Annotated in this window: 55 protein-coding genes and 6 pseudogenes (1 of these 61 cut by a window edge); 35 read left to right on the forward strand and 26 right to left on the reverse strand. The window is 59.5% G+C overall.

The window, feature by feature from the left end; all coding sequences use genetic code 11:
• From ACK1VC_RS20625 to ACK1VC_RS20655, 7 genes are all read right to left on the reverse strand, one after another.
• A partial coding sequence (locus tag ACK1VC_RS20625; protein ID WP_449118033.1) for an alkaline phosphatase D family protein occupies positions 1-1827 on the reverse strand: 1827 nt, incomplete at its 3' end.
• 207 nt (positions 1828-2034) lie between these two features.
• Positions 2035-2961 carry a transaldolase gene (gene tal, locus ACK1VC_RS20630; RefSeq protein WP_023048541.1) on the reverse strand — a complete coding sequence of 309 codons (927 nt, stop codon included), beginning with the start codon at positions 2959-2961 and terminating at the stop codon, positions 2035-2037.
• 209 nt (positions 2962-3170) lie between these two features.
• Positions 3171-4181, reverse strand: a complete 1011-nt coding sequence (gene dusA, locus ACK1VC_RS20635; RefSeq protein WP_060518370.1) for a tRNA dihydrouridine(20/20a) synthase DusA — start codon at positions 4179-4181, stop codon at positions 3171-3173.
• 422 nt (positions 4182-4603) lie between these two features.
• Positions 4604-7129 carry a TonB-dependent siderophore receptor gene (locus tag ACK1VC_RS20640; RefSeq protein WP_191087437.1) on the reverse strand — a complete coding sequence of 842 codons (2526 nt, stop codon included), beginning with the start codon at positions 7127-7129 and terminating at the stop codon, positions 4604-4606.
• Between the two features lie 99 nt (positions 7130-7228).
• On the reverse strand, positions 7229-8170 hold the full coding sequence (locus ACK1VC_RS20645) for a FecR domain-containing protein (RefSeq protein ID WP_191087438.1): 942 nt from the start codon (positions 8168-8170) through the stop codon (positions 7229-7231).
• Positions 8167-8694 carry a sigma-70 family RNA polymerase sigma factor gene (locus ACK1VC_RS20650; RefSeq protein ID WP_019472810.1) on the reverse strand — a complete coding sequence of 176 codons (528 nt, stop codon included), beginning with the start codon at positions 8692-8694 and terminating at the stop codon, positions 8167-8169. Before ACK1VC_RS20650 ends, ACK1VC_RS20645 begins: the two co-directional genes overlap by 4 nt.
• A gap of 73 nt (positions 8695-8767) precedes the next feature.
• Positions 8768-9169, reverse strand: coding sequence for a GFA family protein (locus ACK1VC_RS20655; RefSeq protein ID WP_082422023.1), 402 nt, complete (start codon positions 9167-9169; stop codon positions 8768-8770).
• A 216-nt stretch (positions 9170-9385) separates the two neighbouring features.
• Here ACK1VC_RS20655 and ACK1VC_RS20660 point away from each other — a divergent pair, with 216 nt between their 5' ends.
• The 3 genes from ACK1VC_RS20660 (at position 9386) to ACK1VC_RS20670 (ending at position 11269) form a co-directional block, all read left to right on the forward strand.
• Positions 9386-9913: a DUF3455 domain-containing protein gene (locus ACK1VC_RS20660; RefSeq protein WP_096425816.1), complete on the forward strand. Its 528-nt coding sequence runs from the start codon at positions 9386-9388 to the stop codon at positions 9911-9913.
• A gap of 109 nt (positions 9914-10022) precedes the next feature.
• Positions 10023-10565 (forward strand): sigma-70 family RNA polymerase sigma factor, encoded by a 543-nt coding sequence (locus ACK1VC_RS20665; protein WP_031311700.1) that lies wholly within the window; start codon positions 10023-10025, stop codon positions 10563-10565.
• Positions 10562-11269 carry an anti-sigma factor gene (locus tag ACK1VC_RS20670; protein WP_023047169.1) on the forward strand — a complete coding sequence of 236 codons (708 nt, stop codon included), beginning with the start codon at positions 10562-10564 and terminating at the stop codon, positions 11267-11269. Before ACK1VC_RS20665 ends, ACK1VC_RS20670 begins: the two co-directional genes overlap by 4 nt.
• 256 nt (positions 11270-11525) lie before the next feature.
• Here ACK1VC_RS20670 and ACK1VC_RS20675 read toward each other — a convergent pair whose 3' ends face one another.
• The 4 genes from ACK1VC_RS20675 to ACK1VC_RS20690 all read right to left on the reverse strand — a co-directional run bounded on the left by ACK1VC_RS20675 (position 11526) and on the right by ACK1VC_RS20690 (position 14274).
• Positions 11526-12749 carry an amidohydrolase family protein gene (locus tag ACK1VC_RS20675; protein WP_191087439.1) on the reverse strand — a complete coding sequence of 408 codons (1224 nt, stop codon included), beginning with the start codon at positions 12747-12749 and terminating at the stop codon, positions 11526-11528.
• Positions 12750-12796: 47 nt separating this feature from the next.
• On the reverse strand, positions 12797-13054 hold the full coding sequence (locus ACK1VC_RS20680; RefSeq protein ID WP_031311697.1) for a DUF2790 domain-containing protein: 258 nt from the start codon (positions 13052-13054) through the stop codon (positions 12797-12799).
• A gap of 63 nt (positions 13055-13117) precedes the next feature.
• Positions 13118-13588, reverse strand: coding sequence for a cyanase (gene cynS / locus ACK1VC_RS20685; protein WP_023047166.1), 471 nt, complete (start codon positions 13586-13588; stop codon positions 13118-13120).
• Positions 13589-13614: 26 nt separating this feature from the next.
• Complete coding sequence (locus ACK1VC_RS20690) at positions 13615-14274, reverse strand: carbonic anhydrase (protein WP_060518358.1); 660 nt, start codon at positions 14272-14274, stop codon at positions 13615-13617.
• Between the two features lie 112 nt (positions 14275-14386).
• On the opposite strand from ACK1VC_RS20690, the gene cynR reads away from it, so the two are divergent.
• Entirely contained in the window at positions 14387-15298 is a 912-nt protein-coding gene (cynR, locus tag ACK1VC_RS20695) for a transcriptional regulator CynR (protein ID WP_023047164.1), read from the forward strand.
• Between the two features lie 47 nt (positions 15299-15345).
• A pseudogene (locus ACK1VC_RS20700) lies at positions 15346-15478 on the forward strand (LysE family translocator); the annotation flags it as partial.
• Between the two features lie 37 nt (positions 15479-15515).
• On the opposite strand, the gene ACK1VC_RS20705 reads toward ACK1VC_RS20700, so the two are convergent.
• Entirely contained in the window at positions 15516-15824 is a 309-nt protein-coding gene (locus ACK1VC_RS20705; RefSeq protein ID WP_023047163.1) for a chorismate mutase, read from the reverse strand.
• A gap of 160 nt (positions 15825-15984) precedes the next feature.
• Between ACK1VC_RS20705 and ACK1VC_RS20710 the strand changes: the two are divergent.
• Positions 15985-16606, forward strand: a pseudogene (locus ACK1VC_RS20710) (tyrosine-type recombinase/integrase).
• Between the two features lie 200 nt (positions 16607-16806).
• Here ACK1VC_RS20710 and dmeF read toward each other — a convergent pair.
• The 5 genes and pseudogenes from dmeF to ACK1VC_RS20735 all read right to left on the reverse strand — a co-directional run.
• Entirely contained in the window at positions 16807-17736 is a 930-nt protein-coding gene (dmeF, locus tag ACK1VC_RS20715; RefSeq protein WP_095116869.1) for a CDF family Co(II)/Ni(II) efflux transporter DmeF, read from the reverse strand.
• 8 nt (positions 17737-17744) lie between these two features.
• The gene (locus ACK1VC_RS20720) at positions 17745-18020 is read right to left on the reverse strand and encodes a metal/formaldehyde-sensitive transcriptional repressor (RefSeq protein WP_031311694.1); all 276 of its coding nucleotides are present in this window, start codon (positions 18018-18020) and stop codon (positions 17745-17747) included.
• Positions 18021-18433: 413 nt separating this feature from the next.
• Positions 18434-20869, reverse strand: a complete 2436-nt coding sequence (locus ACK1VC_RS20725; RefSeq protein WP_420029785.1) for a TonB-dependent siderophore receptor — start codon at positions 20867-20869, stop codon at positions 18434-18436.
• 102 nt (positions 20870-20971) lie between these two features.
• Positions 20972-21859, reverse strand: a complete 888-nt coding sequence (locus ACK1VC_RS20730) for a FecR domain-containing protein (protein ID WP_060518352.1) — start codon at positions 21857-21859, stop codon at positions 20972-20974.
• Positions 21860-21960: 101 nt separating this feature from the next.
• A pseudogene (locus tag ACK1VC_RS20735) lies at positions 21961-22308 on the reverse strand (sigma-70 family RNA polymerase sigma factor); the annotation flags it as partial.
• Between the two features lie 331 nt (positions 22309-22639).
• Here ACK1VC_RS20735 and ACK1VC_RS20740 point away from each other — a divergent pair.
• Positions 22640-23182, forward strand: a complete 543-nt coding sequence (locus ACK1VC_RS20740; protein WP_023047156.1) for an AAA family ATPase — start codon at positions 22640-22642, stop codon at positions 23180-23182.
• A gap of 62 nt (positions 23183-23244) precedes the next feature.
• Entirely contained in the window at positions 23245-23757 is a 513-nt protein-coding gene (locus ACK1VC_RS20745; RefSeq protein WP_023047155.1) for a GrpB family protein, read from the forward strand.
• Positions 23758-23986: 229 nt separating this feature from the next.
• On the opposite strand, the pseudogene ACK1VC_RS20750 reads toward ACK1VC_RS20745, so the two are convergent.
• Positions 23987-24157 (reverse strand): annotated as a pseudogene (locus ACK1VC_RS20750) (FAD-dependent oxidoreductase); the annotation flags it as partial.
• A gap of 510 nt (positions 24158-24667) precedes the next feature.
• On the opposite strand from ACK1VC_RS20750, the gene ACK1VC_RS20755 reads away from it, so the two are divergent.
• From ACK1VC_RS20755 to ACK1VC_RS20775, 5 genes and pseudogenes are all read left to right on the forward strand, one after another.
• Positions 24668-25210, forward strand: coding sequence for a redoxin domain-containing protein (locus tag ACK1VC_RS20755; protein WP_019751018.1), 543 nt, complete (start codon positions 24668-24670; stop codon positions 25208-25210).
• 11 nt (positions 25211-25221) lie between these two features.
• Positions 25222-25761, forward strand: a complete 540-nt coding sequence (locus ACK1VC_RS20760; RefSeq protein WP_070086726.1) for a DsbA family protein — start codon at positions 25222-25224, stop codon at positions 25759-25761.
• Positions 25762-25859: 98 nt separating this feature from the next.
• Complete coding sequence (locus ACK1VC_RS20765; RefSeq protein ID WP_023047153.1) at positions 25860-26960, forward strand: low temperature requirement protein A; 1101 nt, start codon at positions 25860-25862, stop codon at positions 26958-26960.
• 228 nt (positions 26961-27188) lie between these two features.
• Complete coding sequence (locus tag ACK1VC_RS20770; RefSeq protein ID WP_023047152.1) at positions 27189-27491, forward strand: putative quinol monooxygenase; 303 nt, start codon at positions 27189-27191, stop codon at positions 27489-27491.
• A gap of 194 nt (positions 27492-27685) precedes the next feature.
• Positions 27686-27868: pseudogene (locus ACK1VC_RS20775) on the forward strand (monovalent cation:proton antiporter-2 (CPA2) family protein); the annotation flags it as partial.
• A 38-nt stretch (positions 27869-27906) separates the two neighbouring features.
• On the opposite strand, the gene ACK1VC_RS20780 reads toward ACK1VC_RS20775, so the two are convergent.
• A complete protein-coding gene (locus tag ACK1VC_RS20780) occupies positions 27907-28890 on the reverse strand; it encodes an LLM class oxidoreductase (protein ID WP_019751022.1) in 984 nt (327 codons plus the stop codon).
• Between the two features lie 523 nt (positions 28891-29413).
• Between ACK1VC_RS20780 and ACK1VC_RS20785 the strand changes: the two are divergent.
• Together ACK1VC_RS20785 and ACK1VC_RS20790 are read left to right on the forward strand one after the other, a co-directional pair.
• Positions 29414-30100 (forward strand): annotated as a pseudogene (locus ACK1VC_RS20785) (transposase); the annotation flags it as partial.
• Positions 30101-30336: 236 nt separating this feature from the next.
• A complete protein-coding gene (locus tag ACK1VC_RS20790) occupies positions 30337-31554 on the forward strand; it encodes a GAF domain-containing sensor histidine kinase (protein ID WP_191087441.1) in 1218 nt (405 codons plus the stop codon).
• Positions 31555-31706: 152 nt separating this feature from the next.
• Here the strand turns inward: ACK1VC_RS20790 and ACK1VC_RS20795 are convergent, their stop codons facing one another.
• The 3 genes from ACK1VC_RS20795 to ACK1VC_RS20805 all read right to left on the reverse strand — a co-directional run bounded on the left by ACK1VC_RS20795 (position 31707) and on the right by ACK1VC_RS20805 (position 34727).
• Complete coding sequence (locus ACK1VC_RS20795) at positions 31707-32066, reverse strand: cupin domain-containing protein (protein ID WP_023047148.1); 360 nt, start codon at positions 32064-32066, stop codon at positions 31707-31709.
• Positions 32063-32656, reverse strand: a complete 594-nt coding sequence (locus ACK1VC_RS20800) for a GNAT family N-acetyltransferase (RefSeq protein WP_023047147.1) — start codon at positions 32654-32656, stop codon at positions 32063-32065. Before ACK1VC_RS20800 ends, ACK1VC_RS20795 begins: the two co-directional genes overlap by 4 nt.
• Positions 32657-33137: 481 nt before the next feature.
• Positions 33138-34727: an NCS1 family nucleobase:cation symporter-1 gene (locus tag ACK1VC_RS20805; RefSeq protein WP_371262310.1), complete on the reverse strand. Its 1590-nt coding sequence runs from the start codon at positions 34725-34727 to the stop codon at positions 33138-33140.
• Positions 34728-34953: 226 nt separating this feature from the next.
• On the opposite strand from ACK1VC_RS20805, the gene ACK1VC_RS20810 reads away from it, so the two are divergent.
• From ACK1VC_RS20810 to ACK1VC_RS20840, 7 genes are all read left to right on the forward strand, one after another.
• On the forward strand, positions 34954-35988 hold the full coding sequence (locus tag ACK1VC_RS20810; RefSeq protein WP_016485764.1) for a L,D-transpeptidase: 1035 nt from the start codon (positions 34954-34956) through the stop codon (positions 35986-35988).
• 84 nt (positions 35989-36072) lie between these two features.
• The gene (locus ACK1VC_RS20815; RefSeq protein ID WP_016485765.1) at positions 36073-36789 is read left to right on the forward strand and encodes a murein L,D-transpeptidase catalytic domain family protein; all 717 of its coding nucleotides are present in this window, start codon (positions 36073-36075) and stop codon (positions 36787-36789) included.
• 138 nt (positions 36790-36927) lie between these two features.
• Positions 36928-37758: a winged helix-turn-helix domain-containing protein gene (locus tag ACK1VC_RS20820; protein ID WP_016485766.1), complete on the forward strand. Its 831-nt coding sequence runs from the start codon at positions 36928-36930 to the stop codon at positions 37756-37758.
• Positions 37725-38216 carry a hypothetical protein gene (locus ACK1VC_RS20825; RefSeq protein WP_024717329.1) on the forward strand — a complete coding sequence of 164 codons (492 nt, stop codon included), beginning with the start codon at positions 37725-37727 and terminating at the stop codon, positions 38214-38216. Before ACK1VC_RS20820 ends, ACK1VC_RS20825 begins: the two co-directional genes overlap by 34 nt.
• A 229-nt stretch (positions 38217-38445) precedes the next feature.
• Positions 38446-38898 (forward strand): DUF1090 family protein, encoded by a 453-nt coding sequence (locus ACK1VC_RS20830; RefSeq protein ID WP_060518344.1) that lies wholly within the window; start codon positions 38446-38448, stop codon positions 38896-38898.
• A gap of 39 nt (positions 38899-38937) precedes the next feature.
• Complete coding sequence (locus tag ACK1VC_RS20835) at positions 38938-39132, forward strand: hypothetical protein (protein ID WP_033731210.1); 195 nt, start codon at positions 38938-38940, stop codon at positions 39130-39132.
• Positions 39133-39221: 89 nt separating this feature from the next.
• Complete coding sequence (locus tag ACK1VC_RS20840) at positions 39222-39530, forward strand: DUF2388 domain-containing protein (protein WP_016485770.1); 309 nt, start codon at positions 39222-39224, stop codon at positions 39528-39530.
• Positions 39531-39645: 115 nt separating this feature from the next.
• Here the strand turns inward: ACK1VC_RS20840 and ACK1VC_RS20845 are convergent, their stop codons facing one another.
• The gene (locus tag ACK1VC_RS20845) at positions 39646-40350 is read right to left on the reverse strand and encodes an SDR family oxidoreductase (RefSeq protein WP_016485771.1); all 705 of its coding nucleotides are present in this window, start codon (positions 40348-40350) and stop codon (positions 39646-39648) included.
• A gap of 97 nt (positions 40351-40447) precedes the next feature.
• On the reverse strand, positions 40448-41341 hold the full coding sequence (gene gcvA, locus ACK1VC_RS20850) for a transcriptional regulator GcvA (RefSeq protein ID WP_033734083.1): 894 nt from the start codon (positions 41339-41341) through the stop codon (positions 40448-40450).
• Positions 41342-41554: 213 nt separating this feature from the next.
• Between gcvA and ACK1VC_RS20855 the strand changes: the two genes are divergently transcribed.
• The 6 genes from ACK1VC_RS20855 (at position 41555) to ACK1VC_RS20880 (ending at position 47159) form a co-directional block, all read left to right on the forward strand.
• Positions 41555-42109 (forward strand): helix-turn-helix domain-containing protein, encoded by a 555-nt coding sequence (locus tag ACK1VC_RS20855; protein WP_016485773.1) that lies wholly within the window; start codon positions 41555-41557, stop codon positions 42107-42109.
• A 27-nt stretch (positions 42110-42136) separates the two neighbouring features.
• Positions 42137-43483, forward strand: a complete 1347-nt coding sequence (locus ACK1VC_RS20860) for a glutamine synthetase family protein (protein WP_016485774.1) — start codon at positions 42137-42139, stop codon at positions 43481-43483.
• A gap of 75 nt (positions 43484-43558) precedes the next feature.
• Complete coding sequence (locus ACK1VC_RS20865; RefSeq protein WP_016485775.1) at positions 43559-44332, forward strand: gamma-glutamyl-gamma-aminobutyrate hydrolase family protein; 774 nt, start codon at positions 43559-43561, stop codon at positions 44330-44332.
• Between the two features lie 69 nt (positions 44333-44401).
• Positions 44402-45760 (forward strand): aspartate aminotransferase family protein, encoded by a 1359-nt coding sequence (locus ACK1VC_RS20870; protein WP_016485776.1) that lies wholly within the window; start codon positions 44402-44404, stop codon positions 45758-45760.
• Between the two features lie 178 nt (positions 45761-45938).
• On the forward strand, positions 45939-46493 hold the full coding sequence (locus ACK1VC_RS20875) for a helix-turn-helix domain-containing protein (RefSeq protein ID WP_016485777.1): 555 nt from the start codon (positions 45939-45941) through the stop codon (positions 46491-46493).
• Between the two features lie 108 nt (positions 46494-46601).
• Positions 46602-47159 (forward strand): GNAT family N-acetyltransferase, encoded by a 558-nt coding sequence (locus ACK1VC_RS20880; protein WP_191087443.1) that lies wholly within the window; start codon positions 46602-46604, stop codon positions 47157-47159.
• A 14-nt stretch (positions 47160-47173) separates the two neighbouring features.
• Here the strand turns inward: ACK1VC_RS20880 and ACK1VC_RS20885 are convergent, their stop codons facing one another.
• A complete protein-coding gene (locus ACK1VC_RS20885; protein ID WP_016485779.1) occupies positions 47174-47734 on the reverse strand; it encodes a nucleotidyltransferase family protein in 561 nt (186 codons plus the stop codon).
• Positions 47735-47839: 105 nt separating this feature from the next.
• Complete coding sequence (locus ACK1VC_RS20890; RefSeq protein ID WP_449118034.1) at positions 47840-49900, reverse strand: TonB-dependent siderophore receptor; 2061 nt, start codon at positions 49898-49900, stop codon at positions 47840-47842.
• A 414-nt stretch (positions 49901-50314) separates the two neighbouring features.
• Between ACK1VC_RS20890 and ACK1VC_RS20895 the strand changes: the two genes are divergently transcribed.
• The 7 genes from ACK1VC_RS20895 to ACK1VC_RS20925 form a co-directional block, all read left to right on the forward strand.
• Entirely contained in the window at positions 50315-50605 is a 291-nt protein-coding gene (locus ACK1VC_RS20895; protein ID WP_016485782.1) for a hypothetical protein, read from the forward strand.
• Positions 50606-50616: 11 nt separating this feature from the next.
• The gene (locus tag ACK1VC_RS20900; RefSeq protein WP_060518385.1) at positions 50617-51249 is read left to right on the forward strand and encodes a hypothetical protein; all 633 of its coding nucleotides are present in this window, start codon (positions 50617-50619) and stop codon (positions 51247-51249) included.
• A 423-nt stretch (positions 51250-51672) separates the two neighbouring features.
• Complete coding sequence (locus ACK1VC_RS20905) at positions 51673-51930, forward strand: hypothetical protein (RefSeq protein ID WP_016485784.1); 258 nt, start codon at positions 51673-51675, stop codon at positions 51928-51930.
• 125 nt (positions 51931-52055) lie between these two features.
• On the forward strand, positions 52056-52343 hold the full coding sequence (locus ACK1VC_RS20910) for a DUF3077 domain-containing protein (protein ID WP_024717324.1): 288 nt from the start codon (positions 52056-52058) through the stop codon (positions 52341-52343).
• A 176-nt stretch (positions 52344-52519) separates the two neighbouring features.
• Positions 52520-53614, forward strand: a complete 1095-nt coding sequence (sfnG, locus tag ACK1VC_RS20915) for a dimethylsulfone monooxygenase SfnG (RefSeq protein WP_016485786.1) — start codon at positions 52520-52522, stop codon at positions 53612-53614.
• A gap of 378 nt (positions 53615-53992) precedes the next feature.
• Positions 53993-54475: a formate dehydrogenase subunit gamma gene (locus tag ACK1VC_RS20920; protein ID WP_016485787.1), complete on the forward strand. Its 483-nt coding sequence runs from the start codon at positions 53993-53995 to the stop codon at positions 54473-54475.
• Positions 54469-55600 carry the 5' portion of a formate dehydrogenase beta subunit gene (locus ACK1VC_RS20925; RefSeq protein WP_096425835.1) on the forward strand. It continues 428 nt past the right edge of the window, so 1132 of the gene's 1560 nt are visible here — the first part of the coding sequence; its start codon is at positions 54469-54471; its stop codon lies beyond the right edge, outside the window. The genes ACK1VC_RS20920 and ACK1VC_RS20925 overlap by 7 nt, the downstream gene beginning before the upstream one ends.

Here is a 55600-nt window from a genome sequence, read left to right on the forward strand (position 1 = left end):
AGCCTCACCCCCACCCGCATCCAGCTGATACACCCGTGCCGGCCGCCCCTGTTCATCAAAGAATACCTGGCCCAACCCCGCACCGTTCCACAACCGCTCCCCGGCCTTGCTGTGGCTCGGCGTACGTGGCACTACTTCCATCTCCCGACGCTTGGTAAACCAGTTCAGCGGCGAGCGTGGCGCATACAGCCAGCGGTTGAGCCGGTCGAGCACGTCGAGCAGGCGCCGGGGGAACTCGTTCTTGATTCCGCTGCTGGTCACCTGCCACAAATGCGGGCTGCGCTGGCGGTGGCGGATCATTACTTCATAGACAAACGAGTAGTGCACATCCCCGGACAGCACCACGTAGTGGCCCGGCGTACGCGAGTGGCGGAAGATGTTGAGGATGACCTGCGCCGCACCGCGGTGGGCCATCCAGTTTTCGGCATCCACCAAAAGCGGATACCCCAGCCAGCTGAACACCTTCTGCACGGTCTCGATCAGCTTCACGCCAAAAATCGGCGCAGGCGAGACGATGACTGCTGATGGGTGGTCGAGCAGCGCGTGCTGCAGTTCGCTAAGCGCTTCCCAGTCGAGCAGGCCGGATGGCTTGGCCAGGTTGCTTTCGCTGCGCCAGCGCCGGGTACGGGTGTCCAGCACCAGCAAGGGTGGGTTTGTTGGCAAGCTGAATTGCCAGCCCTGAAAGCGCAGCAGATCGCCGATCAGTTCATCGCGGGTTTGGCTGTTCGACGCCTGGCATTGCCTGACCAGTGGCTTGCAGCCGTCCGGATCGTTGCCCCAGGCTTGGCACAGCAGGTAGCCGAGCAGGGCATTGCCGATGATCCGCCGTGAAAACGGGTGGCCGTAGGCGGTTTCTTCCCATTGTGCCGAGAGGTTCCAGTCATCGGTGATGTCGTGGTCGTCGAAGATCATCAGACAGGGCAGGTGGGCCATCACCCGCGCCACCTGGCCGAGGTTCTCGGCAAACGCCTGAATCAGCGGCAGCTCCTGCCGGTAACGCGCCTGGCGCTGGTCGCTGAGCCCGTCGGGCAGGGCCATGTCCACCCACTGCCAAGGCACGGGTGACCAGACCAGCAGGTACATGGCCATGACTTCGGCGAACGTCACCAGGTGGTTGTCGGCATTGCTGGACGAAAAGATCGGCTTGCGCTTGCCGCCGAAAAAGCGCTCGCGCAGGGTGTCGTTCGTTTCCTGCGCCGGCAACAGGTCGGCGCGGTGGTAGTAGCTGGCCGGGTGCTGGTACAGCGCCTGGCTATCAGGCACCACTGCGCCATCCAGTTGCTCGTCGAACAGGCCCAGGCGCTCGATCAGGCGATGGATAGCACGCAGCATCGGGCCGGCAACATCGTCGGCGTACACTTGGTCGCCGGTCATCAGTAGCACGGCCGGGCGATCTTCGGGTTTCTTGCAGGCTTGCAGCAAGCGGTCGGCGCACAGCAGGCCATCGATGGCGGGGTGGTGGGGCTTGCGGCAGGAGCCGTGCAGCAAGTGGTCGAGCCGATCGCGCAGCACCAGGCTTGGGCGCTGGGTGCCGGGGTAGAGCAGATGCGGCCCCCAGCCAGCGATGCCCTGGCCATTGATCAGCAGGTCATAGTCGAGCTGCTGGTTGCGGGGCAGGGCATTGTCGAAGTGGATATCCAGCAGGTGGATGAAGGCGTGCTGGCCGACCGGGACGACCTGGCAATCCACCGTGGCCTCGCTTGCCGGGAGGATGAATTCGGGTTGCAGCGGTTGGGTAGCGACCAGCCACATGGCCAGGCGCTGGGGTTCCAGGCGGCGCAGTACCGGGCCGGCGAGTACGAGGGGCAAGGGGGTAGAGGAGGTCATCGACAGCTCGGGTGGCTTATCGGGCCCCTTCGCGGGTAAACCCGCTCCCACAGGTACAGCGCCAATTTCAGGCCTGTGGGTATGCGTGTGGGAGCGGGTTTACCCGCGAAGAGGCCCTGGAATTCAATTCACAACTAAAGCTTGGCAAAACAAAAACGGGCGGAAAATGCTGAACACTTCCCGCCCATCAGGCAAACCGGATATGTATCAGGCTTTTTCAGCCATCAACTTCTCCAGCTTCTCCTGGTCCCGCGCAAATTGGCGAATACCCTCGGCCAGCTTCTCGGTGCCCATGGCATCTTCGTTCATCGCCCAGCGGAACTGGCTTTCACTCAACTGCTGCTTGGCCTCACCGGCATTGCCCGGCTTGAGCACCCGCGGCAGTTCACCCTGATCGTCGCTCAGTTGCTGCAGCAGTTCGGGGCTGATGGTCAGGCGGTCGCAGCCGGCCAGTTGTTCGATCTGGCCGAGGTTGCGGAAGCTGGCGCCCATCACCACGGTGTTGTAACCATTGGCCTTGTAGTAGTTGTAGATGCGCGTCACCGATTGCACGCCAGGGTCCTCGGCGCCCACGTAATCCGTGCCGGTGCTCTTTTTGTACCAGTCGTAGATACGACCCACGAACGGCGAAATCAGGAACACCCCGGCATCGGCACAGGCCTGGGCCTGGGCGAAGGAGAACAGCAGGGTGAGGTTGGTCTGGATGCCTTCCTTCTCCAGCTGCTCGGCAGCGCGGATGCCTTCCCAGGTGGAGGCCAGCTTGATCAGCACGCGGTCTTTGGAGACCCCGGCTGCGTCATACAGGCCGATCAGCTGGCGGGCTTTGTTCAGCAGCGCCGGCTCATCGAACGACAGGCGTGCATCCACCTCGGTCGAGATACGCCCGGGAATGACCTTGAGAATGCCCGAGCCCACGGCCACCGCGAACTTGTCGCAGGCCAGGTCGACATCGCCCTTGGCATCGGCCTTCACCTGCTTGAGCAGGTCGGCGTAGCCCGGGATGGCGGCAGCCTTGAGCAGCAGCGACGGGTTGGTGGTGGCATCGACCGGCTTCAGGCGGGTGATGGCATCCAGGTCCCCGGTGTCGGCGACCACGGTGGTGAACTGCTTCAGTTGTTCCAGCTTGGAAGTCATGGGCGTGCTCTGTCCTGTGCATTTACTCGACATTACCCGAGCCCCGACAGCCGCTCAAGGGCCTGTAGAAGCGGGCTTGCCCACGAAGGGCCGTACGTAAGGTGAAGATTCGAGTGCCCGGCTGCCTTGAGGTTCCACATACTCGTCTGAGCGGCCTTGTGTCGCGACAGGGCGCTCCTACAACGGCCGTGTCGCGTGCATGGGTAGTATCACCGTCCTTGCAGCAACTCCACCGCCTGGTCAAACACTGCCAGCGGCTGCGCCGCCTTGTGAATGTCTGCCGACAGCAACTGACGGAAGCGCCGCGCCCCCTTGAACCCTTGGGCCAGCCCCAGAATATGCCGGGTAACGTGGTGCATCGCGCCGCCACTTTCCATGTGCGCCACAATATAGGGCCGCAATTGCGCCAGCACTTCGCTACGGCTGACCACCGGCGCATCGCTGCCAAACAGCCGCTGGTCCACCTCGGCCAGCAGGTAAGGGTTGTGATACGCCTCACGCCCGAGCATTACGCCATCGAAGGTTTCAAGGTGTGCCTGGCATTCTTCCAGGGTCTTGATCCCGCCGTTGAGCACGATCTCCAGGTCCGGGAAGTCTGCCTTCAACTGCGCTGCTACTTCATAGCGCAGGGGCGGAACCTCGCGGTTCTCCTTCGGCGACAGTCCTTCCAGAATCGCGATGCGCGCATGCACGGTAAAACTCCGGCAGCCGGCTTCGCGCACCTGGCCGACGAAGTCGCAGAGTTCGGCATAGCTGTCGCGGCCATTGATGCCGATGCGGTGCTTGACCGTCACCGGTGTCGACACCGCATCACGCATGGCTTTCACGCAATCGGCCACCAATGCCGGGTGAGCCATCAGGCAGGCACCGATCATGTTGTTCTGCACCCGGTCGCTCGGGCAGCCGACATTGAGGTTGACCTCGTCGTAGCCCGCGTCCTCGGCCAGGCGTGCGCAGGCGGCCAAATCGGCGGGCACGCTACCGCCCAGTTGCAGGGCCAGCGGGTGCTCGGAGGCATCGTGGCGCAGGAAACGGTGGGCGTCGTTGTGCAGCAGGGCACCGGTGGTGACCATTTCGGTGTAGAGCAAGGTTTGCTTGGACAGCAGGCGCAGGAAGAAGCGGCAGTGGCGGTCTGTCCAGTCCATCATAGGTGCAACGCTGAAGCGGCGTGACGGCTCAGGGCGCGTGGTTGTTGGGCTAGAGCCTGTATTAGCGGTCATATCGTTCAACGTTTTCGGTACCGAATGCTGGATTTTAGGGCGTAGCAGCAAATTGCAGGGGCGGCATTAGCAAATGCTGGCAACAAAAAGGATCTGCGTTTGCCCGGGGTGTCGGCTAGTTTACCAAGAGAGCTTGGTATCCGTCTGGAAACAGGCCGAGTGTTCCGTCTGAGGCCCAATACACGCGTGTAGACGTTAGCTATATGTGTCGGAACCGTCGCCGTGTCCCGATTTGTCTCCGCTGACAATGATGTTGTCCTTGCGCTAGGGCGCATCAAGCGGGCAGGCCAAGGCGCACGACCTCGGCACTGCCTACCGACCCGCCGCCGATACCCAGTTCGTCCGGCGCCAGCAGCGCTGGCTAGATAGACCCTGTCCCCGGCGTGGTGGCGCCGGGGCTTCGTGAGGTGCCAGGCAATTCCCTAGAAGCTGTACTTCACATTGACCATCAGGTTACGCGGCGCCCCCCAGAAAACCGTCCCGTAGTTGCCAATGCCACTGTAGTAGTGCTTGTCGAACAGGTTGTTGACGTTAAGGGTTGCCTTCAGATTGCGGGTAAAGTCATAGCCACCCACCAACCCCACCAGCGCATAGGACTTCTGTTCAAACTTGGCAGCCGGGTCGTCGATCGCGTACCAGTCCTCATCGCTTGGCTTGAAGAAGGTCGCACTCTGCCAATACGCATTGCCGCCCACGGTGAACTTGTGCCAATCGCCCTGCAGGCGGTACTTGGTCGCCAGCTTGAGCAGATGCTGCGGTTGGTTGGTTGCCACGCGCTGGTCATCAGCATCGTGGGATTCGGCGAAGGTGTAGCCCGCCATCACTTGCAGGTCCTTCATCAGCTCGCCGTTTACTTCCAGCTCGACGCCGCGGGTGGTGACGCCTTGCGCCGCCCGGTAGGCGCTGCCGCCACTTGGCGTGGTGCCGCCGGTGAGCACAGCGAAGTTGTCCTGCTTCAGCTCGAACAGGGCCAGGCTGGCATTCAGGCGGTTTTCGAAGTAGGCGCCTTTGATACCGATTTCATAGCTTGCACCGGTAAGTGGGTCGATAGGCTTGCCGTCCGCGCCGAGGCTATACGCCTGGGGTTTGAACACGTCGGTGTAGCTGGCATACACGGTGTGGTACCGGTCCAGGTCGTAGGTGACGCCAGCGTAAGGCACGATTTCGCTGGAGTTGGTGGCGCTGGCCGGGAGGCGGCGACCGATGGCGTTGATCGTGTCGATGTCCCATTTGTAGTCGACGATCCGTGCCCCCAGGATAACGGCCAGCGCGTCGGTAGGTTTCAGGATGGTTGCCGCAAAGCCCACCTTCTGCCGCGCCTCGATATCGAAGGTGGACCACCATTCGAAGTTGGTTGGGGTATCGCCGTAGCCGTCCCACTGGAATACATCGTCGATGACGCCATTGGTCACACCATCATCACGCTTGGAGGTTGATTTGGTGTGGGCGATGCTGTAGCCGAACACGGCTTCATGCACGCGCCCACCCAGCGAGAACGGGCCGCGAGCATACAGGTCCACGCCTTTTTCCTTGCTGGTGGTGTTGAATTTGCTCGCGGTGCCGTTGTTGTTCACGGCGCCGGTTTCGGGGTCGATGTTGCCGCCGACAAAGCCATGAGAAATGCTGCCGTCTGCCTGAATCGCCTCGCTGCTGATGCCCGAGATCAGCTCGCGCGAGCGGTAATCACGGCTGCTGAGTACGCCCTTGAGTACCCAGTCGTTATCGAAGGTGTGGGCAAGTTCTGCAAAGGCGCGCTGGGTTTCCTGATTGCGCCAGGTCCAGCGGTCGGCGGCGTTGGTGTCACGGTCGAACTTGACCGTACGGCCATCGAGAAAGAACGCGGGCAGTGCGCCGGTGGTGCTGCCGTTGTCGTAGTTTTTCTGCACGTCGTAGCCAAGCGTGAACAAGGTGTTCTCGCTGAGGTCGGCTTCCAGCACGCCATAGAAGGTGTTCTGCTCGCCGGTCAGGTACTCGACGTAACTGTGCTGGGATTGGGTGCCAGCGACCATGCGGCCACGGACATTACCGTTGTCGGTCAACGGGCCGGCAAGGTCGAAGTCGGCCTGGTATTTGTCCCAGGACCCGGCACCTGCGCCGATACGGCCCTGCAGTGCGGCAGTGGGGCGCTTGCGCACCAGGTTGATGACCCCAGAGGGGTTGCCGGCGCCGTTGACCAGGCCGGTTGCGCCCTTCAGTACTTCGACCCGGTCATAGACCAGGCTGTTGCCGATGCTGTAGTTGTCGCGCAATGAGCCGCCGTCGGAGGACAGGCTGGGCACGCCATCGAACTGGTAGTTATCCAGCTTGAAACCGCGCGAGTAGAAGGTAAAGGCTTCGGAGCTTTCCTGGTTGACCGTGACACCGGGCGTTTGCTTCAGCACTTCGGAAACACTTTGCAGGTTCTGGTCGTCCATCTGTTGGCGGGTGACCACGCTGATCGACTGCGGGGTTTTGCGCAGGCTCAGGTTCAGGCGTGTGGCGGCGGCCGTTTCGCCGGTGGTGTAGGAGCCGCTTCCCTCGGTGGTCAGGCCCAAACCTTCACCCGTGATGCTGGTTGCGCCCAGTTGCAGTGCCGAACCAGCATCAACCTGGCTCACCAGCACATAGTCGTTGTCCACCCGCTGGGCCTGCAGCCCACTACCGGCCAGCAGTAGGGCAAACCCCTGTTCGATATTGAAGCGGCCGTGCAGCCCGCTGCTCTGCCGACCCTGGGTCAGCGCCGCATCGAACGACAGCAGCACCCCGGCCTCGCGGGCGAAGCGGTTCAAAGTCGTCATCAACGGCCCTGGGGCGATATCGTAGACGCGGCTGGCCTGTTGCGCTTGGGCCTGGGCGCTCGTCGACAGCAGCGGGGCCAGCAGCCCGGTATGCAGTGCGATGGCGCTGCCAAGCAGCAGGGACGTGAGGTGTTTTCGGCGCGGGTATGGGCAGCTTGTTGTTATAGGCATGACAGCTCCTTCAAATGCCTGTTTGGGCGGTTTGCAGGAGAGCTCGAACGAGAGAGGCCAATCCGACAATGCGGCTGATAATATTTTCACCCGACGCCATTACGTGGCAGGCATCAGCCTGACCCAGTAGCGCGTCCAGGTGCTGATCTTCAGTTGTAGCGCCTCGGCGATCGCCACCAGGGCGCGGTCGGTGTCGTCCAGTGGATACACCCCAGCCAGGCGCAGCCCGGCCACGTCGTCACTGCAACTCAGCACGCCGGGGCGGTAGCGCTGCAGTTCGGCCAAGGCGCGGCGCAGCGGCCAGCCGTCGAGCACCAGCTGCCCCTCGCGCCACGCGGTGCGAGCCAGGTCGGCTGGGCGTGGCTCGGGCAGCGGGCCGTTGTCGAAGGCCAGGGCCATCCCTGCGTCAACCCGCACCTCGCGGGCGCTCGCAGCGTTGCGCACCGCAACGGCGTGTTCGATAACGGACAGCTCGGTGCAGTCGGCACGCAGGCGCACGGTAAAATCAGTGCCCAGGGCATGCATCTCGCCATGCACCGTGCGCACGCGCAGCGGACGCGGGTCGCTGGCAGTGCGTATGGCGATTTCTCCCTCGACCAGGACGATCAGGCGTTGCTCTGTGCTATAGCGGATATCGACGACAGAGGCGGTATTGAGCGTCAGCCGTGTGCCGTCCTGCAGGGTCAGGCTGCGGCGTTCGCCGGTCGCCGTACGCACATCGGCCAACCAGACAGGGGCGTTGCGGTAGCCCGTCCAGGCTACCCCAGCCAGCCCCATACCCAGTACCAGCGTCTTGAGCACCGTACGCCGTCCCGTCCCGATCTGGCCTGCGGCAAGGGTGTGCCTTGCCAGCGGGCCATGCACGCCGGCCAGGCCTGCCTGCAACTGCTCCAGGCGCCCCCAGGCCCAACCGTGCAAGGGTGACTGCTCAAGCCAGGCTTGCCACTGTGCCCGGTTTTGCGGGCAGTCAGGTGCGGCGAGAAAGCGCGCATGCCAGTGTGCCGCTTCGCGCAGGGCCTGGCGCTGGTCGGAGGGGCTCACAGTTGCGCATCGAAAGCGAACAGCAGGCAACGTTCGGTGGCCTTGGCCATGTACTTCGTCACCGAGCTGACAGACACACCGAGGCGCTGTGCGACCTCTGGGTAGGTCAGGCCATCCAGTTGCACGTACAGAAAGGTATCGCGCACTTTCTGGCCCAGCCCGTCGAGCATGGCGTTCAATTGCATCAAGGTTTCCAGCATCAGCAGGCGTTGCTCGGGCGAGCACTCTTCGAGTACCGGCTGGCTGCCGAGGAACTCCAGGTAGGCTTGCTCAAGGTTGCGTCGGCGCAGCTGGTCGATCATCACCCGCCGCGCCACGGTGGCCAGAAAGCTGCGAGGCTCTGCCAACGGCTGGCGTAGCGCGCTGCTGATCAGACGCAGAAAGGTGTCCTGGGTAATATCGGCCGCCCGGTCTGCATTACCCAGGCGCCGGCGAATCCAGCCTTGCAGCCATTGGCTGTGGTCGCGGTACAGGGCATGCATCTCATCATGCCGGGCTGATGCGGGCGGCTGCGGGTAGGGCACCTGGATCTTCCTGATTATAAAGTGCGGATAAGAATTGATCGCAATTATAGGGCTATCAGGATGCTTTGCAATGTCAGTGATTTTGAGGAGCTGAGCTGCAGGGCCCGTACCAAGGGGCAGCAGAATCAACGTGCAGGTGTTGCTGCTTCTTGGGCAGGAATGGCGTATCAAGCGTGCCCAGGGCTATCGAAACCCAGTCGGCAAACTCACCTTCGGAGCGTGACCAGAACAAGGTCGAGCCGCACTCTACGCAAAATTCCCGCATCACCCTCGGCGAAGACGCATAGGTCTTGATACTGGTGGCGCCACGAAGGATACGCAGCATGCTGCGCGGAACACTGCCGTATGAAGCGAATGCTGCCCCGTGCCCTTTGCGGCATTGGCTGCAATGGCAGTGGCTCACAGCTTTTGGCGGGGTAAGCAGCAGGTAACTGACCGCTGCGCACAAGCAGCTTCCTTGGTATGCCTCTTTCACTGGCGCTTCCGTGCAGGTGGAAAACGCCAGCGTAACCGCCCCGGCGAGATCAGTCGACCGTGGCACGCCTGCACACCTGCTTCGGTGTCCGCACGGTATCGATAACGAGCATGCAAAATTATTTTTCAGCCGGTGCATCCAGAACGGCACCCGATGGGTAGTTCTTATCAGGCAGTCGATGATTGCCTGACCCCAGACCCTTACGGAGTTCGCCCCATGATCATCAAGCCCGCTTTCTCCCTGCTCGCTGCCTGCCTCGTACTTGCATCTGGCGCCGCCCATGCCCAGTCGGGCGTCCCGGACGCAATCAAGGTTCCCGACGGCCACGCCATCATGCTGGAAACCGTCGGTGTCGGTGAGATCACCTACGAATGCCGCGACAAGGCCAGTGCGCCAGGCCAGATGGAGTGGGTTTTCGTCGGCCCCAAGGCGGTCCTGAACGATCGTAGCGGCAAGCCTGTGGGTGACTATTTTGGTCCTCCGGCCACCTGGCAGGCCAAGGACGGTTCGAAAGTGACCGGTACCCAGCTTGCCGTAGCCCCGGCCGCCAAAGGGGACATTCCGTATCAACTGGTCAAGGCCAACCCTGCCGAGGGCAAGGGTGCAATGCAAGGGGTCAGTTACATCCAGCGCGTGGCGACGCGCGGGGGAGTAGCGCCTTCGATGGACTGCACAGCGCAGAGCAAAGGGGCGCAGCAGGTCGTCAAGTACCAGGCGGACTACGTGTTCTGGTCAGCCAAATGATCAGGGCTTGAGCAGCACACCAGCGATTGATCATCTACGCTGCTGGAGGTGCCCCAAGCTGGTAAGCCAGGGCACCGTCCAGGTTTCATGACGAAGGAACGACCCCATTTTGAATTCGCCTGTGCTTCCCTTTGATTTCGAGGGCTGTCTTGCTGCTTGTGCTCAAGGAGACCGCCACGCCTTGCAGGCGCTCTATGAGCAGGAGGGGGGCCGTTTACTGGGTGTGGCGCGGCGCATTGCCCGCGACCAGGCGAGCGCGGAGGATATCGTTCACGATGCCTTTGTCCGTATCTGGACACATGCAGCCAGCTATGACCCATCGCGCGGGTCTGCCCGGGGCTGGGTCTACAGCATCACCCGTCACCTGGCGCTGAACTGCGTGCGAGACAGCCGCTGGGAAACCGAGCTGGACGAGCCTGGCATGATCGCAACTGCAAGCCCGGAATTGGACGACCTGCAACTGTGGTCAGGTTCGGCGAAAATCTATCGCTGCCTTGAGCGACTGCAACCCGCTCCCCGGCGCTGCATCCTGCACGCGTATGTGGACGGTTGCAGCAATGCCGAAATCGCAACCCTGCTGGGGGCGCCGCTGGGCACTGTGAAGGCATGGATCAAGCGAAGCCTGAAGGCCCTGCGAGAGTGCATGACATGAAGCCGACCCCTGGTGATGACAGCGCCGAGCAGCTGGACGACCTTGCAGCCGAGTACGTACTGGGCACCTTGAGCGGCGAACAGCGTGCTGCCATGCAGGTGCGGTTGGCGTCGGAGCCGGCCGTACGTGCCGCAGTGGACGCATGGGAGGCCCGCCTGCTCGAACTGGCTACGCGGGTTGAGCCCGTCACGCCAAGCCGCCGCCTGTGGGGCCGAATCGAGCGAAGCCTGGCGCAGGCCAACCCGCCCAGGCGCCAACGCACTGCCGGTTGGCAGCGCCTTGGACTGTGGCAGGGGCTGAGCGCTGCGGGGCTTGCGGCGAGCTTGCTGCTGGCCTTTGCGCTATTGACCAAGGCGCCACCTGTGACCACCTACATGGTGGTGCTGGTAGCGCCGTCGGGCCAGGCCCCGGGGTGGGTCGTGCAAGCCAACGATGCGAGCATGATCGAACTGATCCCGCTTGGCCTGGACGATGTGCCCGAAGGCATGACCTTGCAGTTCTGGACCAAGGGCGAGCAGTGGCGCGCACCTGTTTCGTTGGGGCTGGTCAAACCTGGCGAGCAGTACCGCGTGCCGTTGAGGCGTTTGCCTGAGCTTGAGCCCAACCAGTTGTTCGAGCTGACCCTTGAGAAGGCGGGGGGCTCACCCACGGGTGCACCAACGGGCCCAGTGAAGTTCATTGGCCGCGCGGTGAAGGTAATATGAGCCAGACAGGGCACAGGTGATACGCAGTGGCTTGGCCGACCGATGATTCCAGGTTTAAAGTCAACTCAAGGTCGCTAGCATTTTCCAAGTGGGCTACGAGGATAGGTGAACTGGCGAAGATCAGCGGGCGCGCTGATCCTGCAACAGCTCTCCATGGCCGTGCGTACTCGCCAGTATCGGAGATGGATAGAAAAGGCTTCGCGTAATGGCCTGGGAGACGCAGGGTGAGGCTGCGATAGGAATCTCCCCGATGGCCTCAAAATGCGACTGACCGACGATGCTCAGCCGTTGCCACCACCCTGCCGCGCTTGAGCACCATAAGCCGTGTCGGCAGGTCGAGAATGACATCGGCCACAGCACGGCAATCCATCATCACCAGGTCGGCATCATTGCCCACCGCCAAACCGTAGTGTTTCAAGCCCAAGGCTTTGGCAGGGTTTGTCGTGAGCATCGACAACACGGTGGCTTGATCATCCGCGCCGCCCAAGTGGCACGCGGGAATGGCCATTTGTGCAATGTGCAGCAGGTCGCCTGTGCCATACGGGGTGAAGGCGTTCCGGATGTTGTTGGTGGCCAGGCAAACCGTCACACCGCCGTCGCGCAGCGCACGTACAGGTGTCAGGGTGCGCCTTACATTGTGACTGTCACCCCGGGCTCCCAGGTGCAGGTCGGTGGCAGGCAGGCACATCACGCTGATGTCGGCCTCGCGTAGCAACGCAATGACCTGCGCCTGTCGCGCAGGCGAGACGGCGGCCAGGCTGGTCAGATGCCCCACGCAGACCCGCCCCTGGTAGCCTTCGGCAATGGTTCGACGTGCCACGTATTCAATGGTCATGTGCTCGGCGTCATCGGCGAAATCCTGGTGCAAGTCGATGTCTTTGCCATAGCGCTTGGCCAAATCAAAGACGAAATCAATGTGCTCCAGCGGTGACTCGTCGTTGTAGGGAATGCCGCCCACCACATCGGCCCCCATCTCCATTGCCTGGGTCATCATGGCCTGCATGCCAGGCAGCTTGAGAATGCCTTCTTGCGGAAAGGCTACGACCTGGATGTCGATCACCTCGCGGAACTGCTCGCGCAACTCCAGCACCACTTCGAGCCCCGTGAAGCCCTGGGCGGGGTCGAATCCGGCGTGGGCACGCACGTGCGTGGTACCGGCCTGCACCAGTGCGCGCAGTACCTGGATCGAACGTTCGCGGATATCTTCACGGGTCAGTGTGGGCTTCAGTTCGGCAGTGACGGCTATCGCTTCCTTCAAGGTGCCGGAGCGATTGGCTTTGCGCTGCATGACGTAAGCTTTTTCAAGGTGCAGGTGGCCTTCGACAAACCCGGCCACAAGCACTTTGCCGTGGCCTTGCACTTCGTGCTCTGCCGTGGTGTCGATGTGTTGCGCGATCTCGGCGATTTTGCCTGCTCGCACAGCCACATCTACCAGTGGCTGGGCATCGTCAATGCGTACACTTCGAAATATCAGGTCCATCAACTTCAGTCCTCATAGTGAGTGCTGTTGCGCTACGAAGGCCGGGCTCAATTATTCGAGCAACCATTGCCCATCACGCGGTACTCAAGCACATGCTCTTTGCCTTGGGAGTCTTCGTACGTCATGCGAGCAGGCACTACTTGGCAAACATCCGGCACTTCGCTCATGGAAATGACGCGAGCGATATCGAGGTGCTGGCCATAGCTGTACTGTTCAACCGGCAGCGGGTCGACCTGTTGCTCAACGCCGGCAGCCATGGCCACGTTGCACAGCCCGCTTAGTATCAATGCGAACAACGCTTTCAATTTGATCACCTTCAGGTTGTGGTTCGGCCGCAAAATTGCGGCCGAACCCATGTGTCAGCCAAATCAGAACGGTTTGGTGGGCAGGTATTTGCCATCCAGGGTGATTACCGCGCGCGAGCCACCCTCGGGGTCTTCGACTTTCTTGATGTCCAGCTTGAAATTGATGGCACTGATGATGCCGTCGCCGAACTTTTCATGAACAAGCGCCTTCAAGGTGGTGCCGTACACTTGCAACATCTCGTAAAAGCGGTAGATGGTGGGGTCGGTCGGGATACCGTTTTGAATGCTGCCGCGCAGTGGCACTGTCTGCAGCAGTGCGATGGCGTCCGCGTCGAGGCCGAGCTTGTCGCCCACCACCTGGGCAGCGCTCGCTGGCAGCGGGTGCTGGCCCAACAGTGCAGCGGTGACGAACGCTTCGGACAAGCCGGTACCCTCGGTGATCTGGGAGAACGACAGGTCTTTGCGGGCTTTGGCCAGAAGGATGACTTCGCTCAGGGCAAGGCGGGCGTTCTGGTTGATTTGCGATTGGATCATGGTGTTTCTCCTTGGTTGAAAGATGTTCAGGCAACACGCTTGGGTTGATGGGAAACGGCGTGTACTTCGGGGTTGTGGGCGAGGGATACGAAGGTGCCGGTACTGCCATCGAAGGCCTCGATCAGCCCGCTTTCGATGTCGTAGATCCAGCCATGCAATGTCACGCGGCCTTCTTCCAGGGCCAGGCGCACCGAGGGGTGGGTCTGGATGTTGGCAAGCTGGGCGATCACGTTTTCGCGCACCATGGCTTCGACCTTGGCCTGCGGGCCGAAATGGTTGCGGGCTTCGTTTACCACGCGGGCCGAGTCGGCGTAGCGCAGCCAACCGGCCACTGCGGGCATGTGGTCCAGGCATTTGCAGGTGGCGATGGCCGTCATGGCACCGCAGTCGGAGTGGCCGCAGATGACGATGTCAGAAATCTGCAAGGCCGCCACGGCGTATTCGACCGAGGCCGATACACCTCCAGGCTCGGGGCCGTAGGACGGCACGATGTTGCCTGCATTGCGGATGACGAACAGGTCTCCGGGTTCGCGCTGGGTGACCAGCTCGGGCACCAGGCGGCTGTCGGAGCATGAGATGAACAGTGCACGTGGGCTTTGCTGGCTGGCCAAATCCTTGAACAGTTTGACGCGCTCGGGGTAGGCCTCTTTCTGGAACTTCAGAAACCCGTCGATGATGTCTTTCATGGTTGACTCCTTGAATGACGCGATGTGTTGAAGCAAAGGTTACGCAGCCCCTTCGATAAGGTAAAAGTCTGATTTATGATCTAGTCCATCAGATAATCTTATAGGTGCGTTCATGCTTGCCCGGCACATCCAGTACTTCATCGCAGTGGCAAATCACCGCAGTTTCACGCGCGCCGCAGCGGCCTTGCATGTGTCTCAGCCGGCCTTGTCGCAGCAGGTCCGGCAGCTGGAAGAGAGCCTTGGCACACTGTTGTTCGATCGCTCTGGCCGGACCACGCGCTTGACGGATGCCGGCGAGGTTTACCTGCGTTATGCCAAGCGAGCTGCGCAGGAACTGCAGGAAGCAAAACGAGCGATTGATGACCTCGGCGATCTGAGTCGCGGGTCACTTCGGGTGGGGGTAACACCAACATTCACCAGCTACCTCGTTGGCCCGCTGGTTGAAGCGTTCTATGGGCGGTACCCGAACATCACGCTGGTGGTGCGTGAGATCGCTCAAGAGGCGATGGAAGAACTGTTGTTGGCCGACGAGGTTGATGTGGGCATTGCGTTCGACAACGGCCATCATCTGGACCTGGAGGCCCAAGCGCTACTGGTCGAAACCCTCGCGCTGGTGGTCGGCAAGCATCATCCTCTAGCCACGACGGGCAGTATTGGCCTGGAGGCGTTGAACTCAGAATCGTTGATACTCTTGAGCGCCGAATTCGCCACGCGTGAGCAGATCGACAGCTACTGCCGCCAACACAACATTCGCCCTCACGTACAAGTGGAAGCCAATACCATCAGTGCGCTTATCGAAGTGGTCAGCAGGACCACGCTCTCGACCTTGTTGCCGGCCACCATCGCCCAGGCTCACGAGCAGCTGGTCGCTATCGAGCTAGACCCGCAGCGCCTGCAACGTACTGCTGTTCTGATGCAACGAAAAGGGGTTTACCAAACGGCAGCAGCCAGGGCCTTTGTCGAATTGGCGATGAAAGTGGCCAAGCAACTTGAGTCGCCAGGCCGCTCCGTTCAGCGGATGTAAAAGGGTGCCGTTGGCCGCTATCGACCCTTGAAAATGCTGAAAAATAATCCGGCATGGCGTCAGGCGCGGGCATTCTGTTCCACGTCGCAGCCGCTTCGTTAGGGTTGCGCCTTGTTATGCAAACCGCGGTGGCCGCTTTCTCGGTGATCAAGCTCTGCCGGCTATCTGCTCTGGCTCGGGGAAAGCGGCGGAGCTTCGAATGAGCCCCGCGTTGTCATCAAGAAACTGAAGGATCGTTGGCCAGCTTCGCATGGGTGGCCAGTTCTTCAGTGATGAAGGCCGAAATCATTGCCCGGTAGACCTGCTCTACGACCTCAGCCGAGGCACCATTCTCGGCAGCCATTTCACGAACCTTTCTTATCACTTGCTCGACCCGAGCAGGCGCACGCACATCATCGGTGGTTTTCTTGAAGGCAGCCGCTTGGGTCACAAGCCGGCCCCGTTTGGCGAGAAGCGAAACAAGGTTGCGGTCGATTTCATCGATCCCTTGGCGGACTTCGTCCAGAGAGGTGCAACGTACGTCCATGTGCCTGACTTCCTTTTCATGAGCCTACGTTTGGTTAGGGCAGGCAGTTGCTGGTGGTTTGGGGCTGTATTGTAGCCTCTGGTGAATGTCCGCAACGGGCCGGTTAGCGCCTCTGGATTGGGTTGACCATCCTTGTCCTACCTCACATGGAGGACAAGCCATGAACGCCATTACGACCAGCAACCATCAGCCTTGGAACAAAGCAAAATTGGTCGGGCAGAAAGCTCCGCTCCGACTGAAAGATATCTGGGCCATTCGGGTAAGGCTCCAAATCGCGGAGGAAACTCGTGATTTAGCCCTTTTCGATCTGGCCATCGATAGCCAAGCTACGAGCCTGCGATCTGACCAAGCTTCGCGTACGCGACGTTGCTCATGGGGAGCACGTGTCATCGCGGGCGATAGTGATTCAGCAGAAAACCCAACGTCCCGTACAGTTTGAAATTACAGAGCAAACGCGGCTGGCCCTACAGGCCTGGATACATCAAGCCCAACTCCACAGCGAGGATTGTCTTTTCCCAAGCCGGCTACACGCCTCAGCGCATCTCTCCAACCGGCAGTACGCCCGAATCGTCAAAGCGTGGATAAAGTCTATTGGGCTAGATCCTGCTAGGTACGGCACCCACACGATGAGACGTACAAAGGCATCGCTGATCTATTGCAGGACAAAGAACCTGAGAGCAGTTCAGCTCCTGCTCGGCCATACAAAGCTTGAAAGCACGGTGCGATACCTGGGCATTGAAGTCGATGACGCATTGGAGATGGCAGAGCAGACGGAGGTCTGACAGCGTCCAGCGACGGTCGAGGAATGACCGTCGCGATTCGACCCATATCTGCCGCTCACGGACGGTCACGTCCGGCCCGGGAAGTATCTATCCGTGAGCTTTCTTAACCACTTCAAGCTTACATGCGCCCTTTGCACGGCAGCCATTTTTCAGGCCGCGATTGTCAGTAATCTTAGTTGCGCGAGAGTAAATCAGGCGATTTACCGGCTGCCATCTGATAGTCGAAACTCTACTGTGAGGTGACTGACTTCGTGAACAGGTTTGAGCCGCTCACGAATGCTGTCGGCGTTCGCAGTGGCGTCGCCAAGGACGCTGACGATGGCAGCATGGGCTTGTGGCCCAACCCGCCAGACGTGCAGGTCCGTAATGGAGGCATCTCCCGGCTTCTCAACCAGTTCGCGAATTTCCTCGGCAACGTGCATATCTGTCTGGTCCAGCAGTACCCCAGCTGTAATCCCCATCAAGCTCCAGGCCCAACGTGCGATGACAATGGCGCCTACGATGCCCATGGCCGGGTCCAGCCACACCCAGCCGAGATATCGCCCGGCGAGCAGTGCAATTATGGCCAGCACCGAAGTGAGTGCGTCAGCGATGACATGGACGTAGGCCGACTTCAGGTTGTTGTCATGGCCGTGATGGGCATGGCCGTGATCATCATGATCGTGCCCATGACTGTGCCCGTGACCCAGCAACAGCGCACTGACGAGGTTGACGACCAGGCCGACAACTGCGATGAGCGTAGCAGTACCGAACTGAACATCTGTTGGCTGCAAGAGGCGCATGACAGACTCAACTCCGATGCCCAGGGCGACCAGGCCGAGAATCAGTGCCGAAGCGAACCCGCCCAGGTCACCAACCTTGCCGGTGCCGAAACTGTAGCGCTGGCTGGATGCATGACGTCTTGCGTATCCGTAAGCGACTGCGGCGATGCCCAGCGCCCCGGCGTGGGTTGCCATGTGAAAGCCGTCGGCGAGCAACGCCATCGAGCCTGTGAGATAGCCGGCGGTGATCTCGCCAATCATCATCACAACAGTCAGGGCCACAACCCAAAGCGTACGCTTGGCATTTTCGTCGTGGGCCGAGCCAAGGAACATGTGGTCGTGTGTGTGGTTGATGTTGATGCTGTTCATGGACGTGTTCACTTGGAGTAGCGTCGGATGGCTTCCAGTAGCTCTTCGACACCCTTGCTACGCTCTTCTTCGCTGAGTGCTGGGTTAGCGACATGCTCCCGTGCATGGTCCTCGATGATTTCCTCCATCAAGCCATTGATGGCTCCGCGAGTAGCGGCAACAAGGTGAAGTGTTTTGGCGCAATCGTGGTCTGATTCCAATGCCCGTTCAACGGCTTGGATTTGCCCGGCGATGCGTTTTACGCGCTTGAGAAGATCGTCTTTGTTTGCTGCGATATGACCCATGGGATACCCCCTATACCTATCTACGCCTATGATAGGCATACCCCCTATACCTATGCAAGGTCGTTGCCCGAAACCCCAGGCAGGTAAAGTCATCTAAGAGCTAGAGGGAACGGGTATCTGTTTGTACCGACAGCTGTTCTCCGCAAAGGGCAGCTTCGGGTCGATAGCAGTCTGCGATCGGCTGACTTCAACCCTGAGCGGGCACCATCTGCATCGGGGCCGCTTCGCGCCCCATCGCCGACAAGCCCGGCTCCCACTGGTACAGTGCTGGCCTGAAAGCTGGTGACACCCCTGCGAAAGCCAGAGGCCAGCACAGTACTTCCAGGTCACCGACGCCGTCAGGTTGCTCGGGGCGCTGTAACTGGCAGGCGTGAACCAGGCATGCCAGTCGTGCATCTATTGTCGCGTCTATTTCAGAAGCTGTACCGGGCAGTGACAGTGAAGTTACGCAGATCACCATAGACGTCGTACGGGCTCCAGGTGTTGTTGCTGGCGATTCCCTGGTAGTACTTCTTGTCAAACACGTTGTTCACGTTCAACCGCGTGTCGAGCTTCTCGCTAACCTTGTAGCCCACCATCAACCCGTATACCGCGTAAGCACCTTGGTCGATGTGATAATTGCCGAACGCATTGGAACCTTTGTTGAAGATGCTGCTCTGGGCATAGACGTTGCCGCCGACACGCCATTTGTGCAACTCGCCCGGCAAGGTGTAGGTGGTGCTGAGCTTGAACAGGTGTTCGGGCAGGTCGGTGTCGAACTTCGTGCCCTCTTTGGTTTTGTCGGCGTCCTTGCGGTATTGGGTCTGCGAGTAGGTGTAGCCAGCGCCCACCTGCCAGTTCGGGGTCAATGCCCCCATCAACTCCAGGTCGATACCCTGGGTACGCACCTTGCCGGAGGCTTCGTAGCAGGTAAAGTTGGTGCAACCGGCCTGGTCGGTAGTTTCCGCCGCGCGATTTTCCTGATCGATCTGGAAGACAGCCACGCTGGCATTGAGCGCGCCGTCGAAGTACTCACCCTTGATACCTATTTCGTAGTTCTTGCCTTCGATCGGGCGGATGATCGAGGCATCTCGGGCCAGTTCCGACTGGGGCATGAAGATATCGGTGTAGCTTGCGTAGACCGAGTGATGGTCATCGAGGTCGTAGATCACGCCGGCGTAACGGGTAACGTTACGGGTTACCTTGTAGTCGGCATTGGTGTAGTAGCCATCATTGATCTCGCTGTACACCGACTGGTTGTCATACCAGTCCAAACGCGCGCCAACGATCAGCTTGAGCGGGTCGGCCAGGTTGATCCGGGTGGTGGCATAAACCCCTTCCTGCTCGACGTGCTCGCTGAGGGTGTAGATGTCGGCCACAGAAGGCTTGCTCACACCACTTGGGTTGACGCTGAACAGATCGTCGACCGGCAGGAACACGGTACCGCCGTGGGCGCTGGTCTTGACTTCACGCTTGCTGGCACCGACCACCAGCTCATGCTGGCGCTCGAGCAACTTGAACGGGCCACTGGCGTACACATCGTAGGTGGACTGGTCATAGTCACGCCGCTGGTTGAACACCCGCTGGCGGAGAACTTCTGCAGCCGGCGTGCCGGTGCGCTCGAACACCGCCCCTTGCATGGCAAAGTCCGACCAGCTCTTGGAAGCGGCCAGGTGCAGGCGCCAGTCGTTGCCAAAGCTGTGGTCGAGCTCGGCGAAAGCCGTGGTGTTGTCGATGTCCTGATAGCTCCAGTCGTAACCAACGTTAGTGGAGCGGGAGTAACCGACGTGGCTGCCATCACGGTTGACCGGCAGGCCACCCCAGTTGATGTTGTTATTGTCGTTCTGGTTGGAGGCACCCAGGCTCAGGGTGGTGCTGTCGGTCAGGTCGAACTCGGTGATGCCATAGAACAGGCCACGCTCGCGACCCGCGTAGTCCTGGTAGCTGTCCTTGTCGTGGTAGGCGCCCACGAAACGCCCGCGCACGCTGGCGCTGTCACTGAGCGGGCCACTGAGGTCCAGCTCGCCGCGGTAGTTGTCCCAACTGCCGGCGGAACCTGTGACGCTGCCCTGGAACTGCTGGGTGGGCCGTTTGCGCACCATGTTGATCGCCGCCGACGGGTTGCCTGCACCCTGCATCATGCCCGTGGCACCGCGCACGATTTCGACCCGGTCATACGGGGCCATATCGGCTGCGGCGACCCAGTCGGCGTTGTAGGTTGTCGGCAAGCCGTCGAACATCAGGTTGGTGACGGGAAAGCCACGCGAGAAATACTCGCTGTTGGCTGGGCGTGCTGCCGACATCCGCAGGCCGGGGGTGGCCTGCACCACGTCATCGAGGCTGCGCATGGCCTGGTCGTCCATCCGTTGCCGGGTGATGACCGTTACCGACTGCGGCGTTTCGCGTATGGACAAAGGCAGCTTGGTGGCGCTCTGCATGGCGCTGGAGGTGTATGAACCAGTGCCTTCGGTGGTACTGCCAAGAGCCTGCCCGGTGATGCTGGTGGCCCCCAGCACCACCGCGCCATCGCCACCGTCAACCAGCAAATAGATGCCGTTGGCCTGGCGCACTGCCTGCAGGTTGCTACCAGCAAGCAGCGTGGCAAAACCGCCCGCGACGCTGTAGCTGCCCCTGAGCCCAGCGGAGCGGCGGCCCTCGGTACTGGCACCGTCGAACGACAGTGTAACGCCCGCGGCGCTGGCGAATTGACCCCAGGTTTCGGTCAGCGAACCCGGTGCAATATCGTAGCTGCGGGTTTGCTCCTGGGCCACCGATGCGGCAACGGCATTGCCCCCTGCCATGTACATTGCGCCCAAAGCCAGGTGTACGGCCAATGCCAATGCTGGATGCGACTGTCGCATGTTGCTCATGTTTCCCTCCCCAGGAACATTCGATTGAACATGTGGGAGGAAAAGCCGAACGAGCTGCCAGCAAAGTGCAAGGTGGCGAACATTTTTTTCCGCGTGCGGCGGTCAGCTGCCTGGCAACACGGTCACCCAGTAACGCGTGCGCCGATGCACCTTGAGCGGGAATGCACTTTCCAGCGCGGTCAGCGCCAGGTCGGTGTCGGCGATCGGGAACGCGCCGGAGATCTTCATGCGCGCTACGCCAGGGTCGCAGCTCAACAAGCCGGGCCGGTAGCGCGACAAATCCGCCAACAGCTCAACCAGCGGGGTGTCGATGGCCACGACGCTGCCTTGCGCCCAGGCAGCGACGCTGGCGTCATTGGCACGCAGCGGGCCAATGCCCTGGGCGTTGAACGTTGCGCGCTGGCCGGCTACCAGGCGCATTTCGTAAAACCTGCCGACAGAAACCTCGACAGCTTTCTCCAGCACGGCCACTTCGCTGCGGTGGTCGTCGACACTGACCTGAAACTGCGTGCCTAGGGCGAACACACGGCCATCGCGGGTGTCGACCATGAACGGCCGGGCAGCGTGATCGCGTGCAGTGGTGATCAGCACCTGGCCGCGCCGCAACAGCAAACGCCGTTGCTGGCCATCGAAAAACGCGTCCACCGCCGTGTCGGTGTCCATCAGCATCCGACTGCCATCGGCGAGTTGCACCGTGCGCTGATCACCGACACCCGTACGATAGTCGGCGGCCCAGACCTGCCGGGTTTCGCTGCGCCAGCCGACACCACCGAGCACACCACCACCCAACAGCACGGCCAGCCCATACAATACCTGGCGGCGGGCCTGCCCTGCGCCGAGCAAGGTCGAAGCGGCGAGGCGCCCAGGCAAGCCGGCAAAGCGGTCGCTGACCGCCAGCATCCTCTGCCACGCCTCACGGTGCAGCGGGTCGCTGTCGTACCAGCCCTGCCAGCGCGCTTGCTCCTCTGTGCTGGCCGACTGGGTGGACAACTGCGCATACCAGCGTGCCGCCTCGCGAACGGCCTGGCGCGGGGCAGGCCCTCGAGTTGCGCCAGCACGAACACCTCGCGCACCTTGGCGCCGAGGCCGGCGAGCATGCGGTCGAGCTCGATCAGGGTTTCGAACATCATCACCTGGGCTTCGGAGCTGGGCACGTGGGTCTCAGGCAAAGCGGCCAGTGCTTCGAGGTAAGCCTGCTCCAACGAGCGACGGCGATACAGGTCGATCATCAAGCCTTTGGCCACCTTCGACAGGTAGTGCCGGGGGGCGCGGATCTCATCGGCGGTACGCGCCTTGAGTACCTTGAGGAACGTATCCTGCACCAGGTCCGCAGCATCGCAGTGGTTGCCCATACGCTTGCGCAACCAGCCGAGCAGCCAAGGGCTGTGTTCGACGTAGAGCGTGCCGACGGAGGCAGAAACAGACGAGTCGGCCGACATGGAGGCTATCTCAAATAGGAATTGCTCTTATTATTGTTTGTGAGCGTGAGGACTGGCAATACCTGTGGCTGCGGGTTTACCCGCAAAGCAGGCGGTGCGGTGGATGGCACCGGCTGTGCAGGTGTTCGCGGCTGAACCCGCTCCCACAAAGTGGGCTGCCCCCAAGAAAGAGCAGACGGGGCTCTGAAGCGTATGGCGACCGGCGCTTCCTTGCAGATGAGGGCGCGTCATTCAACCTGTCAGCTGACCAGGGCGGTGCAGTTGACCGCATCGCCCATTGCCGTAGAATCGCGCGCCCCAATTTCAACAAGCATGGCGAGAGGGAGCTTCAATGCAACGGGTGATGATCATTGGTCAGCCGGGTTCTGGGAAAAGTACCCTGGCGCGCAAGCTGGGCGAGCGCACGGGCTTGCCGGTCGTGCATATCGACACGATTCATTGGCAGCCAGGCTGGGTGGAGCGGAGCCGGGACGAGAAGACGCGTCTATGCCACGAGGTCGAGGCTCGTGAGCGCTGGATCTTCGAAGGCGGCCATTCGGCCACATGGAGCAACCGCCTGGCCCGCGCTGACATGGTGATATGGATCGATCGCTCGGCGCCGCTTCGATTCTGGCGCGTGCTCCTCAGAACGATGCTGAACCGCGGTCGGTCCCGGCCAGACTTGCCGGATGACTGCCCGGAACTGCTGGCCACCCTGCCGGAGTTTTTCAGGTTCATGTGGCGGACGAAAACCTCGTCTCGCAAGGCAATGAAGCGATTCGTGGCGACGGTGCCGTCGGGGTGTCGCGTGGTCTGCCTGCGGTCCAATCGGGAGACCGAGATTTTTCTCGCAAGCATGGGCACGCAGCCTGATGGGGTTGTGCAAGGTCATTAGATGGCGGCGGGCGCCTGCCGAAACGGCGCATTAGAACGTTCTTACCTGCCCAAGGATGGCCCATGGCGCTGACCAGCAAGATCACGACCCACAACCCCGCATGGCCGCAACGGTACGAAGCGGACAAACTGCTGCTCGCCTTGGCATTCGGCGATGAGCTTGTCGCCATGCACCATGTAGGCAGCACAGCTGTCCCGCAACTTGCAGCCAAGCCTGAAATCGATGTGCTGATCGAGGTTTCGGAGCATCGCAATGAGGCAGCGCGGGACGAGGTTCTGCTGACGCTGGGGTATGTACGCGGCAGTGACCTGTCGCAAGGGCACCATTTCTACCGCCGCAATGTTGGCGAGGTGCGAACCCACAAGATCCACATTTGCAGGTGTGGCCATCAATCAGTCATCCAGATGCTGACGTTCAGAGATCTGCTCAGGAACGACAGCTTACTTCGGCAGCGATATCAAGACCTAAAGATTGAGCTGGAAGCCACCAATACCGGCGGTATGGCTGAATATCTGGAAAAGAAGGGGCCGTTCATTATCGCGGCGTTGCTTGAGGGGGATAACAGGCGACGGTGATGGTCCGCTAGGGGGCGGCAGCTGCCGGTCGCGCACGACCGCTTTCGACCCATAGCTGCCCTTGGCGGAGGGCAGCTAACGGCCAAAAGCGGTCAGTGACAATATTCGCAAAGTCTGCCGCTCAGCTTCCCGAAGACCGATCTCGACTATTCGTTAGGTACAGCACCATCGCTGCGCGAGCCGCATCTTTGACTGCTGCTCCGCGCAGTGCTGCAATGGGGTCACGTTATCCGTATAGGATGTTGCTCCATGCGAGTGAATCTCCAAACACTCCCGACGCGATACCTTCAGCCTCAACCAAGGTGATATTCGCGCCTTTATCAGCCAGGTGTTACGCCAGCGAAGCGCCCACGATGCCGGCACTAATGACAACGACTCGTTTGTCCAGAGCATTTCCCATATCAACCTTCACTCTGTAGACCTGAAGGCGGTTTCAGTGTCTGCCTCTGGTCGATTTCTGCTTGTCGTAAGGGGTAGCAGTTGTCGTCCAGAAAGCAGATGTAAATTTGTCTGAAGTGGCGAAATAGCTGCCAAAATCATCGTGTTAAAACGCCGCCTGAAATGGCAGCAAGATAAGCGCGTGAGTGTTGTTGGCACTGGAGGGTAGCGAAAAATCGTTCAGCTACTACGGTAAGCGTCATCAACGACTATAGTCATTGGTGAGCCAGAGCGAATCTGACCATTCCCCTGCCAACCTGGCCTAATCCAATTCCGCGATTACACGGCGGATCTTCTTGTGTTCCTTGATGCGGAACGTGAACGTTTCGCTGCCGAAATCACTCAGGCTCAGGCTGAGATCGAGGCAGCGTTGTCTTTTTTTGAACCCCTTGATGGTGGATGGAGTTATCCCACCGGGCACGTCGCATCCCACTGAGCACGTCCCAACCACCCATCTATCAAGGTTCAAGCAATGAATACTTTAGAGTTCGATGATGCACAAAAAACCAATGGCGACCTGGTTCAGGGGCCGCTGCCGGCCGGCACTGTCGCGCCCGACTTCACTCTTCACGCAACCCCTGATCAACAGTTGTCGCTGCGTGAGCTAAAGGGAAATCCCGTGATATTGGCGTTTTATCCCGCTGACTGGACTTCGGTGTGCGGTGACCAACTGACTTTGTACAACCAGTTGCTACCCACATTCAGAGAATACGGTGCGGCGCTACTGGGTATCTCGGTTGACAGCGCCTGGTGTCATCAGGCCTTTGCCAAAGATCGGAATTTTCACTTCAGCCTGCTGGCCGATTTCGAGCCCAAAGGGGCTGTGGCACGACAGTATGGAGCGTACCAGTCCCAGCTCGGGGTTTGTAAGCGTGCGCTGTTCGTGATTGACAAGGACGGGGTGGTTGCCTGGAGCTACGTCTCCCCGATGGCAATCAACCCTGGTGCGGACGGTATTCTGGATGCGCTGGATGCTTTGGCGAATTCGCCACAAAGCACGCCAACCAAAAATTAACAGGTGATTAGATGGCCACTCTCAAAGTCCCGGTAAGTGCCAACGACCATCGCCAGGGAAGTGCGCATGCCAAGGTCACCTTGGTCGAATTTGGCGACTATGAATGTCCCTATTGCGGTGAAGCTTATTGGATGGTCAAGAATCTGCAACAGCATTTTCGCGATGACTTGCTGTTTGTGTTCCGTAACTTCCCTCTGACCACCGCTCACCCCCATGCATTGGGTGCAGCGGTCACCGCTGAGTATGCCGGGAGTCGAGGATTCTTCTGGGAGGCCCACGACGAATTGTACGAAAATCAGGATCGATTGGGCCTGCCGCTGTATCGCGCCATCGTTCTCAAACACGGCCTTTCCAGGGAGGAATTCGATCTTGCAATGCAAGAGGATACTTACATTCCCAAAATACAAGCCGATTTCAATGGCGGTGTACGCAGCGGCGTGAATGGCACCCCAGCGTTTTACATTGACGGGCTTCGCTATGACGGAGTTCCAGAGTTCATCGGGATGAGTCAGATGATTGAGCTTTTGTTAGTGCGTGGACGAAATCGCTAGAGAGCCAAATCGGCTTGGCATCACCCACATCGGAGCCGAGGAAAAACCAACGTTAGCTTCCTTTTACATTAAAGAGGTGGGCACGGAGCCGGCAACTAATGAAATCTTTGAAGTATTATGAAGAAAATCGACACGCCACATGGTTGGAGTTGTTTTTTGACCTGACTTTCGTTGTTACGATAGGCCAAGTTACGCACACTCTCGGACATGTTCATGATGGGCACTTTGAACATAAGCAATTATGGACATTCTTACTGCTTTTTGTGCCGCTGTGGTGGATCTGGTCCAGTCACACGATTTACTCCAACAGGTTCGATACAGACAGCAATCTTCACCGTTTGGCAACATTATTCATAATGCTCCTGCTCATTGTGCTATCGGCACGGATCGGGGAAGACTTGGAAGTGAACTACCCGCTCATTATTGCCTGCTATTTTGGTATACGTGCAATCATCAGTGTTATGTATATTTCATCCATTAGTAAACTCGATTCTCGCGGCGAACTTTCCTCAAGGCTTGGCTTCGCCCTATTAGTTAGCGCAGTTATTAGCCTTTCATCCGTTATTTTTGACCCGCCCTTGCGTTACCTTGTTGCTTATATTGGGATTATTCTTGATATTCTGTTTCCTGTGTTTTTCTGGACTAAACTAAAACCGTTGCCAGCACACACAGAGCACTTGGTTGAGCGCATAGGCCTACTCACCCTAATCTTATTGGGGGAGTCAATTATTAGCCTTTCCGGAGGCTTATCTAACATTCAATGGGGTTATTATAATGTGATGGCAGCCATCACCGGATTCATCATGATTTGCAGTATCTGGTGGATCTATTTTGATAGTTTTTACTTGCTGAACAAACATCAAAGCAGTATGAGTGGACACGCCTTAATCTACTCGCACCTTTTTCTTTTTATGGGGCTGGCACTTCTGGCAAATTTGATTAGGCATGCGATCCTGAACGACATTGCGATACGCGATTTCCAGATTATGTCGATCACCGGCATGGCCTTGTTTTTCCTAGGTAAGCAATATGGCTATTTCATAGCCGTGAGTAGAATAAGGAAATACATCCTACAAAACACGTTGATAGTGTTTTCTTTGGGCGGGTTAGTCGTGTTTTTACCCCGCGTCGAGTACATATTGGTCGGCCTGACAGCAACCATGATCTCTTATGTTTTTCTAAATTTCAGATATCGTTGAATCATCATTATCAGACCAGAGGGTGGGACCAAGTGAGCAAGTGGCTGACTTGCGGTTACATGCTGCCCACTACGTCGTTCTCACTGCTCGTGCGCTACTCGCCGCTACCCTTGGTCTATTTGGGTTTGTAATCCTGGTATCGTCGACCATAGTTAAGAGTCTCGGATGCCCCTCTTAGCTATCGCGATCTGATAGCGCCAGCCGCATCGTAACAACAGGAGCCACATCATGGTCAAAGTAGCGTTGTTCGTTCGCCTAGAAGCAAAACCCGGGAAAGAAAAGGATGTAGAGAGCTTTCTTTTGGGTGGCCTTCCGTTAGTGGAGGAGGAGCCAGCCACTACAGCCTGGTTTGGAATCCGCTTGGGGCCGTCCACCTTTGGCATCTTTGACGCATTCCCGGATGAAGCGGGCCGGCAGGCTCATCTTTCGGGCAAGGTCGCGGCGGCGCTTATGGCAAACGCTGCCGAGCTATTTGCCGAACCGCCATCAATCGAGAAGGTTGACGTCCTTGCGGCCAAGCTACCCGGCTAAGCAAACCCAATAGGAAGCTCCAGTCAGTACTGGGAGGCCCACGATGTATTTTGTGAAAATCAGGATAGCTTGGGCCTGCTGCTGTTCCGGGCGGTGATCAATCAAAACACTTGTATTGAAGATAAATGTCATGGCTAAAGTGCCGTGTCCAGGGTTCATGCCATGCTTGCGCGCTCGGTATAAGTGAAAGGATACGCGCGCAAATCGTGTCCAGGGACGGCGTGGAAGCCGCACAGAATCTGCAAGGCAACGTGCTCATCACGGGTTTAGGCTGGGTAGGGTAGATTGTTTGCCGGGCACCGGTCGCTCATGGCGCGAAGATCTCCATCATTGATATAGAACCGGAGGTCATCCGCGCCGTGACACCTTATGGTTTCGTCAAGTGAGCATTCGTCGGCGTAGCAGTGACCGATTTTCAATGAGCTGCCTGACGCGGCTGCACTCCGAACTGCGCAACGATGTGCGTACCCAATTCCTCAATAACTTCCACCGCAGGGCGCTTGCCGTATTTGAGATTGAGAATGACGTGGTCCACGCCGATTTCCTCAAGCGACTCCAGCAAAAAACGTAGATGGTAACGTCCAAGTCTGAACCCCAAATGGATACGTGTGGGTGGCGTTGACGGATTCTCATCGAGATCGATGTACAGCGACTGAGTAAAGGGCTTATACACAGAACCACATTGTTTCGTGACCTCCAGTCGCCAATCTTCCACGACCAGCCGCTGCATGTTCGGAATGCGTGGATAGTTGATCCATCCGTTGCTCTCACGCGCGATCCAATCCAGTGACTGGCGACTGTTGCCGGTCACGAGCATTGGAATGAATTGGGTGGTCGGTTTCGGAATCAGGTCTGCGCCTTGCATTTCACCAGTGCTCCAGTGGATGGGCTCAAAACTGGTGCTGTGGGCGCGGCGAATCACTTCGTAGTGTTCTCGAAAGATCTCTCCACGCCTTTCTGGATCGACGCCAAACGCCGAAAACTCCACTGGCCGATCTCCCGAAGCAACCCCCAGAATCAAGCGACCAGTGCTCAACTGATCTACGCTGGCTGACGCCTTGGCCGTGTGCAGGGGATGGTGCAGCGGGATGGCGATGGAGGCGGTGCCAAGTGCAATCTCCGAGGTATGGGCGGCCATATAACCCAGGTAAACCCAGGGGTCGAAGACTTGGCCGACATCGCCGAAGCCAGGGTCGCGAAGCGGCACGTCGCGAAACCAGAGCGCGCAGAAGCCCAGCGCCTCGGCTTGTTTAGCCAGTGTGACCTGGTTGAGCATGCTCGGAGTGTCCCCGTCGAACGCCTCCATGGGAAAGAATAATCCAAGGCTCAAATGCCCCTGAGTGAAGGTTCGGCTGAACCCTCGATGCTTCTGGTAAGGAATCGTGCTCGGCCGATACATACGGATTGACCTCATGGCAGAACGTGAACAGCGCCCCCGTTTCCAGAGGTGCTGCGGCATCGGTCGCTTTTGAACGGCGGTGGGGGGGCTGGGTCTGGCTTTTACCCGTTGCGCCGTACTGCTGGTCGTGTGGACCGGACTCAGGGGGCAGTTGCTGGCGATAGGCGCGGGTTGGTCCGGGTGGGTGTTAAGCGGACGGTCAAAGGAAGTCAGATCTCTCGGTTCTATACCACCAGATGGGCAAGGCGTTCGAGGAATCATTCTATAAGCGTAGGCGGTTTTGCAGCTCTCCGCCATATTCTTACAATCGAGCCGCTGGCGGGTGAAAGTCGCGTATCGAAGGCCGTTATCGGTCGTTTCCTGCCATTCCAGAGCGGCCGCTATTGGCCGGTAGCTGCCTTTCGCGGAGGGCAGCTATGGGTCGATAGCTGCCGTCCGCGTGTGGCAGCTTACGACCCCGGCTGTGTGAAAACGCCTGCAATTGTCCAACCTTTTGATCGTCGAGATCGTGGCGGGGACGATCATGAAGCGATTCACTGAAGGTGAGTCTCGGACACAAGTTACGTTGCTGCCGGAGTGCCTGGACGACTACATCACCAAAAAACACCCAGTTCGGGTAGTCGACGTTTTTGTCGATGAACTCGACCTTGGAGCACGCGGGTTCGAGGGTGTCGATCCTGCGGCAACGGGTCGTCCGGCCTACCATCCAGCAGTCCTGCTGAAAATCTGCATCTATGGCTACCTCAACCGGATTCAGTCCAGCCGCCGGCTTGAGCGCGAAGCAGAGCGCAATGTCGAGCTGATGTGGTTAACGGGCCGGTTGGTTCCTGAATCCAAAACGATTACCGGCTTTCGCCGAGACAACGGCAAAGCCATTCGCAGCGTCTGCCGGCAATTCGTAGTGCTTTGCCGCAACCTCAATCTGTTATCCCAGTCGATCATTGCCATCGACGGCAGCAAATTCAAAGCCGTAAATAACCGCGACCGCAACTTTACCCAGGGCAAGATCAAGGCGCGCATGCAGCAGATCGAGCAGAGCATTGACCGCTCTCTTGCGGCGATGGGTTCGGCGGATCGGGCAGCGCTCGAGGTCGCCGGGGCAAAGGCTGAACGGCTGAGCGAAAAAATAGAAAAACTGAAACAGCAGATGACGAAGCTCAAGGACATTGAAGCCGAGGCTATTACAGTCGAAGCCGTGCAGATCCGATTGGAGCACAACCCAGGAAAGATGAAGGTTCGCCGGCAGACGGTGGAGCATCCCTTCGGAACGCTCAAATCACCTGACTTGACCAACGCCTTCCCCATAACTGGAACTGCCCGTCAGCCACCTGTATTGATCGAAACCACATGCCCGGATTGACGGCCGCATACCCTGCACGGGTTCGTTGTCAAACGCTGGAGCATACGCTTTAATGCCAATTTACCATTTAAACAATCGGCGACTTGATGCCTTATCCGTCTGACCTTTCACATGACATCAGTACGATTGCCAAGGTCGAGGCCGTCCCGCTTATTCTCAATATGGTTAAGCATGTCACCGGCATGCGCTTTGCGGCAATTGCGCGTGTCACCGAGACGAAATGGGTGGCTTGCGCCGTCGATGATTCTATTGATTTTGGGCTCATGCCGGGCGGCGAGTTGGTGCTGGAAACGACGATTTGCCACGAAATTCGTCAGCACCACAAACCCGTCATATTCAAGCATGCCAGTGAGCACCCGGTGTATTCAGCCCACCACACCCCTAGGACATACGGCTTAGAAAGCTATGTCTCCATACCTATCATCAGGACAAACGGGGATTTTTTCGGAACGCTCTGTGCTATTGATGAGGTTCCAGCACGTTTTGATGAAGATGCGGTGTGCAAAACACTAACGCTTTTCGCCCAGTTGATAGCTGTTCAACTCGACGTTTTGGCGGACCTTGAGGCCAAAACGATTGAACTGGCCAATGCAGCCGAGACCGGCATTGTCCGTGAGCAGTTCATTGCCGTACTGGGGCATGACCTTCGTTCGCCACTGAGCGCTATCAGAATGAGCGCTGATCTACTGGAGGCCAAGCTTCCCGCCGGTCGCGAGCAGCAGCTTGCCATTGCAATACGACAAAGCTCGCAGCGGATGAATCACTTGATTGAGGATGTCCTGGATTTTTCTCGAGCAAAGTTGGGGGGAGGCATTCCGGTCAAACGGACTTTAGTGGATAACCTGGGTGACGTTTTTACTGCCGTCATCAATGAAATCATGACGAGTCATCCCAACGTCACAATCCGTCAAGAGGTGGTCATTTCACCTGGGGTGTTCTGTGATGCTGGGAGAATGGGGCAATTGCTTTCAAACCTGTTGGGCAATGCCGTTGCTCATGGGGCGCGTGATCGTCCGATAGACGTGAGCGCAAGCATGCAAGAAAATCATATAGTGCTGTCAGTGATGAACCATGGCCCAGAAATCCCCGACGTTTTGTTACCGCTACTGTTCCAGCCGTTCAAAAGGGCGGCAGGGGGTCGCGGGGAGGGGCTGGGGCTCGGTTTGTATATCGCATCTCAGATCGTAGCGGGTCACAACGGGACGCTATCGGTAACCTCTACGCCTGAGGACGGCACGCGCTTCATAGCGAGGTTCCCTGGCACCTTGGAGTGGACGGAAGAGGGCTATGTAAGTCTCGGTTGATAGGTTGCTTCGCCGAACGCCTGGTTGTATGCGCGACAGCGCAGCCATGAGGTAGAGGGCTGCTGTGGCCTGCCGAAGAACATTCGAGCGCGGCCAGCAGGCAAGCATGCAAAGCGGCCTTGCGCTGCGCTCGATGAACCGCCACCCCATGCCTAGTTCGCGGGCAAGAGGATCACAAAGTTCTTTTTCATGTCTTCCAGTACGGTCCATTTGCCCTTGGCACCCGGTTCGATAATGAACGTGTCGCCAGCGGCCAGTGTGATGGGGGCGCAACCCTCAAGTTCGATGACGCAGCATCCACTCAGGACATGGCAGAACTCCCAAACTTTGTAGTCGATGCGCCACGCGCCGGTGCTGGCTTCCCATTCTCCGGAAATGCGACCTTGTTGTTCATCGTGGTAATACTTGGACGTCAGCGTATGAGGCGTGCCTTCCACGACCGCTTCGAAAAAGGGAAGGTCGCGCACCGGTTGGATATCCAGTTCGCGGAATACGGTCAGCTTCTTGTTCATGGTTTTTTCTCGAGCACGTTGTGGGTAGGGCGATACATCAAATAGGCTTCACCGGTTACGTTCAGCATCGGGTGCGGAACGATCTGGCAGGTTTTAACAATTTGAAAACCGTGACGTTCGTAGAAGCGGCGTGCACCGTGGTTTTCGGCATAATCAATCAGGCATAGCCCATCAAGGCCAGCGTCCTCAGCGCGTTGCTGAGCGTGGCGAAGAAACTGGACGCCCAGCCCTTGGCTGCGCCAGGCTTCATCCAGGGCCAAGCTGGATATGTATAAGGTGTCGGGTATCTCCATGTCGGAATACGGCGCGAGGACCGGGTCGGTCTCGACAGGCCTGTCAGGGGTCTCGCGCAAAGCATAGCTATGCATCATGCCGATGACGCGCCCTTCGAAAATGGCCATCAGGCAGTTCTTGTAGGAAAAGTCGCCCTGTTCCCTGGCATAGCGAGACGTGCCGACACTCAGCAATGCTTCTCCAGGTGTTGCAAGCTTGCTCCATATGTAATCGGCCATGCCCTCCGATGTCAGTTGAAAGAAGCGCGCAATATCTTGCGCATCCGAGGCATGAGCGGGTCTGAAGTCGATAAGCATGTGCGGTGCTCCCATGGGATCGGGTACTTGATTTTCAAGGATTACCCCTTTGGCCAGGTGGCAGGTTAGGTGGATTCAACGGTACCCATCATGCTCTGGGCGAACACCGTCAGCACGGCATGCGACGCTGCTTCAGCTCGGTAAAGTGAAACCCTGCGCACTGGCGCTGGGATTGGGAGATCTGCGCGGGTGAGCCGTTCACGCGGCTCGATGAGGCGTTGCAAGCCTGCGCCAATCGGCTGGGCGACGCTTGCTGGTTACTGTCAGCCGTGCCGCCAGGTCGCTGGCCGGCCTGGCTGATGAGCTCATCATCCAGGCCTTGCGCCGACAGGCGATAAAGGCCCGTGAACGGCCGACCCGCAACACAGGATACCCATGAGAAGGGGCGGCATGCCGCTGGCCTTGGTTTCAGGACTATTCAGCGGAGCTGAGGGCTGGTCCATCGTGACCGGCGAAATGCGCCGATTCAAAAATGCGCCGGTCAGTGCTGCGCGCTCTCTACCGCAATGCTTTCGCCGCAAACTTCCAGGTGCTTGATGCTGCGATTGGCGATGGCGTAGTGGATCAACGCGCCCAGGCCTGCACCGAAGAACCAGGAGAACTGCGACAGCGTCTCGAACGCCGGCACAAGCGCCAGCACGATGGCGATCAGCGAAGCCGGGATAAAGGCGGCCACGGCGCGCAGGTTGACCCCGCCGCTGTAGTGATAGGCGGCTTCTGTGCTTTCGCTATACAACTGCGGCAGGTTCACCCGGCTGCGACGTACCAGGTAATAGTCGGTGACGATGATGCCGTACAGTGGGCCGAGCAGGGCGCCCAGGCCGCCGAGGAAATACACGATCACGGATGGGCTGTTGTACAGGTGCCAGGGCAGGATCACTACCGCGATTGCGGCACTGAGCAAGCCAGCGCGGCGGAAGTTCAGCAGGTTCGGCGCCAGGTTGGCGAGCACGTAGGCCGGCGCGACGAAGTTGGCCATGATGTTCACCGCCACGGTGACGATCAGGAAGGCCAGGCAGGCCAGCACCAGGCCGGCAGTGTTCGGGATGGCGGCGACAATGTCGGTCGGGCCCTGCACCAGCTTGCCGTCAATGCTGAACTGCGCACCGGCCAGCACCACGGCGATCAGCGCGAAGCCGAGCATGTTCACCGGCAGGCCCCAGAAGTTGCCCACGCTGATGGTGCGCCGATCCGGGCAGTTACGGGTAAAGTCGCAGAAGTTGAGAATCATGGTGCCATACAGCGAAACCCACAACGCAGCGGCGCCGAGCACCTTCAGCCACTGGCTGGAGCCGGTTGGCGCGTTGCCGCTGGACCAGGCTATCGACAGGCCACTGCGCCAGTACATCCACCCCGCCAGGCAGGCGAACGCGACCAGAATGATCGGCCCGGTGATCGACTCGAAGCGGCGCACCATCTCCATGCCGTAGGCGAAGATCGCCACCTGCACACACCAGATACCAAGGAAGGTGAGCCAGCCCAGGGTCGACAGGCCGAGGATCGAATTCTGGTCGTAGGCCTTGAGGTCCGGAGCGATGGCGGTCAGCAGCACGCGCAGCACGACCGAGGCGAGGTAGGTCTGGATGCCGAACCAGGCGATGGCGATCACCGCACGGATCAGTGCCGGAATCTGCGCCCCATGAATGCCGAAGCTGATCCGGCACAACACGGGGTAGGGCAGGCCGGTCTTCTGGCCCATGTAGCCGGACAGGTTCATCAGGCCGTAGATCACCATCGCGCCGAGCGCGAAGGCGGCGAGGATCTGAGCGCCGCTCATGCCCAAGGCAAAGAGGCCGATGGCGAAGGAATAGTTGGCGATGTTATGCACATCGTTGGTCCACAGCGCAAACAGGCTGTAGCGCCCCCAAGTGCGATTTGCCGCGCGTGTCGGGGCAAGGTCGGCACTGTACAGGCGCGGGCTCAACGCCAGCTGACTGGGCCCAGCCGTATCGGCCGGGAGAGCATCGAGCTGGTCAACATCGGAACGTGAAATCGACGCCATCGGAACTCCATGATGGTTGTGTACTTTTATTTTTGGTCTTGTATACAAACAAGATTCGTACCAACCCATGCGTTCGGTGGCTCCCACTGCTTTATAGCCTTCATCCGGCATAGTCAGCAGGTGATCCAAGGCTGTAATTGGGAATTTTGTGCACATTTTTTGGGTAAGGTTGTTACCACTCGCACCACGGCTGGCCGTGCGCCGGGCCGGCAGCTTTTACCCGGTGTATTGAGCGGGTGGCTTTGCGGATGATGTTCCGACTAAGCTGGGGGCAGGGATATATGGGGGCTATTGGATGTTGCGTGTACCGCTTGGGCTGAGTCTGTTGCTCGCCGCCGCCATGGTCGAAGCGGCTCCCTTTCAGGTGCCCACGCCGGCCGCACTCAGGAGCCAGCTTGAAAGCCTCAAGCCTGGCCAGTTTCTCTGGTACCCGCAGGTCTCGCCGGTGGGGCCGGTGACCGTTGTGGTCAGCCTTACCGAGCAACGAGCCTACGTCTATCGCAATGGCATCGCCATTGGCGTCAGCACCGTCAGCAGCGGCAAGGCCGGCCGGGAAACCCCCACCGGGGTATTCAGCATTTTGCAGAAGAAGGTCGAGCACAAGTCCAGCCTCTACAACAGCGCACCGATGCCCTACATGGAGCGCCTGACGTGGGATGGCATCGCCCTGCACGCTGGCCATCTACCGGGGTACCCTGCCTCGCATGGATGTGTTCGACTGCCGATGGATTTTGCAAAGAAGCTGTATGAAGTCACCGGTTTCAGCTCAACCACAGTCATCGTTTCCGATACCAACAGTGCCCCGGTGGAGGTTTACCACCCCGGCGTGCTGGCGCCGACGGTCAGTGATGGCAAGGCCCAGGGCCCGCTGGTGCTGAGCAACCAGCAATTCTGGGACGACCCAGACCCGACGGCAGGGCCACTGTCGATCCTGATCAGCCGCGCCGATATGCGCGCCTACGTGTATCGCGGTGGGCAACTGATCGGTTCGGCACCTGCACTTTCGCTTGAAAGCCGTCAGCATCGTAGCGGCATGGCGGTGTATTCCCTGCTGCAAAAGCCATCCACCCTTGCCCTCGATGACGGGCTGCCCCTGCGTTGGTCAGTGGTGGGCCTGAGCAACCCGGAGTACGGGAATACGCCCTATGAACAACTGGGGCAATTGAACATCAACCCGGCGTTCCGCCGCCATTTACGTGCGGCGATGGACGTTGGCACGATGCTGGTGATTACGGACTGGGCATCGACCCGGGATACCCGCAGCGACGGAAAATTCACGGTGATCAGCACCGAAGGCAGTGAAGCATCCAAACCATTGGTCAAGAAGTGATCGGCATTGCTGAGATAATCAAGCAAAGTAGCCAATTTTGGCTGCAATCAAGGCAAGAAAAGCCAGTTTTTCACAGGGTATTCCATGTCGATTTTCCAATTATTGCGGGGAGCCTTACGGCTTTCGGTGGCCGGTATTGGCCTGTGTTTTCTCAGCACCGGGCATGCCGCTGATGCGCAACCCCTGCCGAGTGCGGCCGAGCTGCAGCAGTTGGCGCCAAACGCCAGTCTCTCGACCTTGGCACTGGCACTTAGCGCCTATACCTGCGCGAGTCATAGCAACGCGGACAAGCTGCTGACGGTGATCGATTATTCCAAAGCCTCGCGTGACAAACGCCTGTGGGTGTTCGACCTGCGCGCCAGGAAACTATTGTTTGAGGAGTGGGTGGCCCATGGCAAGAACAGCGGCGCGGATGTGCCGACCACGTTCTCCAATGCGCCTAACAGCTTCCAGTCCTCCATCGGCCTGTATGAGACCGGGCAGACCTACAGTGGCAAGCACGGCCGCTCGCTGCGCCTGCAGGGGCTGGAACCGGGGTTCAACGACAACAGCATGTCGCGGGCGATCGTTATGCATGCTGCTGCGTATGCCGACCCCAAGGTAGTACCGGGTCTCGGGCGCCTGGGGCGCAGCCAGGGCTGCCCGGCCGTTCGTCCAGCAATTGCCGGCAAGCTGATCGAGACGCTGCAACGCGGCAGTTACGTATTTGCCTATTATCCTCAGCAAGACTGGCTGAAGAAATCGCGCTTTCTTAACGCCCAGAGCTGTGCGCTGCCCAATCAATCGGTCGCCAGCAAGTAAGCCTTCGCTCCCTTGGGGCAGGTCAGGCCCCGCAAAATGATAGTATGCGTGACGCAGCGGCACTGTGCTGAAGCAGCAGTTGGCTAGCCGGAAGGTTGTCATCGTGCTGGCGCAAGTCATTGGCAGTGGAGGGGATTGATGGAGGTTTGTTACGACGCTGAACGGATGACACTGAGTCGTGCTAACTTATCGACAACGTTAGGCAGTAACGAAAGCGATCTGTTGCTTGCCCTGATAGCAGGCATTACTGATAAAGAGGCGATAATCTCTCAAGTATGGGGTGCTCGGGGCTTGGTTGTCTCTGACAGTAGTTATTATAAAACAGTGCATGCGCTTCGTTCGAAGCTGGTTGATGTTGGTGTGCCTCGAGACAGTTTGAAAACATTGCCTAAGCGAGGTTTGATACTGCTGTGTGAAATCACCATGGTTTCCGCGGACGTTGCAGTTGAACGTGACATGCCATTGCACCTCGAGCAAGACAGGCCTCGGGCATCATCGGGCGCCAATGAGCAACCCGTCGGCAATGACAGCAAACAGAGCGGCTCGAGTGAGACTGTAGCTGGCAAGGCGGAGCTCGCTGAAGAAAGGCAAAACGCTGTCATGGCCCCCCTTCCATTGCGTGACGGATGGATAAGAAGAAATAGCCACTTGTTTTTACCGGCTCTCGCTTTTCTAGGCGCCTCGCTCCCCGTTATTTATGCCTACCTGATGTTTCACAAGCCGCCGGACCTGGAAGCGTGGAAACGTGTCTGGGAGCGTGATGGGGCAACGCTGTACGCCGAACAGAGTGAAAATATGTCTAAGGATGATGTATTGGCGGCGATGGCCGGGTTCGAGCCGGCGTTGGTCTTGAAAGACAGCAACTATTATGTGCGCAAGCCTCTCAGTCAGTTGCTGGTAAGTTGTGTAAAGCCAGAAAGCCACGGGGAGGCATTGTGCGTAAATTATCTTCGCGTTGGAAAAAAGTGATTGGGTTTACGTCACTTCTCTCGGTTTTTATTTTTGCGGGCTTGATAAGCAATTACCTGATATCGGTCTACCGAGATAGTCCTCGGGCCCCGTGCAGCGCCTCCATTGACTTTGTTCATGTGGAGGAGGGAGAGGGGCTTTGGCGCGGCGTCGGAGATATGACGATCGACCCCAATGAGGGTGCGATCTATGCCTATTATCATGTGATAAGCCCGCGCGGTGTAAAATATGTGTATGACAGACGCTTCGAGTTGTCGCTGACGCACCTGGACACCTCGCGATATCTCTTCAAGACACGTTCTATTTCAACATTCGATGGCGATACGGCGGGAAGTCATATTCCATTCATGGCCCGTGGTTTTCAGGGCGGCATCATGACCTTCAATGCTTTCTCGGATTTTGAGTACTATTTCAATGTGAATAACCTGGTGGTAGGGGTGTGCCACGTGCCGCGTTAGTGAATATTGCGCTGTTTGAGTAGGCGCTCGTCCGCTGCCCGGGGGATGCGGTTATCAGGGCAGGGTAGGCGGTGTACAGGCGTTTGGTAAGAAAAAGTAAGGGTCAGGCGCCTGTTGAGGTGGTTAAGTAATGCCAAGTAAGGTCGACGTAAAGCCGGTCGCGTCATCGCGAGGTACTGTGCTGCCCAGGTTGAGCATGGTGCTCGATGGTTTTACAAGGCTTTCAGGTATGCAGGGTCGACGTGTTGTGGGTAAGCAGTTAGCAGGGTATCCGTACAGGAAGCACGCGCTCGGTATTCGTAGCGTGGGGGCAGCGCCTTTTTTACTGGTTGTATTCGCTGTGTTTGCAGTGTGTGACCTGTCTTTGGCAGGAGATGTTAAGCGCTGTGAACAGCGCAGAGACGAGATTGCTCACGAAAGGGATCAGGCAATACGGTATGGGAATATATACCAGCAGAGAGGATTGGAAGCTGCGTTGTCTCGGGTTCAGCGGTATTGCCGTGATGATGAACCGAGCGAACCAGGCGAACAAGTGTCTCGCGCACTGAAAGACGTTCACCGGAGGGAGGACCAGCTGGAAGCTGCGATAGCGTCCGGGTCTTCCAGAATGGTTGAAAGATACAAGGGGAAACTGGAGCAAGCGCAGGAGCGGCTGCGCAGGGTTTCAGGGGAAGAAAGGTAGTTACATTGTTATATTGATCGGTGGTCAACGGGGCGTTTAATGAAGTCATTGATGTGTATGTGTCCGCTTTTATTTTCCTTTCTGGTTTCCGGTTGTACCGCGAGTGATTGGGTTGAAGTGGCGGGCGGTGTCATGCAGGGGCGTGACGATTATAATAAAGCCCAGCGCACTGCGCGCTTGAAGCGCGCGAATAAGGCGGCGATGCGGATGAAGCGGAGCCATTTTGTTGAGTGATGCCAGTAAAGGGCTCGCTGACGGGTCTGCTGAAGTGATGGTATAACGGCTTTAACGCTGCTTCGGGTGTTCTTTATTCAGGTTTATTAATGCGCTTTATATTTTCCTTGTCCACTTATTGTTTTTTGGTTTTTTCCAGCCCTGCGATGGCGATGAATGATTTCTGGGCCGAAACCCTCATCTCCAGCACGAGCACTGCAACCACCTACTTGACCTCGCGGGATAAAAAGCTGATAGCCGCAACGCGAGATGATGCCAGCAGCTATGTTGCGAGCGATGGCAACATCAAGGGGGTCTACCTTGAAGCTGCGATGGATAAATTTCGGCACTCCCATCCAGACATAGCTATCAGTGACATGGCCTTGGCTCAATTCATATTGGCTTACGAGAACTATTAACCTTGAAGGTCAAACGGCCACGACTGGCTGGCTTGCGGGGGAGCGCGTCGAGCACGCGAGCACCCCTGTTGCAGAAACCGAAGGCCGCAGCAGCGCAGACTGCGGCCATACCCAATCACACGCTGCGGGTCAGGCCGCCGTCAACCTTGATGTTTTGCCCGGTGATGTAGGCAGCGCCTTCGCTGGCGAGAAACGCGATGGTGGCTGCGATTTCCTCGCGGGTGCCATAGCGTTTGAGCGGCACGCTGTCGCGGCGTTGTTCGGTGGCCGGCAGGCTGTCGATCCAGCCGGGGAGAACGTTGTTGATGCGCACGTTATCCCCGGCAAAATTGTCGGCGAAGATCTTGGTGAAGGCGGCCAGGCCCGAGCGGAAAACAGCAGAGGTCGGGAACAACTCACTCGGCTCGAACGCCCACGCCGTGGAAATGTTGATGATCACCCCCCCTTTCTGGCGTTGCATGTAAGGCGTTACCAGGCGCGTAGGGCGGATGACATTGAGCAGGTAGGTGTCCATGCCCTTGTGCCAGTCCTCGTCGCTGATCTCCAGGATCGGCGCGCGCGGGCCATGGCCAGCGCTATTGACCAGCACGTCGATGCGGCCCCACTTTTCTACCACGGCATCTACCAGGCGTTTCAGGTCTTCAACCGACTGGTTGCTGCCGGTTACGCCAATGCCGCCAAGTTCGGCAGCCAGTGCTTCGCCCTTGCCCGAAGAGGAAAGGATGCCCACCTTGAAGCCGTCAGCGGCCAGGCGTCGTGCTGCTGCCGCGCCCATGCCGCTGCCACCGGCTGTGATAATCGCAACTTTTTCTACTGACATGCTGCCTCCAACGTGAACGGCTGATTGCTTAGGTGCAATCACCTTAGCAGTAGCCCCAGCGGGGAGGGAGGCAGCCAAACTTTACCGTGGCAGTAGATTAACTATTGTCAGCCTGTTGCTTGAGCCAGCGCCGCACAACGCCTAGCGATTCAGGCTGCTGCAGCTTGCGTGGCCACACCAGATAGAACGACTTGTCGAGCCCTAGCTGCTGAGCGAAGACCTGGACCAGCCTGCCCGCAACGATTTCATCGCTGACGAACGCCAGGCTGGCCAACGCAATGCCCTGACCACTGATGGCCGCATCAATAGCCAACGAGGTCTGATTGAACCGCAGGTTCTTGGCCGTCGGTTGCGCGTGTTGCGGGAACACTGCGGCCAGGTATTGAGGCCAGAAATCATGGGCATCGTGAAGCATGATGAAATCTTGAAGCTGCGCAAAGCTGGCGGGCACACGGGTGCCCTCAAAAAGCGTTGGGCTGGCCACGGCGACAATGCGCTGATCCATCAGCAGTTCGCTGTTCAAGCCCGCGCCGATTTCAGGCTTGCCGTAGCGCACTGCGATATCCACGCCATCGGTGCTGAAGTGCGACAGCCGGTCCGTGGCCAGCACACGCAGATCGATATCCGGGTGTTTTTGCGCAAAGTTGCCCAGCCTGGGGATAAGCCACTTTGAGGCAAACGTCGGGGTAACGCTGACGGTCAAGTGAGCCGCCTGTGGCCGGAGCAGCCGGGTTGCTTCATCAATCATTGCCAAGGCGCTGCGGATGCTGGCGCTGTAGCCCAGGCCCGCATCGGTCAGCGCCAGGCCCCGCGGGAGGCGCTCGAACAAACGAAGCTTCAGGTGCGCTTCCAGCCCACGTATCTGTTGAGCAACTGCCGCCTGGGTCACACCCAGTTCCTCGGCAGCCAGGCGGAAGTTCAGGTGGCGGGCAACCACTTCAAACACGCGTAGCGCGTTAAGCGGGGGCAGTTCAGGGAAACCGTTTGGCATGACGATGGCAATGGCCGGGCTGGGAAGATTCACCGCGCAGGCTACTCCCTGAGCACCGTTAAAGAAACCCGGCCCACCTTTATCAACCTAGATCCCTGGGCCGCAGGGCATCGGTTCGCTGCTGCGCATTTCCATCGTCCTGCTTGACTCGTGAAAAATTTACTGTATTTTTTCATGAAAAATAACTCTAAAAATTTCACGGCAGCCCAATCGATGAAGATGCACGAAGAGGTTGAAGCCCTCGCGATCCTTATTCACGACCTGCGCAAATTCAAGAACCTGACCCTGGGCGAGCTGGCCGAGCGCATCAACCGCTCGGTCGGCTTCCTCTCTCAGGTCGAACGCGGTGTTTCGCGCCCTACCGTGGCGGACCTCACCGCCATCAGCGAAGCGCTCGGCGTGTCGACCGCGTACTTCTACAACCTCAGCAAGCCCCGCAGCATTGGTTGGGTCACGCGCCCCCACGAGCGGCGCACGCTGTACCTGGAGTCGGGCATTACCGATGTGCTGGCTTCGCCCACCATCGCCGGTGCCTTCGCCATGCTCGACAGCCACCTCGAACCAGGCGCCACCAGTGGCGAGGCGTACCTGAGTGACCGTTCCGAGCAGGGCTGTTTCGTACTGGAAGGCGAACTCACGGTATGGCTGGACCACGGCGAGCCCGTGACCCTGCAGGCCAACGACTGCTTCCAGGTGCAACCCCACGCGCAGTTCCGCTACGCCAACCTCACGGCAAAACCCACCCGCGTGCTCTGGGTCTTCAATTGAATTCGTTCACCTCACAAGGATAAGAAGATGAGTGTCATCTTTCCGGATCTGCTGGCTGAAGTGCGCTCGTTCCGAGCGGAGCACCCAGAAATTCGTTATGTCGACCTGATTGCGCTGGATATCCCCGGGCACTTCTACGGCAAGCGCTACCCCATGGACATGCTGGAAAAGGTTGCAGCCGGTGCACCTCTGAAGCTGCCGCAGAACTGCGTGTTGTTGGGTACCCAGGGTGGCCTTTACCCGATTGGCGATTACTGCTTTGCCGACGGCGACCCGGATGCTGCCCGGCGCCTGGTGCCGGGTACCCTGAAGCCAGTGCGCTGGGAAAAAGAAGTGATTGCCCAGATGCTCATCACCTCCGACGGCACCGACAAGCCTATCGAGTTCGAGCCCCGTGAAGTGCTGGCCCGCGTGATTCAGCGCCTGGCCAAACGCGGCATCCGCCCGGTGGTGGCTTTCGAGCTGGAGTTCTACTTGTTCGACCGCAAGCTCGACAACGGCCTGCCACAGTACCCACGGGACACCGCGACCGGGGACGAGGACGACCAGCCGAACATGCACATCGAGCGGCTTTCACGCTTCTCGTCGGTGCTGCACGAGATGGTCGATGGCGCCAACGAGCAGGGTGTGCCGGCGAACGTCATCACCGCAGAGCTGGGCCCTGGCCAGTTCGAGATCAATTTTTCCCACAGCGACGATGCGCTGAGCGCGGCGGACTGGTCGGCGCTGTTCTGCCGCAGTACCCGCGGTATCGCCATGAAGCACGGCTACCGTGCCAGCTTCATGAGCAAGCCATACCTGGACGCGCCGGGCAGCGGCATGCATGTGCACGTCAGCCTGTATGACGCTGCCGGCAACAACATCCTGGCCGGCGCGCAGCAGCGCAAGCTGCGCCATGCGGTGGCGGGGTGCCTGGAGCTGCTGCCGCACTGCATGCCGATCTTCGCCCCCAACCACAATGCTTACCGCCGCTACGGTGCCATGGTGAACGCGGCGAGCAAGGCCAGCTGGGGCTTCGAAGACCGTGATGCGTGCATTCGCATCCCCGAGTCCGACCCGCGCAACCTGCGCATCGAACACCGCATCGCCGGTGCCGATGCCAACCCGTACCTGGTGTTGGCGGCCATTCTGACCGGCATGGAGCATGGCCTGGACCGTGGCGTCGAGCCCATCGCCCCGCTGAACGAAAACCGTCAGAGCGGTATCGACTTCCCCAAAGATGCCCTCGGTGCCCTGGCCGCCATGCGTCACCACCCGGTGGTCAACGAAGGCTTGGGCAGTGAGTTCGTGATGGTGTACTGCGAGAACAAATACCAGGAACAACTGGACTTCATGCGCCACATCGATGCCCGCGAATACCGCTGGTTCCTGTAGGTGGCGAAGTCCAGACAGCGACGCTGCACCCTCCCTTTCACTACAACGCGCAATATGGATTTGCCGGAGGAAGATATGCCCCGTGTGCCCGTTATCGGCATTACCGCATGCACCAGCATGATCGAGCTACATGCAACCCAGACCATCAGCGAGAAATACGCGCGTGCGGCGGCCAAGGCAGCGTGTGGGTTGCCCATCGTGATTCCCAGCCTAGGTGAGCTGATGGACAGCGCCGATATTCTCGACGTGGTGGACGGGCTGATTTTCACCGGTTCACCGTCCAACATCGAGCCGTTCCACTACAACGGCGCGGCCAGTGCAGAGGGCACGCTGCACGACCCGCTGCGTGATGCCACCACGTTGCCGCTGATGCGTGCGGCCATCGCCGCCGGCGTGCCGGTGCTCGGCATTTGCCGGGGCTTCCAGGAAATGAACGTGGCACTGGGCGGCACGCTGCACCAGAAAGTCCACGAGACCGGCGTGTTCATGGACCACCGCGAAGGCAAGGACGAGCCCCTGGACAAGCAATATGGGCCGCGCCACACCCTGCATGTAAAGCCCGGCGGCATGCTCGATCGCATGGGCTTGCCGGCGATCTTCGACGTCAATTCCATCCATGGCCAGGGCATCGATGTACTGGCCCCGGGGCTACGGGTGGAAGCGCTGGCACCCGATGGCCTGGTGGAAGCGATTTCGGTCGAGAACGGCAAGGGTTTTGCCCTGGCCGTGCAATGGCACCCCGAGTTCCAGGTCATGGACAACCCGCATTACCTGACCATCTTCCAGGCCTTTGGCAAGGCCTGCCGACAGCGCTCGGTACTGCGCCAAAGGCTGTTGCTGTCGGCCTGAACACCGACCGTTCCCAACTATAAAAGTACCCGCGCAGCCTGGCCGCGCAACTTGATGGAGTAGAAGTCAATGAGTGAAAAGAATTCGCAGACCCTTGCCTGGCAATCGATGAGCCGCGACCATCACCTGGCCCCGTTCAGCGATGTCAAACAACTGGCTGAGAAAGGCCCGCGCATCATCACCTCGGCCAAGGGCGTGTACCTTTGGGACAGCGAGGGCAACAAGATTCTCGATGGCATGGCCGGCCTGTGGTGCGTGGCGGTCGGCTACGGTCGCGATGAGCTGGCCGAAGTTGCCAGCCAGCAGATGAAGCAGCTGCCTTACTACAACCTGTTCTTCCAGACCGCGCACCCCCCTGCGCTGGAGCTGGCCAAGGCAATCGCCGATGTGGCGCCGCAAGGCATGAACCATGTGTTCTTCACCGGCTCCGGCTCTGAAGGCAACGACACCGTGCTGCGCATGGTGCGCCATTACTGGGCGCTGAAGGGCAAGAAGAGCAAGCAGGTCATCATTGGCCGCATCAACGGCTACCACGGTTCTACCGTGGCGGGCGCAGCCTTGGGTGGCATGAGCGGCATGCACCAGCAGGGCGGGGTGATCCCGGATATCGTGCACATCCCGCAGCCGTACTGGTTCGGCGAAGGCGGCGACATGACCGAGGCCGACTTCGGCGTGTGGGCGGCCGAGCAGTTGGAAAAGAAGATTCTTGAAGTTGGCGTAGACAACGTTGCCGCCTTCATCGCCGAACCGATCCAGGGCGCCGGTGGCGTGATTATTCCGCCGCAAACCTACTGGCCGAAGGTGAAGGAAATTCTCGCCAGGTACGACATCCTGTTCGTTGCCGATGAAGTGATTTGCGGCTTCGGCCGCACCGGTGAATGGTTCGGTACCGACTACTACGACCTCAAGCCCGACCTGATGACCATTGCCAAGGGACTGACCTCTGGTTACATCCCCATGGGCGGGGTAATCGTGCGTGACGAAGTGGCCAAGGTCATCAGCGAAGGCGGTGACTTCAACCATGGCTTTACCTATTCCGGCCACCCGGTGGCAGCTGCGGTAGGCCTGGAGAACCTGCGCATCCTGCGTGACGAGCAGATCATCCAGCAGGTGCACGATAAAACCGCGCCGTACCTGCAACAACGCCTGCGCGAACTGGCCGACCACCCGTTGGTGGGCGAAGTGCGCGGCCTGGGCATGCTCGGCGCAATCGAGCTGGTGAAAGACAAGGCCACCCGCGCCCGTTACGAAGGCAAAGGTGTCGGCATGATCTGCCGCCAGCACTGTTTCGACAACGGCCTGATCATGCGCGCCGTGGGCGACACCATGATCATCGCGCCGCCGCTGGTGATCAGCATCGAGGAGATCGACGAGCTGGTGGAAAAAGCCCGCAAGTGCCTGGACCTGACCTATGAGGCTGTGCGGTAAGGGCAGAGGTTTTGCCTGTAGATTTTCAGCACCTGTGATATCGAGCGCCGCCCACGCGGCGCTCGATCTACGCCCCAACCGCAAAACCCACGTCAGGCCCCCAAAGCAATTTGCTTTGTGAGATGAATCCTGTACTTTTCAAGGCATTATTTTCCCGTCTGAAAGTCGCGATTCAACTATGAAAGTGCACGAAGAAATCGAAGGCCTGGCAGTACTGATTCGCGACCTGCGCAAGTTCAAAGGCCTGACGCTGGGCGAGCTGGCTCAGCGTATCGGCCGTTCGGTGGGCTTTCTGTCCCAGGTCGAACGGGGCGTGTCGCGCCCGACCGTGGCCGACCTCACAGCCATCAGCGAAGAGCTCGGCGTCTCGACCGCCTACTTTTACAAGCTGGACAAGCCCCGCGAGCTCGACTGGGTCACCCGCCCTCACGAGCGGCGTACCCTTCACCTGGCGGGTGGCATCACCGATGTGCTGGCATCCCCCACGATAACGGGCGCGTTCTCCATGCTCGATAGCCACCTGGAGCCAGGGGCCAGCAGTGGCGAGGAATACCTGGACGACAGCTCGGAGCAGGGCTGCTTCGTGCTCGAAGGCGAGCTGACGGTGTGGCTGGGTGGTGGCGAGCCGGTCACGCTGCGGGCCAGTGACAGTTTTCAGCTGCAACCCCACGCCAGTTTTCGCTATGCCAACCTCACCGACAAGCCCACCCGCGTGCTCTGGGTGTTCAGCTGAGAGGCGTTTGGGTGCAGGTCACATAGGTAAGCTGTAGTCCCGCTCGACAAGAAACGACCCATCGCAGACCATCTGAAGCTTCCACAAGGATGCCCAGGAACGAATGCCATGGCTTGCCTGCCGACGCTGCATACCGATCGCCTTGTACTCACACCCCTGCGACTGGAGGATGCACCTGCAATCCAGAAACTGTTCCCGCAATGGGAAGTTGTCCGCTACCTCGATCGTCGCGTCCCATGGCCATATCCGGAAGACGGTGCGCTGGTCTATGTACGGGATATCGCCCTGCCTGCCATGGCTGCGGGCCGTGAATGGTACTGGATGATCCGCCTGCGCAACGAGGCTGACTGCACCATTGGCAGCATCAGTTTGTATGAGCAGCCTGGAAACAACAGAGGCTTCTGGCTTGCGCCGCAGTGGTGGGGCATGGGCTACATGCGCGAAGCCTGCAGGGTCATCAACGCCTATTGGTTCGAGGCGTTGTCACGCCCGCTCATGCAGGTTCCCAAAGCCGTTGCCAACCATGCCTCGCGCAAGGTTTCAGAGCATGAGGGAATGCGCAGGGTGAGTACCCGCGATGGATATTTTGTTTCTGGGCCAATGCAGGTCGAGGTATGGGAGCTGACACGCAGTGACTGGTTCAGCGCGTCGAAAACCGGACACTAGCTTGAGCATTCTGATCACTCGACCAAGACAAGCCATGGCCAACGCTCCCGGTAGCTGGCGGCTTTTTCCCTGAACAAGCCTGGCCGTGGGTTCAGCTCGTTCATGTTCAGCAGATCGTGCTGCAGGTCATCCAGGCCATGGGTGCTGTACAACGTGCCCGTGCACACATCAACCCCAAGGCAGGTCGAGCGGATCAGGTAGCGGTCGATGCCATCCGTGACCTTGAGCAATGGCGAATAAGCACCGCCGAATTTCCCCTGGTACCAGAGGTGGACGCGGGCCTGGTTGCGCACTTCCACGTTGACGCCCAAGTGCGCGCAGGCCTGCTGCACCCTGGTGATTACCCGGTCCTCTGCCTCCCAGGACACATCGGCGTCAAAGTAGGCGATGTCATAGTCCTTGATGCCCCAGCCGGCAGGCAGCCCTGCGCGGTGGTTCCAGAAGGTCTGGAACAGGGCGCCTGCCACCAGCATGCAGTGGGGGATATCCAGCGTTGCCAGCACCGCCAGGAGTGCCCGGTTTACCGGGTTCTCGCGGATGATCGCCAGTAACTGCTCGTCAGTCAGTGAATGCATGGATACCGTCCTTGATAGTCGCATTGCAAGGGCTGAGCTTACTTGAATGGCGCCAAAGCCATCACTGGATGCCGTTCAGTGCGCCGCTACACAGGACGGGCGGGGTCAGTACTTCCAGGTCACCGAAGCCGTCAGGTTGCGCGGTGCACCGTAGCTGGCGGTTGTCGCGTTGTTGTACAGCGACAGCAGGTATTTGCGGTCGGTGACATTGTTCAGGTTCAGCGACGTGCTCCAGTTGCTGTCAATGTCGTAGCTGGTCATCAGGTCAACCAGGCCGTAGGCGTTCTGGTGGATGGCGCTGTTGGTGTCGTTCTCGACGCCGGTCTGCCAGCTAACACGGGCGCCAACCTTCATCTGTGGCAGGGTCGGCAAGCGGTAAGTGACCATGCCGCGCAAGCTGTGGGCCGGCATATATTTGCGCGCACGCTCGCCGTTGTCATCGTCAATACGTACATAGGTGTAGCCGGCGAGCAGGTCGAGGCCTGGCGCCACTTCGCCGGATGCCTGCAACTCTACGCCGTGGCTCTTGAAGTCGCCCGGTGTGTAAACCTCTTGAACCCCGTCGAACCCGGCATCCACGGCCACGTTGCGCTGCTCGGTCTTGAACAGCGCAGCGGTCAGGTGCAGGCGCTCGTCCATCACCCTGCCTTTTACCCCCACTTCCATGCTCTTGCCTTCCAGTGGGTCGAGCAGCTTGCCGTCGGTACCGACCACGTTGTACTGCGGGTTGTAGATTTTGGTCCAGCTGCCGTAAATGCTCCATGCCTCGTTCAGGTCGTAGACCAGGCCGGTGTAGGGCGTGACCTTGCCATGGGCGCGCGTGGAGTGTTCTGAACCGTAGCTCTCACCCTTGCCGTCGGCGCTGAGCATGCGTGCACCGGCTATCCAGTGCAGGTTATCGGCCAGGCTGAATCGCGCACCGGCGAATACGCTTTTTTGCGTGTCCTGGAAGTTCTGCGCCAGGTCGTCACTGGTGACGCCAAACGAGGGCATAGGCGTATTGCCCGCGAGGATGCCCGAGAACGAAGTGTTGAAGAAACTGCCATGCTCCAGGTCTTCATCGTACTCCTGGCCTTTTTGGTGCGTGCGCCCGTACGCGGCCCCGAAGGTCAACTGGTGCTCGCGACCGAACAGGCTGAACGGGCCTTGCACCTTGGCCTCGCCCAGCAGCTGGTGAGCCTCGCTGCGGGTGTGGTTGGCATACGCGTCGGCTACATCACCAGAGACGCCACCTACATAAAGCATGTTGGTGTTCTGCTTTTCCTGCTGCCCGGTGGCCGTGAGCGTGGCGTTCCAGTCATTGCCGAAATCATGCTTCAGCTCGACGAAGGCCCGCTGGGTGTGCAGGTTCCAGTAGGTCCACGGCTGGCCGATGCTGTTGCTGCGCCCGCTGTAGTGGATGGCATTGCCGTCATTGTCCACCAGTGGCAGGTTGCCCCAGGTGCTGCCGTTGGAGTCACTGTTGTGCTGGGAGAAGCCCACGGTCACGGTGTCGGCGTCGGACACATCGAACGCCAGCAGGCCGGCAGCAACGTTGCGCTCGTGGCTGTAGCGGTCCATCCATGAGTTGCCCTTGTCGTGGGAGTAGATGAAACGCCCGCGCACATTGCCGCTGTCGGTCAGCGGGCCGGCAACATCGACGTCGATACGGCGGCTGTCCCACGAGCCGACGCTGGTGTCGACCTGCGCCTGGAAGGTATCTGTCGGGCGTTTACGCACGAAGTTGACCGTGGCCGACGGGTTGCCGGCACCACTCATCAAGCCATTGGCGCCGTGCAACACGTCGATCTGCTCGTACTCGGCCAGGTCCTGGTCCTCTACCAGCGTGCTGCTTACGAAGGGCATGCCCATGCCGTCGTACTCGAAGGTGTCGATGTCGAAACCGCGCGAAGTGAATTCGGTACGGTCGGTTTCGGTTTGCTCGACGGTTACCGACGGTGCTGCGCGCAGTGCGTCCTTGATACCGGTGATCTTGAAATCGTCCAGCGCCTGGCGGGTGATGGTTGTCACGCCCTGCGGGGTCTGCTTGTCGGTCAGGCCCAGTTTGGTGGTGCTGGATGAGGCCCTGCCTTCGTAGCCCTGGCTCACGGCATCCATCACTTCGCTCGTGCTGTCGATCTGGGTCGCGGGCAGGGTGAGGTTGTCGGCGGCATGAACGACAGGCATGGCGCTGCATGCGCCGACCAGCAAGAGGCGGGCAGGGAGATGACGTTTCACGGGGAATTCCTGAGGCGGGGGCTGGTAAAAGGGTTACAGATTTCGTGCGAATGAGAATCTACGTCAAATGAGAAGATATATTGATAAATAATGTTTCATGCTTCTTCACCTCTCGCGAAACACGGCCTAGGTGGATGGCAGCAGCTAGCCGGTGCTCACGGAGGTTTCAAGCGGCTGCCGCGAGCAGCCTTGAAAGCGTTGGTTACATTGCCCTGCGCCGTCTTGCGGCTGGCAGGGCCATAGTTCATGCGTGTTCCGGGTCATCGCTCGAATCGGGGGGGAACCGCTGGTCGCTTTGGCTTCGCAAGCGCTAGATTTGATCCGGATTTTGTACGATGATTTTCGTAATGGCAGGGATGAGCTATGAAAACCGGTTTCAGGGAGGCCCAGCGCGCAGTGATAGCGGCGCTTGAATCAGGGGAGTACCAACACGTTTCGCGCGGGGATATCGATATAAAGAACCTGTTGGCTACAGGGGAGGTGTCAGCCCGAGAGGTTGTCGAAGTCGTGCGCTCCTGCCGGGGCATTCACCACGCAAGCAGCCCTCACCACGCTGTCGCTGCCGTAGAGGTGCATGTACTCAAACGGGATGGCTGGTACATCAAGTTCTTTTTTATCGAACCAGACACCTGGTTCATAAGCGTTCACCAGTGAGTACCCAGATCATGAAGATTCTGTTTGAAGGGGATAGCGGAAAAGCACTGTGCGAGCACTGCCAGGCAGTGGTGACCACTCGCTATGCCCGCCGGGATGTACCGTTCAGCGATGGCAAGGGTGTGGCCAGGGACATATTGGTGGGCGTGTGTACCCGTTGCGATGGCGTGGTCGCACTTCCACCGCAATCCACACCAGCCATTCACGAGGCGCGTAAGCAGCAGCTCAAGTCGATCGAGGCGCGCTTGCCGGCCGTCTATGTGGACGTGCTGGATGCGGCCATGCATGCAGTCAGCAGCGACGCCGGGGCCCATTTACGCAAGTTGTTTCTGGCCCACTATGTTCAGCGGTTGGCGCAGGTTCAGCAGGGGGGCCGATTGCAGGCTGCGCATCTGGCGTTCATCCAGGCGCTGGATGCACAGCGGGAGCAGCGCGGGCTTGCAAGGTCCAATGCAACCCGGCGGTTGTCGATGAAGGTTAATCCGCACATGGCAGAGGACCTGCTTGCGCTGCAACAACAAACCGAGATGAACCAGACCGAGTTGCTGAAGGCCGTGATCGCCCTGATCCAGGCGGATGTGCTCGAAGAGCGGGACGAGGAAGTGATTGTGGCGCTGCAGCGGCTGGCGCGGTTGGCGGTATAGTCAGCACTGAACATTGTCGCTTGTGCGTGGGGCAACCACGCACAGGGCTCTTCGTTGGCCCGCCACATTCTTTGTCGTTCCTACACGATAGAGCCAGATTTTTCCCCTTCCATGTAGTCCGTTTCTGAATCATCCTTTTCAAGCCGTTTCACCATTGCGATGGAAACCTGATCTCCCTAGTCTCGACCTGTCGTTGCAAATTCAACGACCGGGTCTGCAAGCCTGCGAGTCAACTAGAAGAGCTCACCATCAGCTAACGGCGCTTTGCGCTCAGCTGCGTTTTATGGTGGCTGCGTACGGGTGGTCTTCGGACCAACCGGGCTTTCTAGTTGCCTCGGTCTTGCAGGCCCTTACGTAGCCGCCACCCAATCATCTGCAAGTGAGCAGGTGGCGATCTTGGTAGTGCAACTAGAGAGATTCGCCATGCTCAAAATTGTTCCCGATCCACCTTTCTCCGCTGACCCTTCGCACCACCTGGAAGACACCCTGATCCAGGCCACCGAATACGTCCTCTGCGCCTTGTCCGTAGGCCATCACGCCCTCTCCACGCTGCCCAAGTCTCCCGCCACCGTCATGACCTTGGCGGTGATGCATGAAGTGGAGGCCGTGCGCTCGTTACTGGAGTCGGCGATTGCGCAGGTGCAGTTCAAAGGCAAGCCGCAAATGCATACCTTGCATTGATGGGCTGAAATCAAGTTTTGCCAGCGGTGGATGGCACCGGCTGCGCCCGTGTTCGCGGGTGAACCCGCTCCCACAGGAGAGTGGAGGGCAGTACCACTGGCTGGCAGATTCAGAAGAGGTTCAAGATGGATAAAGAATTGGATGACGACACCGGCACCCTGGGGCTGACCGTAGGCTCGGCCACTTGCCTGGACGGTATCATCGACGGCAAGAAGCTGTTCCGTGTCGAGCCCGGCAACTGCTGTGACCATGCTGTCGAGCAGGCCTCTGTGTTGATGGACTGCTCTCGGCGGGCATCGTTTATCGGGGTAATGGACAACGAGCCGGTGCTGGTCTGGGCCTCGCACTTTCTGTGCGACATGGCCAAAGCCTTGATGGATGACGCTCACATGGGCATGCGCAAGAACCGGTGAGCCAGCAGCAAGCGGCGATGTTGCGCAGGCAACAGTGATCCGACAGCGTGTTTGACCACATGCAGTCAACATCGCCGACTAGTTCCATTAACCCGTTGAAAGTAAAGGAATCCAGCCGTTGGCACGCTTGCTGCTCCTGCCTCCTTGAACCCCAAAGATTCTCAAGGAGCTTCCCCATGAGCCACGCCCCACTCAAGTTCGCCTACTGGGTCCCCAACGTCAGCGGTGGCCTGGTGGTCAGCACCATCGAGCAGCGCACCAGCTGGGACATCGACTACAACCGCAAGCTTGCGCAAATCGCTGAAAAAGCGGGCTTCGACTACGCCCTGTCGCAAATCCGCTTCACCGCCGGCTACGGCGCCGACAACCAGCATGAGTCGGTCACCATCAGCCATGCGCTGCTGGCGGCCACGGAAAAGCTCAAGGTCATCGCCGCCATCCTGCCAGGGCCGTGGAACCCGGCGCTGGCGGCCAAGCAGTTGGCCAGTATCGACCAGTTCACCCATGGCCGCATCGCCATCAACGTGGTGTCGGGCTGGTTCAAGGGCGAGTTCCACGCCATCGGTGAGCCGTGGCTGGACCACGACGAGCGCTATCGCCGTTCCGAGGAGTTCATCCGCGCGCTCAAGGGCATCTGGACGCAGGACAACTTCACCTTCAACGGCGACTTCTATCGCTTCCGTGACTACAACCTCAAACCCAAGCCACTGCAGCAACCGCACCCCGAGATCTTCCAGGGCGGCAGTTCGCGTGCGGCGCGGGACATGGCCGCGCGGGTGTCGGACTGGTACTTCACCAACGGCAACAGCGTGGAAGGGATCAAGGCCCAGGTCGATGATATCCGCGCCAAGGCCGCAGCCAACGGCCACTCGGTCAAGGTTGGGGTGAATGCCTTCATCATTGCCCGCGACACCGAGGAACAGGCGCGTGCGGTGTTGCAGGAGATCATCGACAAGGCCAACCCCGAGGCGGTGCGGGCGTTCGGCAACGAGGTGAAGCACGCCGGGGCAGCCAGCCCGGAAGGCGAGGGCAACTGGGCCAAGTCCAGCTTCGAGGACCTGGTGCAGTACAACGATGGCTTCAAGACCAACCTGATCGGCACGCCGCAGCAAATTGCCGAGCGCATCGTTGCGCTGAAGGCAGTGGGGGTGGATTTGATCCTGTCCGGCTTTCTGCATTTTCAGGAGGAAGTGGCGTACTTTGGTGAGCACGTGTTGCCGCTGGTGCGTGAGCTGGAAGCCGGTCGCAGCGTAGACAAGGCAGTGGCCTGAGGCCTGTGCCGAATTGCCGGGGGCGCTTTGCGCGCCTTTGCGGCCGGAGGCGCCAAGGCAAGGCTGCTCGCGCCGGGCATTAGCCTGGGGTAGTCATCGACGCACCTGTACTGCTGTGAAACCCCGCATACCGTGCAGGGGCCGTAACGCTTGGCGTCGGTTTCAGGATGCGCCTGGTCGTTCGCACGCAACCCCCTGGCGCCACAAGTGCCATGCTTGCAGGATGCCTTCGGACCAGCGTGCGCAGATGCGCGGCCGTGGGCAAGGAGGCCGTCGGCGCCGCGCAACCGTGACGCGGCCGACGCGCCGCAGCAGAACACGCTGGATACCTGCCCTCACAATAATTCAGGCGGGGTCCGTGATGCCGAGGTCCGCTGTATGCCTGATGAACTGCTCCACCTGCCCGTGATCCACCGTATTCTGGCCCGTGACAAGGCAACCCCCGGTGCCCTGTTGCCGATCCTGCATGCCATCCAGCACGACATCGGTTTCATCCCCGATGCCGCTGTCCCTGAAATTGCCCATGCCCTGAACCTCAGCCTGGCCGAGGTGCGTGGAGTGATCAGCTTTTACCACGACTTCCGTACTGCGCCGCCGGCGCGCCACACCCTGCGCCTGTGCCGCGCCGAATCGTGCCAAAGCCGTGGCGCCGAGGCCCTGGCCGCGCAACTGCGTGATCAGCTGGCACTGGATGACCATGGCACCAGCGCCGACGGTACCATCAGCCTGCGCCCGGTGTACTGCCTGGGTGCCTGCGCCTGCTCGCCGGCGCTGGAGCTGGACGGCCAGGTGCATGCGCGGCTTACCCCTGAGCGCCTGCGTGCATTGGTAAACGCTTGCCGGGAGGACGCAGCATGCTGAAGCTCTACATTCCCTGCGACTCGGTGGCCCGTGCCGTGGGGGCCGACCAGGTTGCCGATGCCTTGCAGCGCGAGGCCGAGCGCCGCCAGCTGCCGCTGGACATCCAGCGCACCAGCTCACGCGGGCTGTACTGGCTGGAGCCGCTGATCGAATGCGACAGCGGGCAAGGGCGCCAGGGCTTCGGCCCGGTGACCCCACAAGACGTGCCGGCGTTGCTCGATGCCCTGGCCGGTGAGCCCGGTGGCCACTCGCTGGCGTTGGGGCTGGTCGAACAAATGCCTTACCTGAAGACCCAGCAACGCCTGCTGTTCGCCCGCGCCGGCATCACCCGCCCATTGTCGCTGGATGACTATCGCGCCCATGGCGGTTTCGCCGGCCTTGAAGCGGCCGTGGCCCTGAACGCTGCCGAGGTGGTCGCCGCCGTGCTTGACTCCGGCTTGCGTGGTCGTGGCGGTGCGGCGTTTCCTGCCGGCATCAAGTGGCGCACCGTGCGCGACGCCGGGGCTGGGCAGAAGTACGTGGTATGCAACGCCGACGAGGGCGACTCTGGCACCTTCGCCGACCGTATGCTGATGGAAGGCGACCCTTTCCTCCTGATCGAGGGCATGATCATTGCCGGCCTGGCCGTGGGGGCCGACAAGGGCTACATCTATGTGCGCTCGGAATACCCGGATGCCATTCGCGTGCTGAACCAGGCCTTTGCCATCGCGCGTGAAGCCGGCTACCTCGGCACTGACGTTGCCGGCAGCGGCCAGGCTTTCGACCTGGAAGTGCGGGTGGGGGCCGGCGCCTATATCTGCGGCGAAGAAACCGCGCTGCTCGAGTCCATCGAAGGCAAGCGCGGCATCGTCCGTGCCAAGCCACCACTGCCTGCGCTGCAAGGCCTGTTCGGCCTGCCCACGCTGGTGCACAACGTGCTCACCCTGGCTTCAGTGCCCATCATTCTCGCCAAGGGGGCAGCGTTCTATCGCGATTTCGGCATGGGCCGCTCGCTGGGCACCATGCCGTTCCAGCTGGCCGGCAATATCCGCCAGGGCGGCCTGGTGGAGCGTGCGTTCGGCCTGACCCTGCGCGAGCTGTTGGAGGGTTACGGCGGCGGTACGGCCAGTGGCCGGCCGCTGAAGG

The organism is Pseudomonas sp. XP2 (assembly GCF_053557975.1).

Excerpts from the sequence above, each read along its gene's own strand:
- ACK1VC_RS20800 (WP_023047147.1), bottom strand. The coding sequence starts at position 32,656 with ATGCTTATCGACTTCAGACCCGCTCATGCCTCGGATGCGCAAGATATT.
- ACK1VC_RS20760 (WP_070086726.1), top strand. The coding sequence starts at position 25,222 with ATGGCCACTCTCAAAGTCCCGGTAAGTGCCAACGACCATCGCCAGGGA.
- ACK1VC_RS20820 (WP_016485766.1), top strand. The coding sequence starts at position 36,928 with ATGGAGGTTTGTTACGACGCTGAACGGATGACACTGAGTCGTGCTAAC.
- ACK1VC_RS20815 (WP_016485765.1), top strand. The coding sequence starts at position 36,073 with ATGTCGATTTTCCAATTATTGCGGGGAGCCTTACGGCTTTCGGTGGCC.
- ACK1VC_RS20770 (WP_023047152.1), top strand. The coding sequence starts at position 27,189 with ATGGTCAAAGTAGCGTTGTTCGTTCGCCTAGAAGCAAAACCCGGGAAA.
- ACK1VC_RS20830 (WP_060518344.1), top strand. The coding sequence starts at position 38,446 with ATGCAGGGTCGACGTGTTGTGGGTAAGCAGTTAGCAGGGTATCCGTAC.
- ACK1VC_RS20895 (WP_016485782.1), top strand. The coding sequence starts at position 50,315 with ATGAAAACCGGTTTCAGGGAGGCCCAGCGCGCAGTGATAGCGGCGCTT.
- ACK1VC_RS20755 (WP_019751018.1), top strand. The coding sequence starts at position 24,668 with ATGAATACTTTAGAGTTCGATGATGCACAAAAAACCAATGGCGACCTG.
- ACK1VC_RS20860 (WP_016485774.1), top strand. The coding sequence starts at position 42,137 with ATGAGTGTCATCTTTCCGGATCTGCTGGCTGAAGTGCGCTCGTTCCGA.
- ACK1VC_RS20725 (WP_420029785.1), bottom strand. The coding sequence starts at position 20,869 with ATGAGCAACATGCGACAGTCGCATCCAGCATTGGCATTGGCCGTACAC.
- ACK1VC_RS20835 (WP_033731210.1), top strand. The coding sequence starts at position 38,938 with ATGAAGTCATTGATGTGTATGTGTCCGCTTTTATTTTCCTTTCTGGTT.
- ACK1VC_RS20765 (WP_023047153.1), top strand. The coding sequence starts at position 25,860 with ATGAAATCTTTGAAGTATTATGAAGAAAATCGACACGCCACATGGTTG.
- ACK1VC_RS20675 (WP_191087439.1), bottom strand. The coding sequence starts at position 12,749 with ATGGACCTGATATTTCGAAGTGTACGCATTGACGATGCCCAGCCACTG.
- ACK1VC_RS20890 (WP_449118034.1), bottom strand. The coding sequence starts at position 49,900 with ATGCCTGTCGTTCATGCCGCCGACAACCTCACCCTGCCCGCGACCCAG.
- ACK1VC_RS20805 (WP_371262310.1), bottom strand. The coding sequence starts at position 34,727 with ATGGGTTGGTACGAATCTTGTTTGTATACAAGACCAAAAATAAAAGTA.
- ACK1VC_RS20740 (WP_023047156.1), top strand. The coding sequence starts at position 22,640 with ATGCAACGGGTGATGATCATTGGTCAGCCGGGTTCTGGGAAAAGTACC.
- dmeF (WP_095116869.1), bottom strand. The coding sequence starts at position 17,736 with ATGAACAGCATCAACATCAACCACACACACGACCACATGTTCCTTGGC.
- ACK1VC_RS20885 (WP_016485779.1), bottom strand. The coding sequence starts at position 47,734 with ATGCATTCACTGACTGACGAGCAGTTACTGGCGATCATCCGCGAGAAC.
- ACK1VC_RS20840 (WP_016485770.1), top strand. The coding sequence starts at position 39,222 with ATGCGCTTTATATTTTCCTTGTCCACTTATTGTTTTTTGGTTTTTTCC.
- ACK1VC_RS20705 (WP_023047163.1), bottom strand. The coding sequence starts at position 15,824 with ATGGACGTACGTTGCACCTCTCTGGACGAAGTCCGCCAAGGGATCGAT.
- dusA (WP_060518370.1), bottom strand. The coding sequence starts at position 4,181 with ATGACCGCTAATACAGGCTCTAGCCCAACAACCACGCGCCCTGAGCCG.
- ACK1VC_RS20870 (WP_016485776.1), top strand. The coding sequence starts at position 44,402 with ATGAGTGAAAAGAATTCGCAGACCCTTGCCTGGCAATCGATGAGCCGC.
- ACK1VC_RS20720 (WP_031311694.1), bottom strand. The coding sequence starts at position 18,020 with ATGGGTCATATCGCAGCAAACAAAGACGATCTTCTCAAGCGCGTAAAA.
- ACK1VC_RS20810 (WP_016485764.1), top strand. The coding sequence starts at position 34,954 with ATGTTGCGTGTACCGCTTGGGCTGAGTCTGTTGCTCGCCGCCGCCATG.
- ACK1VC_RS20880 (WP_191087443.1), top strand. The coding sequence starts at position 46,602 with ATGGCTTGCCTGCCGACGCTGCATACCGATCGCCTTGTACTCACACCC.
- gcvA (WP_033734083.1), bottom strand. The coding sequence starts at position 41,341 with ATGCCAAACGGTTTCCCTGAACTGCCCCCGCTTAACGCGCTACGCGTG.
- ACK1VC_RS20875 (WP_016485777.1), top strand. The coding sequence starts at position 45,939 with ATGAAAGTGCACGAAGAAATCGAAGGCCTGGCAGTACTGATTCGCGAC.
- ACK1VC_RS20790 (WP_191087441.1), top strand. The coding sequence starts at position 30,337 with ATGCCTTATCCGTCTGACCTTTCACATGACATCAGTACGATTGCCAAG.
- sfnG (WP_016485786.1), top strand. The coding sequence starts at position 52,520 with ATGAGCCACGCCCCACTCAAGTTCGCCTACTGGGTCCCCAACGTCAGC.
- ACK1VC_RS20865 (WP_016485775.1), top strand. The coding sequence starts at position 43,559 with ATGCCCCGTGTGCCCGTTATCGGCATTACCGCATGCACCAGCATGATC.
- ACK1VC_RS20670 (WP_023047169.1), top strand. The coding sequence starts at position 10,562 with ATGAAGCCGACCCCTGGTGATGACAGCGCCGAGCAGCTGGACGACCTT.
- tal (WP_023048541.1), bottom strand. The coding sequence starts at position 2,961 with ATGACTTCCAAGCTGGAACAACTGAAGCAGTTCACCACCGTGGTCGCC.
- ACK1VC_RS20660 (WP_096425816.1), top strand. The coding sequence starts at position 9,386 with ATGATCATCAAGCCCGCTTTCTCCCTGCTCGCTGCCTGCCTCGTACTT.
- ACK1VC_RS20900 (WP_060518385.1), top strand. The coding sequence starts at position 50,617 with ATGAAGATTCTGTTTGAAGGGGATAGCGGAAAAGCACTGTGCGAGCAC.
- ACK1VC_RS20845 (WP_016485771.1), bottom strand. The coding sequence starts at position 40,350 with ATGTCAGTAGAAAAAGTTGCGATTATCACAGCCGGTGGCAGCGGCATG.
- cynS (WP_023047166.1), bottom strand. The coding sequence starts at position 13,588 with ATGATCCAATCGCAAATCAACCAGAACGCCCGCCTTGCCCTGAGCGAA.
- ACK1VC_RS20910 (WP_024717324.1), top strand. The coding sequence starts at position 52,056 with ATGGATAAAGAATTGGATGACGACACCGGCACCCTGGGGCTGACCGTA.
- ACK1VC_RS20780 (WP_019751022.1), bottom strand. The coding sequence starts at position 28,890 with ATGTATCGGCCGAGCACGATTCCTTACCAGAAGCATCGAGGGTTCAGC.
- ACK1VC_RS20905 (WP_016485784.1), top strand. The coding sequence starts at position 51,673 with ATGCTCAAAATTGTTCCCGATCCACCTTTCTCCGCTGACCCTTCGCAC.
- ACK1VC_RS20920 (WP_016485787.1), top strand. The coding sequence starts at position 53,993 with ATGCCTGATGAACTGCTCCACCTGCCCGTGATCCACCGTATTCTGGCC.
- ACK1VC_RS20745 (WP_023047155.1), top strand. The coding sequence starts at position 23,245 with ATGGCGCTGACCAGCAAGATCACGACCCACAACCCCGCATGGCCGCAA.
- ACK1VC_RS20855 (WP_016485773.1), top strand. The coding sequence starts at position 41,555 with ATGAAGATGCACGAAGAGGTTGAAGCCCTCGCGATCCTTATTCACGAC.
- ACK1VC_RS20640 (WP_191087437.1), bottom strand. The coding sequence starts at position 7,129 with ATGCCTATAACAACAAGCTGCCCATACCCGCGCCGAAAACACCTCACG.
- cynR (WP_023047164.1), top strand. The coding sequence starts at position 14,387 with ATGCTTGCCCGGCACATCCAGTACTTCATCGCAGTGGCAAATCACCGC.
- ACK1VC_RS20690 (WP_060518358.1), bottom strand. The coding sequence starts at position 14,274 with ATGAAAGACATCATCGACGGGTTTCTGAAGTTCCAGAAAGAGGCCTAC.
- ACK1VC_RS20795 (WP_023047148.1), bottom strand. The coding sequence starts at position 32,066 with ATGAACAAGAAGCTGACCGTATTCCGCGAACTGGATATCCAACCGGTG.